Below are 46907 nucleotides of genomic sequence, written 5' to 3'. Positions count from 1 at the left end.
TGGAAGAACGCAATGAATCAATTTGCGATTCTGTACGGAGATCGATTTATCAGGCCGACCTGGTAAAGATGGCCTGCCTGACGGCAGGCCGTAACCGGCCCGAACACAAAAAATCTGACACTCTCGAAAAAGCCGTTCGCTCAGCACGGAATTGAAGTTCGGAGATCGGCAATTGGTAAGTCCTACGTGTCATCAGTTCGCGGTAAGGTTCTTCTTGCCCGGTGTATTGATTATCTAAACTTAGAACCGCGGGGCCACAATAAAGACCCTGAAGCTTGGCGAATCCATCACCATTTAACCGTCCTTCGTATGGGGCCCCGGCACTGTCGTAGATAGTAAATGGAAGACCGCCATAGGGCTTTCCGCTACCTGTTTCATCCACTAAGCAAAAGCTCACCCATGTCCCTCGCAACGAGCACGCGGGCATCCTGTCACTGAAAAAAGCTCGCTTCCATGCGTCCTGCATCATGATTTCACTCCTTTACACTGCACGTTGGATAGACATCACATATGCGCCCATCCGGCATTTTTATGGGCGTGAAGTCCTTGGTATTACTGCCGCAATACGCGTGCAGATCGTCGAAACTTTTACCTCTGCAACGCCTCCACCCGCCAGGAACAGCTATCCATCTATCGTCAAAAGCCGGATGTTCCACCTCCGTTAAGGTCAGCACCACCCTGAGCGTCTTCCCACGTAGCTCATCACGCTGTGCAACCCCACCTGCGCCTTTTTTTTGCAGTTGACCCGCCGCGCCCAGTGAACGGCATTGCAGAATCTTTCTGATCCCATGAATAGTGCCTACCGTTCGAAACAACCACTGACATTGACCCGGCAGTACCTGAACACCGGACTCAGGCATCCGGGACGTATCAAGGCGATCAACAATGGAAATACCCCCAATATCCCCCCCAACATCCCCATCCCGTGTCCCCCATTTCGCATAAAAATCAAACTCCACGCCACGCAACACCAGCGGGCACCCGTCCACTGTTTCATTCAGCGGCAAGTGATAACTCACCCGACTGGCCGCTGCTTTGTAGTCTGTAAAAAAGACCTTGCGCTCCGGCCGCTTGCCTCGGCGCCTTGGCAACGTGCAGGCCTCACCCGTCGCGGGCCCGTAGTTGGCAGCTGTTTTAAGTTCAAATTGCGGCGGCAAATCCACCTGCAGCGTAAAGCTATCGACCGGCTTTGCCGCGCACCCCCACAGCCCCGCCATTCCCAGCGCAAGCGACACCCCCAAGATGCGTCTAGTCATCTGCTTTCTCCATCCGGTGCCACTGCTGCAACACCCGTTGGAAATGATCTTCGGGGGGTTCTCCAGCGGTTGGCTGCCAACGAATACCACTGTCGCGAGTGGCCTCTTCCAACCGTCGCACCACCAGAAACTCAAGTTGTTCAGGCCTGCGCCATTGCCAAGCGCGAGCTTGTTCCAGCACCTGGGTCAACCAGACTCTGGGGTCTTGGAATTCGACCAGCGCCGCCAGGCTTTCACTGTGCTCAGCCAGCAGATAACGCAAGATATTGGCGTGCAAAATGGCGTGGGCATTTGGGTTGGGTATGTTCAGCCAAGGCGCTGGATCAGGCACCGAATAGTCACCGGGTAACGGGTTGTTCCCACAGTGCCAGCGGCCTTCATGCCAGTAGCACACACTGATCAGCGGGCCAAGGAATGCTGGCCACTGCTCACTGCTCAGGTGGTTCAGCGCCCGCGCCAGCGTACGATTGTCGTGAAAGCGGTACAGCGCCTGGTTACCTTGCGGCCCGACCAGCAGCCGGTCGCGCCAATGTTGCGTCACGCCCGTCAGGTCCACGGTGGGCAAACTGCCCAACCAGCCCCAATTCGTCTCGGGTTTTTGAAGAAGATCCAGCAGCGCAGGCTCGCCGACCTGATCCAGCAACAGGATCAAGGGGCCCGCCGTGGCGATTTCCGCCAGCGGGGTTTGTGCATAGAGGCTGCAATACTCGGGTAAACCCCGCGCTGCCAACATCGGCTGGCGGGCTGCGTTCTCGCCTTCAAGTATCAAGCACAACCTGCGCCCTGCCTGCAGTTGTTGGCTCATCCATTGGCCTGGAAGAGTGTCCATCAGGCCGCCCTCTCACTGACATTGCACAGCCCTTCTCGGCAGCACTCGCACACCGCACAGAAGTCCGCGCCCAGTTCCCTGGCCAAGTGCATGATGGCGCCCTGGACAACGGAGACTTTCGGGCGCTCAACAACCGATGCAGACTTCGCCGAACGGATGGCGGACGGTGTGCCACCCAAGGTGATGGGCCGACTGGCGAAAATGCCGCCCGCCTGGATAACCAGGTGCTCTCCACCGGCTTTGAAGCTCAGGTGCGCACCTGCGTCGATCACCAGGCTGACACCGGCCTTGAGATGCACCTGTTGCCCCGCTTCAATCACCAGGGTTTGCCCGACATACGTCTGGCTATCGCCCTGCACATCCAAGTGATCGCTGGCTTTAAGTACCACCTTGCGATCACCCGTGACGTGACGATGTTCTTCGCTTTCCAGGTGAACCGTGCTTAACCCCCGAATGATTTCCCGCCGCTCACCCGCGACTTCCAGGTGAGCGTCATGCCCCACCCGCTGTTCAAGATCCCGTTGAGCGCGGACGTAAATAAGTTCCTCGCCACGACGGTCTTCAACGTGCAACTCGTTGGAACCGCCGCCGCCCAGGGTACTGCGGCTGCGCAAGACACTGCGGGTCTTGTGTTGCGGCAAGGGATAGGTCGGCATGTGCAACGCGTTGGGCAGGCACCCGTGGACCAACGGCTGGTCCGGGTCACCTTCCAGGAAGGTCACCAGTACTTCCATGCCCACCCGTGGGAGCATCGTGGTGCCAAACCCGTCACCGGCCCAAGCCGACGCCACCCGTACCCAACCACTGCTTTTGTCGTCGGTCTTGTCCAGCCGGTCCCAGTGAAACCGCACTTTCACCCGGCCGTACGCATCGCAATGCACCTCCTCACCGGCAGGCCCGGTCACCGTTGCGGTCTGGGTGCCGTTGATGGTCGGCTTGGGGTGTTTGAGGGGCGGTCGATGCGTCACCCTCCACGGTGTCGCCGTGAAGCGGTTGCGATACCCCTGGAAGGTGCCGTCCTCACCTACTGCCTCCTCCAGCACCTGCGGCTGATAGCCCTCATGACGGACCGAGGTAATCAACCACAAATCGTTGCAAAGCGGATCTGGATGGTCACGCAACTCAAGAAAGTGCCCACTGCACAGCGCCGGTTGGTCGCTTTTGCCCGACGCACGATAACGGTCGCGCTGATGGCGTTCCAAGCCTCTGCGAGCCAGGCGCAAACCCCGTTCATGGCCACTGAACCCGGCGGGATAGCGGTAGTCTTCAAGGGATTGTTCTGCTGTGGAACCCGCAGCGGCCTGCAGGCGCAGGGACGGATGCTCGAAATCATGATCACGCCGCACCGTTTGCCCACTGCGGGTACGAAGCCGCACATCGAAACGCTGGATAACCCGAGTGTCAGCCTTCGGTCCGCCTGCTGGGGAATAACGCTGCGCGGGCAAGCGGCGAAACACAGTCTGGTCATCGCCAAACACCAGCACATGCGCGTCTGCGCTGTGACGGAAGTGGTAATGAATGCCCTCCTCTTCGCACAGCCGCTGGACGAACTGCAGATCGGTTTCCGCGTATTGCACACAGAACGTGCGCGGCGGGTACACCACCGGGCCCAGCTCAAAGACATGGCTGTCGGCCAAAATGCCGTGATGTTCAAGGACTGTGGCGATGATCTGGGGAACGCTGCGCTGCTGGAAAATCCGCTGGTCGCGCCGGTGGGCAAGGTAGGCAAGACGCGGTGCCAGCGTCAGGTGGTAGCAGGTGAGTCGTCGACCCGGATCCTGCCGGCCGATCGCGTAAACCTGCCCGTGCAGGCCTTCGCTGGCTTCACCGAAATCCAGGTAGGCGGGTTGATGAAGCAATGCCTCCAGGTCAAGGTTGGGGTCTTCGCTGACGCCCTTTATCTGGATGAAATACGGTTGATCGAGAAACTCCTGGCCTTTGAATTCAAGTACCTGGAAGTCTGTATTCATACAGGGAAATATCAACTTGAAACGTGAAGAAACAAACGCGTCAACCATCCTTTGTTACCCGCCAATGTTATTGCCAATCTGAATTTTTATCCGGCTGAGCACTGAATAAATGCCGATAAAAAACGCCTGAACGCCGCAAAGCTTAGCGATCCCAGGAAAAAAATCGGCCCTGTTAAAGTAAAAAAGAAGTTTCGTACGGCAAAGCTAGAAGTGTCTTTTAGGAAACAAAGAATCGAGGCCCTAGACCACTGAATTAAAAAAGAAATCCCCTACAACAACTTGCAGTTAAATAACTAATAGATAGCGAAACGGCTGACAACCACTCAGGGCTTCAGCCGTTCAAACAGGTTTATGCCTGAGGCGATGCAGTCCCAAAAAGACTGACGCTCAGTAGCGTTTCAGCCTGCGTCTGCAAACGCACTGGCGCAGTGCCACCCGGCATCACCACCGCCACTTCACCACCTTCGACCCAACCCGCTCGCCACGCCGCACATGCCACGGCACTGGCGCTGGTGCCGGAGGACGCCGTGGGGCCCTCTCCCCGTTCGAACACCCGGGCAATAATCCGATTGCCGGACTGCCGGGCCGCCCACTGCAAATTGACCCCCGCCAAACAGGGCTGACCACTGCCTGCCGGGGGCGCAAAGGCTATTGCCTGCAGTTGTTCGAACAGCGCGGGCTGCTGCATCAGCAGGTTGTCCGGCAAGGCTGAAACGTGCTCGACCAACGTCACGCAATGGGGATTGCCCACGCGCACAAACTGGCTGTGGGTCCACTGCGAGTCAATCGCCGCCAACGCTGTTACGTGGCTCAGTTCAGTACCGCCGAGCAACGCCTGCTCGACGCCGTGCGCGCCCACCGCCGACGGCCCGAAAACGGGCAAACCCAATGCCAGCCAGAAGCCCTGGCGGTGCTCATGGACGGCTGGCTCGACCCGCGTTGCTACCGGCGACCACGCATCAGATTTGTCATGATGCACGCGCAATTCACAGGCTTGGGTCATCAGGCCCTGGTCGGTGAGTGCCTGGGCAAAAATCGTCAGCCCGTTGCCACTGCGTTCGGCCAACGAGCCGTCGGTGTTGACGATCAACAGGTCAAACGGCGGCTCGGCCTGGAAAGGGCCAACCAGCAAGCCATCACATCGGTGGGCTTTCGCATTGGCTGGACGCGGCGTCGAACCCCAGTCGCACTCCGACGTTATCGCCAGGGACGCCCAACGCTCGCGAGCACACGCGGCCTGCGCGGCGCTATCGGGCAGCTCGATACCCCGGCCGCGTAAAAACGCAGGGCTGACTACGCCATAAATATTGCCCCGTGCATCATAGAACCGGGTCATGGCGCCGCCTGCCTGAAAATCTTCATCGTTTAGTCCGTTCGATTGCCTACACACTGGAACAGCAGCGTATTACACAACAAAGCGTTTGTGGGAACCCGGCTCGATCCCCAAGGCCTGATGTGCAAGGATGTCGCGCCGGACATCGTTCGTTGAACGCAAAACCAAGGATTCTTCATGACTGCCATCCCCACCTCAGCGCCCGTGGTTCCCGGGCGACTGGAACAAATATCGACCCGTATCGCATTTTTCATTGCCGGCTTCGGTATTGCAGCCTGGGCGCCGCTGGTGCCCTATGCCAAGGCGCGTGCGGCGTTGAGTGATGGCACGCTGGGTCTGCTGTTGTTATGTCTAGGGGTGGGGTCGATCATCGCGATGCCGGCTGCGGGTGCGTTGGCATCACGCTACGGTTGCCGACGTGTACTGAGCGCCGGCACGGTCATGATCTGCCTGGCCTTGCCGATACTCGCCACGGTCAGCTCGATTCCGTTGCTGATCGCCGGGTTGTTTCTGTTTGGCGCGGGGCTGGGCACGGTGGACTCCACGGTGAACCTGCAAGCCGTCATTGTTGAGCGCGCGAGTGGCAAAACCATGATGTCGGGCTTTCATGGTCTGTTCAGCCTGGGCGGCATCGTTGGGGCTGCGGGGGTTGCCGGGTTATTGGGGTTGGGCCTGTCGCCTCTGCAAGCAACGCTGGTAGTGATCGTCATCATGGCGGTGGCGCTGCTCAAGGCCGCGCCGCACTTGCTGCCCTACGGCAGTGAAAGTTCGGGCCCGGCGTTTGCGATTCCCCACGGCGTGGTGCTGTTTATCGGCTGCCTGTGCTTTATCGTTTTTCTGGCCGAGGGGGCGGTACTCGACTGGAGCGCGGTGTTCCTCAGCGCCGAGCGCGGGTTGGATGAAGCCTACGCCGGCCTGGGTTACGCCGCCTTCGCCTTGACCATGACCGCGGGACGCCTGACTGGCGATGCCATCGTACGGCGCCTGGGCGCTACGCGGGTGATTATTGCGGGGGGTTCCCTGGCAGCCGCCGGGGTCTTTCTCGCCACATTGTCGCCCGCCTGGGAGATGGCGTTGCTGGGTTACGCGCTGGTGGGGGCCGGCTGTTCAAATATCGTCCCGGTGCTCTACACCGCCGTCGGCAAGCAGACCCTCATGCCGGAGCATATCGCTGTACCCGCCATTACCACGCTAGGGTATGCCGGTATTCTGGCCGGGCCCGCCATGATCGGCTTCATTGCTCACGGCAGCAGCCTGGCAAGCGCCTTCCTGTTGATCGGTGGATTGCTGGTGGCCGTGGCAATCAGCGGAAAAATACTGCGGGTATAAATGAAATAGAGCATGAGCTTCTTGAGTCGCTCAAGAAGCTCCCTCAGAACGCGCGTTCAGAGGCCTTTTTCTTTTTTCTCGTTTTCCATCCAGCGGTCAACGCTGTAGTTCTTGATCCAGCCGTCATGGTTATGGCTGCCAAAAATATTGGTGCCGTTCGCCTTGTTACTGTCCAACGAGTCGAGCAAGCCTCGCTCAACCAAATTCTTGGTGATATACACCTGGTTCTCGCTGTATTTTTTCTTCGGGAACCCGGTCGCCGGATCCCGCACGGTCTGACCATTTTTATCCGTTTCGTCAGGGTCCTTGCTCATCTCGATAATCGTGTCTTTTTTTACATAGCGGTGCTTCTCAAAAAAGAAACTGTAGTCTTCCGACCTATCGCGTATGTCATCAAACATGGCTCTGAATGCCTGGACCAGCTGCAGATCGGTTTTCGCATGGTACGGATCTGCGCTCTGGGTGTTGGGGTTGGTATTGCCAACCAATGAACCAGAGGCCTTGGACAGACTTTCAGCGGTGAGGTGTCGATCCTTTCCAAGCACCGCCTGGTTCAAACGCGGGCGGTTGACTGTCTCCCGAAACAGCATGATGACGCGCTCGGGGACCGCGCTGGTGCTCGGGTCCTCGCTCGCGATCTTGTGCATCGATTGCTGGGTCAGGTGCCCGTCTTCCTTGAATGCATCCAGTACTGGCAACTTCAGATTGTTACTCAAGTCGGTCGCCAGCAGGTGGTCGTCCGAACTGACGTAAGGATTCCCGACTTTCGACATGCCACCGTACATGTTCTGACCGTCAAAATGCCGGGCGGCACCGTTGGCGAATCGATCGGAATAAGGCTGTGCAACGGGGAGTGCCTTGCCCAGCGCACGCGAATCTACCGAAAATCGAGCATGCCCCCCGCCTCCGGGTAGCGCATCAGCGGCTTTCGGTACTGTACGTAATAAATTATCAATCCTGCTAATCATGGTTCTTCTCCACTAAATGTTGACTCCATCGCCTAAGCACTGACACAGGCTGAGTGGCGTTCATGCATCAGTGGTTCCTCCGAAAGGCCGAGCAAAATTCGACTAACTGTAACCATCTGCCCGCCCAGGGACCGACTCGCATCACCCCGGCATACTTAACGCCTGGGCAGCTTGAGCTTGCTCCAGATACTCGGGAAGAGTGAGCACGGCGAACTGGACGCCTGTTCTTCTGCCACCGTTCGAGCGCCCTTGTCGAAATCCTCGGCGGTAGGTGCCTTGAAGCTGCTCTTGGGCGACGACGTGAGATTGACCTGCGGGGGTGGCATGACCAGCGTCGCAGCGTTGTACTGGGCGTGGCGGGGTTCAAATGATGGCGAATTCATGGTCAAGACCTTATCCGGTAGATAAAGGCACCCGCCGATAGCCAGTGGCGGAGGTCGTTTTCTAAGCCGTGGCGTTGCGTAGATGATGTGTTCATGATTGAACGTGCGGCTCATGCATGCGCATTTTACTGCCGGGTGCCCCGTGCTGCGCGGCACGAGGCAGTCGGGGGGTCTAACCCAGCAGGCTCAGCAGCTTCAACAGTTCGGATCGCGTAGCCTTTCCGTCACGCAACGGTCCAAAAATATTGTCCATCAATCCACCCAGGTTCGAGCGCGCCATGACCTCCTTGGACAATTGGATGAGATGATCCCTATGCCGATCACCGGTCAAAGGTTGCGACGCGAGTTTTTCGAACGTACTCAGCTCTATTGAACGGTTCCAGAACCCCCCCCTTCAACGCATTAAAATGCCTGAGCACGTCCAAGACGATGTCTTTGTCGGTGGCGAGTTTCAAGGGGTTGTCGGAACGCAGATAGCTCTTGATGTCATTCCTGGACAAGCGGTTATCCAATTCACCTGTCCGACCGTTTCGATCCAAGGCCTGCATCAGTTCCGGACGGCGCACCAGCTCTCTTGCCAGGCGAATATTGCTGTCAATGTGCGGATTACCGGTCAATGGGCGAGCCGCCATATTGTGTACGCTTTGGGTCGTGACCTCTCGCGACGGCCATGGCCCCCGAAAGGCATCATAATTTTTCAATAACTGCTCGGCCAGTTGCTCTCCAGTTCGCTTGGAATAATGAGGATCCGGCCGCGAGGGATTCGGACGCGGTGGCGGGCCTGGATTTGGTCGCACGCCCTCAGGCAGCGGACGCGCCGGTGGGCCCGGATTTGGCCGCACCCCCTCTGGAAGCGGACGTAACGGTGGGCCCGGGCGCAAGTGGCCGTGACACGGTGCCGGGTGCCTCGGTGCGCTATCAAACATCAGCCCGGATTGGCGGCCTTGAGTGTTGAAGGTCACGCCTACCGTCTGCTGGCGACTTGCAGACGGATGAGGTTGCGCAGGACCGGACGGGGCACCTGCGTGTGTGTCGTGATTGGGGGACTGTGTAGCAGGTTGGTTGAGTACTGATACCGACATTGAGCTCTCCAGTTCGGTTTTTTCAGGCGCCTCACCTCGCGGACCCAGCCCTCGACGTCAACTAACCGTCAAAAAAACCAGCGCAAGCAGGCTCTTTCTGTGTGGCAGGACAGGGGAAGTCGGTTCCTGAAAGTGCTGAAGTTTTCCAATACCGCGTAGGAAGAGCCCAACAGGCGCTTGCCGTGCAACCTGTGCATGGCCGCCCCTGGTCGGGAGGGGCGGCGACATCTGGATGTCAGCGCAGAATCAAAACCCGACGCTCGCCTGCACAAAGAACGTACGCGGCTCGCCCAGGTACAGCCCGGCGTTGTTGTCGCTGGAGCGCGTGTAGTGCTGCTGGTCAAACAGGTTTTTCACGCCCACGCCCAGTTTCAGGTTCGACAGGTGCTCGCCGAAGTCATACCCGCTGCGCACGTTGACTGAAACATAACCGGGGATATCACCGTATTGGCCGTCTGCCGTGCCTTGGGTGACGTAGGTGCTGGTGGTGCCCGGTGCGCGCTGGCCGGACTGGGCGTAAACGTCCAGGTTATGGGTCCAGCGGTTGACGTCGTAGCGCAGGCCCAACGTGGCCACTTCCCGTGAATACAACGGCAGGTCACGGCCCTTGAAGGGTACGTCACCTTCGGAGGTGGCCTTGGTGTAGGTAAAACCGGCATTGGCGGTCAGGCCGTCCAGGCGTGGGTCCAGGTTCGACAGGTCATAGTGAGCCGACGCTTCGATGCCGGTGTGCTTGGTGGCGCCCAAGTTGGTCCAGCCCACGGCATTGCTGACGTATTGCAGTTCATCCGAGAAGTCGATGTAGAAGTACGTCAGTTCGCCGCCCCACACGCTGTCGTTGTAGCGAGTACCGACCTCGTAAGTCTTGGCCTTTTCCGGGTTCAGGCCGTTGGCGGTCTGGTCGCCGGTTCCGCCCTGGCCCAGTTGGAAGTACTGCAGGCTGCCGAAAGACGTTTCGTAGTTGGCGAACAACTTCCAGGCATCGGAGAGGTGGTACATCACGCTCAGGGCCGGCAGGGGTTCGTTGTTGTGGACCTCGCGGCGTTTTTCCGAGGTGCGGGTGCCGTTCAGTGCAACCACTGGGCGGTCGTGCCACTCGGTGCGGATATCTTCGAAGCGAATTCCAGGCGTCACCGTCCACTTGCCGATATCGATTTTGTTATCAATATAGAACGCGTTGGCTTCGGTACCGCCTGTGCGGTCTTGATACACGTGGCCGTCACTCTGCCCTCCCGGTGTCGGCACGTTGTTGATCAGGTTCAGGCTGGTGGCCTGCTCATGCATGCCTTCTTTGAGGTAGCGATAACCGACGCTGACTTCCTGGGTGCTGGGGCCCACATCGAACACATGGGACACCCGCGGCTCGATGCCGAACGTGTAGTAGGTGCGCGGGTAGGAACCCAGGGTCGCGAGGTCGCGGTTGGCGATGTTGCTGCCACGGAAACTGTCGGAGTAGTAGGTCAGCACTTCGGCCTGGGTACGGTCGTCGATCTGCCGGATGTACTTGAAGGACACATCCTTGCGCCGCCCGCTGAAATTGTCCCAGTCGCGCACCGACTGGTACGGGTTGGCGTCGAACTGCTTCTGGGTGAGGCCGCCGGGCATGTCGGCGCTGGCGTCGTAGTAGTGGAGGTTCAGCGAGAAGTCGTCTTGATCGGTGGGTGCCCAGTGGGTCTTGAGGATTACGTCGTCGATGTCGTTGGAGTTGTTGCTGTTGCGATAACCGTTGCCATTGACCCCGGAGTACAGCAGCGCAACGCCGATGCCGTTGTCGGCCGTGCCGCCGATGAAGGCGTTCTCGATGTGCTTCCAACCGCCATGGGCGGAGGTTTGCAGGGTGGTGCCGACCTCGCCGGAAAATGTCTGCGGGATCGCACGGGTCACGAAGTTGATCACGCCGCCGACGTTCTGCGGCCCATAACGCACGGAGCCGGCGCCACGCACCACGTCGATGCTGTCCAGGTTACCGGCGGAAATCGGCGCCATCGACAGCTGTGGCTGGCCGTACGGCGCGAACGCCGCCGGCACGCCATCGATCAGCACCGTGGAGCGTGGCGACAGGCGTGACGTCAGGCCGCGCACGCCGACGTTGAGGGAAATATCGCTGCCGCCGGTGCCGTTGGATTCCTGCACCTGCACGCCAGGCACGCGACGCAGCACGTCACCGACGTTCATCGCGCCCTGCTCCACCATGGCTTCACGGCGAATCACCGTGCGGGCGCCAGGATGGTTTTGCACAACTTCGGCATTGGCATCGCCGAGCCAGTCGCCGACCACGCGGATGTCGGTGGCGCCCAATTCCACGGGAGAACCGGCCTCACCCGTGCCGACGCTAAGCGGGCGCAGGGTCACGGAACCGGCGTCGATCTGATAGTCCAGGCCACTGCCTTGCAGCAATTGGCGCAGGGCTTGTTCGGGAGAGAGGTTGCCGTCGACAGCAGGTGACTGTTTGCCCGCGACCATGTCGGGGCTGAAAAACACCTGCAAGGACGTTTGCTGGCCCAACTGGCTCAGCGCCGCGCCCAGGGGCTGGGCCTGGATATGGATAGCGTCGGCCGCATAGGCCGCAGGCAGTGCGGCGCTGACGGCAAGTGCCAGGGCCAATGGCGCCCAACGGGAGATTTTATTGTTGTTAACGGCGAGTATTTTCACGTCTGACCCAGTCCTGTGATCGCAAGAGTATGCGGCTGTTAATGCAAACCAGTTGCAGCTGCAGGAGAAGACGATGGGCGCGGAGAAAACCTGAACCTCAGCGTGAAATAATTTCCTGGCTGCCATCCGGCAGGGTTCGCAGGGTTACCGGCAGGATGTGCGGCAATGCTTTGAGCAAGGCATCGGTGTCGTTGGCTTTGAACACGCTGGTCAGCCGCAGGTTACCGACGGCAGGCGAGCTGACGCGCAGCGGTTGCTCGCGGTAGCGCGACACTTCCCGCGCCACTTCCCCCAGCGTCGCGTCGTTGAACACCAGTTTGCCGCTGCGCCAGGCCGTCAGCTCATCGGTATTCACGGCGTAGGACGCCGCCACCAGCCCTTTGCGGTCCACATGCGTCCCCAGGCCCGCCGTCAGTGTCACCACCTCATCCGGTGAACGCCCTTGGACCTTCACGGTGCCGGCCTCAACCATCACCCGGGTCTGGTCGTCATCGCGGCGCACATCAAAGCGCGTGCCGGTGACCGTCACCTGCCCTGCCCCGGCCGCGACCACAAAGGGGCGGCTGGTGTCGTGCTCGACGCTGAACATGGCTTCGCCCTGTTTAAGCTCCACACCGCGCCGGCTTTTTTCGTAGTGCACCGCCACCACGCTGCGGCTGTTCAACTCCATCACCGAACCGTCCGGCAGTGCCACCTGGCGATGCTCACCCAGGCGCGTGCTGAACTCGGCACTGTAGGGCTTCGGATGATCAAGGCTACTGAACAGGCCCAGCCCCAGGGCAATCGCGACCACACTGGCCGCGACGGCATAACGCAGCACGGCCCGCCGCTTGGGAGGCGCCTCGCATAACGCCTGCAAACGGGCCTTGGGCAGCAGGTCGGTGGCACTCCACAGGCCTTGCAGCACATCGAATTCATACTGGTGTTCGGGGCTTTCAGCGCGCCACGCGTCGAAACGCTGGCGCTCGGTGGCGTCCAGCTCGGCGTCTTGCAGGCGTACAAACCATTGCGCGGCTTCATCGCGGGCACGGCTATCCATCATGGAAGGTCCTGTTTCAGAGCGAGCTTGAGTCATGGGGCCAGCGCGTCCAGGCGGTCACGCAGATGCCGCAGGGTGCGGATCATATACTTTTCCACCATGTTCTTGGACAACCCCAGGCGTTCGGCGATTTCCTGCTGGGTGAGGCCCTCGATTTTCTGCCAGATAAAAATCTTGCGGCAGTTGAGCGGTAACTCGGCCAAGGCCCGCTCGATGGATTGCGCCAACTGGATCGCGTGCATGGCATGCTCCGGGTCGCCACTGTGGGGTGAGCGCTGATCAAAGTCTTCCAGGGCGATGGCGTCGCGGCGGTCCTCGCGGCGGTAGGCGTCCACCGCGATGTTGCGCGCCGTTTGATGCAAATAGGCGCGCGGTTGCGTGATGTCGGTGGAGGTGGACTCAAGCACCCGCACAAAGGTGTCGTGGGCCAGGTCTTCGGCCTGCTGACGGTTTCTCAGGCGGCGCGTCCAGGTTCCGATCAACTCTTCGTAGTGCTCGAAAAAGCCTGTTCTGCGGGGCGGCTGAGGGATCATCGCGGAGGCACTGGGGAGGCGGGGCGTGAATAGTAATGCTTCCTATTAAGTGGAGCAATTGCTACCTGTCGCCCGCCGGCTGCCCCGTGGATGAACTTACCTTGTGCGCCATCAGTCAGCTAACTGAACTCATCAATTAACAGGCTGGGTGGGCAATGCACATCTCGTTGGAGCAACAAGTGGCACTGGTGACGGGCGCCAGTTCCGGAATCGGCGCTGGCGCGGCCAAGGCCCTGGCGCAGGCCGGGGCTGCGGTGGTGCTGAACTACAACCGCCAGGCCGCCCCGGCGCAAGCACTGGCGGCGCAGATCAACGCCGACGGCGGCCGGGCGATTGCCCTTGGCGCCGACGTGTCCAAAGAGGCCGATGTAGAACGGCTGTTCGCCCAGACCCTCGATGCGTTCGGCCACTTGGATATCCTGGTGGCCAACTCCGGCATGCAGAAGGACGCCGCCGTGGTCGACATGACCCTCGACGACTGGAACAGCGTGATCGGCGTCAATCTCACCGGCCAGTTCCTCTGTGCCCGCGCCGCGCTGCGTATCTTCAACCGCCAGGGCATCCGTGAAGGTGTGTCGCGGGCGGCGGGCAAAATCATCCACATGAGTTCGGTGCACCAACTGATCCCCTGGGCCGGGCATGTGAATTACGCCGCGTCCAAAGGCGGCGTGGAGATGCTGATGCGCAGCCTCGCCCAGGAAGTCAGCGAGCAGCGCATCCGCATCAACGGCATCGCGCCAGGGGCGATTCGCACGGCGATCAACCGCGCCGCCACCGAAGGCGTGGCGGAAAAAGAGCTGCTCAAGTTAATTCCATATGGCCGCGTCGGCGATGTGGAAGACGTGGCCAACGCCGTGGTCTGGCTGGCCAGCGACGCCTCCGACTATGTGGTCGGCAGCACCTTGTTCATTGATGGCGGCATGAGCCTGTATCCGGAGTTTCGTGGCAATGGTTGATTTGAAGAAGGTTGATTTTAAAAACGAAGCCCAGAGCGCCATCGATGCCCACGGCATCATCGGCGACATGCGCAGCGCCGCGCTGGTGAACGATAAAGGCAGCATCGACTTTTTCTGCTGGCCGGAATTCGACAGCCCGTCGATCTTTTGCGCGCTGCTCGACACCCCCGACGCCGGCATCTTCCAACTCACGCCTGACCTGCCCAACGCCCGCCGCGAACAGATCTACCTGCCGGACACCAATGTGCTGCAAACCCGCTGGCTCAGCGATGAAGCCGTGGTGGAAATCACCGACCTGCTCAGCATCAGCGAAGAAGTCGATGACCAGCCCCTGCTGATCCGCCGGATACGCGTGGTCAGCGGCCAGGCCAACATTCACCTGCGCTGCGCCGTGCGCCACGACTATGCACGCACGCCAACCACCGCTTCCCTCGATAACGGCACTGTGTGCTTCAACGCCGATGACCAGCCCGGTATGCGTCTGTCGAGCAGCCATCCGTTGCAACTTGAAGACAACGCGGCCGTGGCGAGCTTTACCCTGACTCAGGAAGAAGGCGCCGAATTTGTCCTCGGCGGCCAGGACGATGAACGTGTCGACAGTCGCTGTACCGACCTGGCGCTGGCTCACACCTTGAAGTTCTGGCGTGGCTGGATCGCCCAATCGAACTACCGCGGGCGCTGGCGCGAAATGGTCAACCGCTCGGCGTTGGCGCTCAAACTTCTGACCTCGCGCAAACACGGCGCAATCATTGCTGCCGCCACCTTCGGGCTGCCGGAATCACCCGGCGGCGAGCGCAACTGGGACTACCGCTACACCTGGATCCGCGATGCGTCGTTTACCGTCTACGCCTTTATGCGCCTGGGCTTTGTCGACGAGGCCAATGCCTACATGCGTTGGCTCAAGGGCCGGGTCAGCGACTGCTGCGGCCAACCGACCAAAATCAACATCCTGTATGGCATCGACGGTCGCCAGGAGTTGCCTGAAACCCACCTGGATCACCTGAGTGGCCACGGTGGCGCCAGGCCGGTGCGCATCGGCAATGAGGCGGTCGACCAGATCCAGCTGGATATTTATGGGGAGTTGATGGACGCGGTGTACCTCGTCAACAAGTACGGCGAAGCCATCTCCCACGAGGGCTGGAAACACACGGTAGAAGTCGTCGATCAGGTCTGCGAAATCTGGGACCAGAAAGACGTGGGCATCTGGGAAATGCGCGGCGAGCAACACCACTTCCTGCATTCGCGACTGATGTGCTGGGTGGCCCTGGACCGTGCAATCCGCCTGGCTTCCAAACGCTCGTTGCCGGCGCCATTTGCGCGCTGGGACAAGACGCGCCAGGCGATCTACGCCGACATCTGGAGCAACTTCTGGAACGACGAACGCGGGCATTTTGTGCAGCACATCGGCAGCACGGCGCTGGACGGTTCGATGCTGCTGATGCCACTGGTGCGCTTCGTCGCGGCCACCGACCCGCGTTGGTTGAGCACCCTGGACGCGATCCAGAAAAGCCTGGTGCGTGACGGCATGGTCTACCGCTACCGCAACGACGACAGCCAGATCGACGGCCTGCAAGGTACCGAAGGCGCATTTACCGCGTGCTCGTTCTGGTACGTCGAATGCCTGGCCCGCGCCGGCCAGGTGGAGAAAGCCCACCTGGAATTCGAACAACTGCTGCGCTACGCCAACCCACTGGGGCTGTACGCCGAAGAGTTCGACAGCCATGCACGGCATCTGGGCAACACGCCACAAGCGTTGAGCCATTTGGCGCTGATCAGCGCGGCGACGTTCCTGGACCGCAAGTTGAGTGGGGAGAAAACGGTGTGGCAACCTTGAGAGCTGGTCGGTAAGGCGCCGATGCATCGCACTCCAAATGCGTGGCGCATTGACCGACACACACTCAAGGGCTGACACACGATTCTGTGGTGAGCGGGCTTCTGTGGTGAGCGGGCTTGCCCCGCGCTGGGCTGCGCAGCGGCCCCCAAACCAGGCGCTGAGTTCTGATAGGAAAACCTTATTGCCTTTATTGGGGCTGCTGCGCAGCCCAGCGCGGGGCAAGCCCGCTCACCACAGAAGCCCGCTCATTACCACAGGGGGCTTGCTTCCCTTCAAATGCGCTAACGCTGGCCAACCACGGAGCCCAACCATGACCCTGACCGCCCCATTGCTCCACGTGCAAACCTCCGTGCTCGACATCCACTACGAGGCCCACGGTCGTGCCGATGGCGAGCCGGTGATCCTGCTGCATGGTTTCCCTTACGACCCGCGTGCTTATGACGCGATTGCGCCGGTGCTCGCCGAGCGCGGCTGCCGGGTGTTGGTGCCGTATCTGCGCGGTTATGGGCCAACGCGATTTATCAACGCGCAGGCCATGCGTTCCGGGCAACAGGCGGCGTTGGCCAGGGATCTGCTGGATTTCATGGATACTCTGTGCATCGCGCAGGCCACGCTGGCGGGTTATGACTGGGGCGGGCGCGCCGCGTGTATCGTTGCCGCGCTGTGGCCACAGCGGGTACGCGGGCTGGTGACCGGGGACGGCTACAACATCCAGGACATTGCCAAGTCGCTCGCACCTCGGGCGCCGGTGACGGAGCATCGGTTGTGGTACCAGTATTACTTTCATACCCAGCGCGGTGTGGACGGGTTGACCGCCAACCGCCGCGAACTCTGCGAGCTGCTGTGGTCGCTATGGTCACCGTCCTGGGCCGAGGGGCCGGCTCTGTATGGGCAGACCGCACCGTCCTTCGATAACCCGGACTTTGTCGAGGTGGTGATTCACTCCTACCGCCACCGCTTCATGTACGCGCCCGGCGATCCGGCGCTGGAAGCCATCGAGCAGGCGCTGGCGCTGCAACCGGCGATCTCGGTGCCGAGCATCTCGTTGTGCGGTGCCGATGACGGCGTAGGCCCGCCGCCGGAAGAGGACGACGACCTGGAGCACTTCAGCGGTTTTTACCGACGCCAGGTGTTGCCCGGCGTGGGCCACAATATTCCCCAGGAAGCACCGCAAGCCACCTTGGATGCCGTGCTGGAATTGCTCGCCTACGACACCGCGCAAAAGCGCTCGCGATAGGCCTGGGGCGTGACTGACAAGGCCCGCAAAAAGCTGCGGCGCAGGGTTTCTTCACAACCAAATCCGCACTGCACGGCGATGCGTTTGATTGACGCGTTGCTGTCCGCCAATTGCCGGCGGGCGGTTTCGACGCGGATCAGTTCGACGGCGCGCGCGGGGGTCTGCCCGGTTTCGGCGCGGTAGTGGCGCACGAAGCTGCGCTCGCTCATGCCGGCCTGGGCGGCCAGGGTCGCAATGTTCAACTCCAGGGTGAGGTTTTCGGCCATCCAGGCGTGCAATTCGGCGAAGCGGCTGTCGCCCTTTTGCAGCGACAGGGTCACGCTGAATTGCGATTGGCCGCCGGGCCGCTTGAGAAACACCACCAGGTGCCGCGCCACTTCCAGCGCGACTGCGCCGCCGAGGTCTTCTTCCACCAAGGCCAGGCACAGGTCGATGCCGGCGGTCACACCGGCCGACGTCCACACCGCGCCCTGCTGGATGAAGATCGGGTTGGACTCCACCGTCAGCGAAGGAAACCTGCGCGCCAGCTCTTCGCAGCGCGTCCAGTGGGTCGCCACGCGGCAGCCGTCGAGCATGCCGCTGGCGGCGAGCAAAAAGGCGCCCGTGCACACCGAGGTCATGCGCCGGGTGTGCCGGGCCTTTTCCCGCACCCAGTCCACCAGTGCGAGGTCTTCAGAAGCGCCGTACACACCCCAGCCGCCGGCGATCACCAAGGTGTCGCACGGCGCATCGACGGCGGGCAACGGCTCGGCCACCAGGGCCAGGCCCGCAGAGGTCATCACCGGTTCACGCTGGGCGGCGATCACCGAGACGGCGTAAGGCAACGGCAGGCCGCGCTGGCGGGCCATGTCATTGGCGGAGGCGAACACCTGCAACGGCCCGGTCACGTCGAGCACCTGGGCGTTATCGAAAGCGAGGACGTGGACAATTCTGGGCATGATTGGCGTGATTCGTGGGGTCAATGGCGTATTCGCCAAAGCCTAGGCCTCTAGAGTGAAGCCGTCCACCCCTTATCGGAGCATTCTTGATGACCTTGCAGATCGGCTTTGTGTTGTTTCCCGGCATCCAGCAACTGGACCTGACCGGCCCTTATGACGTGCTGGGCTCGCTGCCGGATGTGAAGTTGCACCTGGTGTGGAAAGACCTGGCGCCGGTCACGTCCAGCACCGGGTTGGTGTTCACACCGACCACCACCTATGCCGTCTGCCCCAACCTGGATGTGCTCTGCGTGCCCGGCGGTTCCGGCGTCGGCGCGCTGATGGAAGACCCGGCCACCCTGGACTTCCTCAAGGCCCAGGCCCAGACCGCGCGCTACGTGACCTCGGTGTGCACCGGCTCGCTGGTACTCGGCGCGGCGGGTTTGCTGCGCGGCCGCAAGGCCACCACCCACTGGGCCTACCACGACATGCTCGCCCCGCTCGGCGCCATCCCGGTGCAGGAGCGCGTGGTGCGTGACGGCAACCTGTTTACCGGGGGCGGGATCACGGCGGGGATCGACTTCGCGCTGGTCCTGGCGGCTGAGTTGTACAGCGAAGCGGCGGCGCAACTGGTGCAGTTGCAGATCGAATATGCACCGGCCCCGCCGTTCGAGTCGGGCAGCCCCCAGACGGCGCCCGCCCATGTGCTGGAAGAGGCGAAGAAGCGCACGGTGGAATCGCGCCGGGTGCGCGGCGAGATCACCGCACGGGCGGCGGCGCGGTTGGGCTGACGCTGTAGCGGGCAAGGCTTGCCCTGATGCCAGTCAGTTGGGGCGCGACATCACCGCCAGGCGCACGGCGAGCAGCATCAGTACCGTCGCCAGACCCCACTTCTGCAGCCAGGCGCTGTGTGTGCGCCTGGCAAAGAACCGGCTGAGCCCGCCACCAAAACACCCCAGCAGTGCGTGAAACACACCGGCAATCACGGTCAGCACGCCGCCAAGCACCAGCAATTGCAGGGCGATAGGCCCGGCCTCGGGCCTTACGAACTGCGGCAGGAACACCAGAAAAAACAGCAATGCCTTGGGGTTGAGCAAGCTATTGAGCATCGCCTGCCAACCTACTCGGCCCAAGGGCACACGGTTGATGTGGGCCATGCCCAGACCAGGGCGTTTCTGCAAGGTCTTGAACACCAGCCACAACAGGTAGATCACCCCCGCATACCGGATCACATCAAAGGATGGCGGCCAACTGGCGACCAGCGCCGTCACCCCGCTGGCGGTCAATACCGTCAGCAGCAGGTCCGCCACAATGATGCCCAGCGCCGACGCTATTCCACCGCGCCAGCCGTGAGTCACGCCGTGGCTGACAACAAAGGCCATGTTCGGTCCCGGAGACAGCAGCAACAGCACCACTGCACCGGAAAATATCGCCAGGGTCGTCACGTCGATCATGCTCAGCCCTCCGTCGGGAAAGCACGCAGCCTAATCGGCCGGCCTTGGGCAAACAAAAAATTGTGCTGGATACAATGCCCCCCGGTGATTGCTCATTGCCACGGCCAACGTCTAGAATGCGAAACATTATCAATTAAGACTGCTGCGCCAGGATGCCCATGTCGAGCGATCACCCACTGGACCATGCCGCTATCGGCCAGCTGTACCATGCCCATCATTCCTGGCTGCGTAGCTGGTTGAGCCGGCGCACCGGTTGCCGCGAGCATGCCGCCGACCTGGCCCAGGAAACCTTCGTGCGCCTGCTCAATACGCGCAAGCAGCAGACGGTGCAGCAGCCCCGCGCGTACCTGAGCAGCATTGCGCGCAGCCTGATGATCGACCAGTACCGCCGCCGTGAACTGGAGCGCGCCTACCTGGAAAGCCTCGCGCATTTCCCGCAGGTGCAAGTGCCGTCGGAGGAAACCCGGCGGTTGATCCTCGACAGCCTGGAACGTATCGACCGCCTGCTCGACCAACTCAAGCCACGCGTGCGCGAGGCGTTCCTGCTGGCCCAACTCGACGGCCTGACCTGCGCACAGATCGCCCTGCGCCTGAACGTATCCAAGGCCACCGTGGAACGCGACCTGGCCAAGGCACTGCACGCCTGTTATCGGTTGCGATATGCCGAACGATGACCCGCGCCTGGTCGACCAGGCCATCCAGTGGATGATCACACTGCGCTTCAACACCGCCGACGATGCCAGCACCGCCGCATTTGACCGTTGGCTGCACACCAGCGCCGAACACCAGCAGGTGTGGCAGCGGGTGGCGACCATGAATGACGATTTCAGCCAGTTACCGGCCCAGGTTGGGCGCCATGCCCTGCGCGGTGCGCGCCAACGCATCAGCCGCCGTGACGGCTTGAAACTGCTCGGGCTGGTGGCCGGCACGGCTGGTTTGACCTGGCTTGGCCGCGACTACACGCCGCTGCCCGCCATGCTGGCCGATTACCGCACCGTCACCGGGGAACGGCGCTGGGTGGCGCTGAACGATGGCAGCCACATCCAGCTCAACAGCGCCAGTGCCTTCGATACGGCGTTTGATCAGGAGCGGCGCCTGGTGCACTTGCGCCAGGGTGAAATCCTGGTCAATACCGGCGGCGACAGCCGACCCTTCTGGGTGCAGACCCGCGACGGTTACCTGCGCGCCCTCGGCACCCGTTTCCTGGTGCGTGAAGACGCCCAAGGCACGTTGCTCGCCGTGCAACAGGGCACGGTGGCGCTGTTTGCAGACCGCCATGACGCCAGCGCCCGGCAGTTGATCCAGCCGGGCGAACAGGTGCTGTTCGACCGCCATGGCATTCGCCCTCCCCGCGCCAATGGCCTGGACCCTTGGGCCTGGAGCGACGGCGTGATCAGCGCCCGCAACATGCGCCTGGATGACTTCCTTGCCGAGCTGGGACGTTATCGCAACGGCCTGCTACGTTGCAGCGAAGCGGTCGCCGGGATGCGCGTGTCGGGCACCTATCAGTTGGACGATACCGATCAAGTGCTCAGCCTGGTGGCGCATTCGCTCAAGGTCGACGTCACCTACCGCAGCCGTTATTGGGTGACCGTCTCGCCCCGCGTATAACCCGTCAAAAATAAATGAGGTGAATTCGCATTGCCGCTCGACCTGTAAGGAAAGGCCGATCAACAGGCCGGTTCTGTTCACTTCCTTCAGGAGCATCCCGCGGTCATGCAAGCGATCCCCTTCCAACGTTCCCCCCTCAAGCGCACGGTGCAGGCCGCTTTGCTCGGCGCCTGCCTGAGCAGCGCCGCCGTACCGCTGGCCGTGAGGGCTGAAACCCCAGCCGGCGATACCCAGACCCGCGACTGGCAGATCGCCGCCGGCTCCCTGGCCAACGCGCTGGACCAGTTCGCCCGTCAGGCCGGTGTCAGCCTGTCGTACGACGCCACCAGTGTCGCCGGCAAGACCAGCCCAGGCCTCAGCGGCCGCTTCGACCCGCAACAGGCTCTTGGCCAGTTGCTGCGAGGCCAAGGCCTGGACGCCCAGCGCCAGGGCAACAATACGTGGTTGCTCCTGCCGCAAGTAGCCCAAACCGGTGCCCTGAACCTGGGCGCCACAATGGTCACCGGCGAACGCTTGGGTGCCCTTACCGATGGCACCGGTTCCTACACCACCGGCGCCGTGACCATCGGCAAAGGTGAACATAGCCTGCGGGAAACACCGCAGTCGGTCAGTGTGCTGACCCGCCAACTGATGGATGACCAGAACCTCACCACCATTGACGACGTGATGGAACGCACGCCGGGGATCACCACGTACGAGTCGCCCATGGGCGGCAAGTACTTCTATTCCCGTGGTTTCAAGATGCTCGGCCAGTACCAGTACGACGGCGTGCCACTGGACATGGGCAAGGACTACGTACAAGCCGACAGTTTCAGCGCCAACATGGCGATCTACGACCGGGTGGAAGTGCTCAAGGGCGCAGCCGGAATGCTCAAGGGCGCCGGCACCGCCAGCGGCGCGGTGAACTTCGTGCGCAAACGACCACAGGACAAGCCCACCACCAGCCTGTCGTTGTCCGCCGGCACCTGGGACAACTACCGCGCCGACGTCGACACCGGTGGCCCGTTGAATGACAGCGGCACCGTGCGCGGCCGCGCAGCGATCAGCCAGCAGACTCGCGGTTCCTACATGGACATTCAGAAGCGCCAGGACCAGGCGTTATATGGCGCATTGGACATCGACCTCAACCCCGACACCACCCTGGGCGTCGGCGCCAGCTACGAAGACGTCGACGCCAGCCCGTGCTGGGGCGGCCTGCCGCGCTACGCCGATGGCAAAAGCGCCAGCCTCAGCCGCTCCACGTGTCTGGGCCAGTCCTGGAACGACTGGCAAAGCCGGCGCACCACGTTCTTCGCCGACCTGACCCATCAATTCAACGATGACTGGAAACTCAAGGTCTCGGCAGTGCACAGCCGCAACCTGCAAGACACCAAGTACGCCGCCAGCGAAGGCACTATCGCCTACGACAACCCGACGCCCACCGCCAACTCTTACGCGGCGCTGATGGACTACAACCATAAGGACTTCGGCCTCGACGCCTACGTCGACGGCAAGTTCGAAGCCTTTGGCCTGGAGCATGAGCTGATCCTCGGTGCCAACGGCAGCCGTGGTACCCAGGACGACGTGTACGCGATCCAGAACCTGCCCAGGCGCCAGAGCATCTACCAACCCGATCACCACTTCCCGGAACCGGCCAACAGCAGCTTCTGGCCGAACATGTACCGGGGTGGCACGGTCAAGGAGACCGCCACTCAATATGGCACCTATGCCACCTTGCGCCTGCGCCTGGCCGAGCCGCTGATGCTGATCGTCGGCAGCCGCGTCAGTTGGTACGAGAACCGTCGCCAATCCTACAACCTGGCCTGGGGCGAATGGGCCACGCAGGATGCACGCACCCGCGAAACCGGCGAAGTCACGCCGTTTGCCGCGCTGATCTACGACCTCAACGAGCACCTCTCGGTGTACGCCAGCTATGCGGATATTTTCCAGCCGCAAAGCTCTTACGCCACCGTCGACGGCGCGGCCCTCCAGCCGAAGGTCGGCGACAACTACGAGTTGGGCATCAAGGGCGAATGGTTCGACGGGCGCCTCAACAGCTCCCTGGCATTGTTCCGCGCGATTGAGAAAAACGGCGCCGAGTCCGACTACACCACCCAATGCGCGACCTCCGCCGACGGCTTTTGCTACACCGATAAAGGCAAGGTGCGCGCCCAGGGCGTGGAGGCCGAAATCAGCGGTGAAGTGCTCGAACGCCTGCAACTGTTCGGCGGCTATACCTACACCCAGACCCAATCCCTGAGCACCATCGACGTCGCGAAGCAGGGTGGCACGTCCAACACCTACGTGCCTCGTCACATGCTGCGCGTGTGGGGCGACTACCAGCTCGACGGCGCGCTGTCGAAATGGAGCGTCGGCACAGGGGTCAATGCCCAGAGCAGCAACTATCGCGTGCAGACCATCAAGCTCGAACAACCCGGTTACGCCACTTGGAACGCACGCCTGGCGTACCGCGTGGATGACACCTGGACAGTGGCGCTCAACGGCAACAACCTGTTTGATAAAACCTACTACAACACCGTGGGCACCGCCTCCTGGGGCAACTTTTACGGCGAACCGCGTAATTTTACAGTGAGTTTGAAAGGCAACTTCTAACCCCTCGAAAACCCCGCTGGCAGGGCACTTAGTGCGCCCTGCCTCCCCTCTTTGTCCCCCTTTCCTACCGCGTTTATAAAAAGGTTTTACCGTTAAGCAGGAAAAATCTCACATTTGTTCCTACACTCAAAAACACACCCCCCTTCACCGAGTGACTGGACAAGGAATGTCAATAAAATGCCGAAAAAGAGACTGATAAACCTGTCTAGCATGCCACCTCCGCACCATCGTCAATCCGTTGACTAGCATTGAAAAGGAAACACTCCTTTAGTCACGACACCCGCGAAAACCATTCAAATGAATATATATTTTTTGAATGAAAAGTTGCGTATTACCCAGCGTAGCCGTAGTTCGACGTGCCTCTAAAGCAGCCTGCTGCTTTATTGAATACATCAACCGAACAGCTGCGCCTGGAGTGCAATGAGGGATGTTTTATGCGAGAAAAGTCGTCCGTCGACAGCCTGTTTTTAACGCGTGCCGGTTTTGTTGAGTTCTTTGTTGTTTTCGTCAAATTCATACATGGTCTGAGCGCCATTCTGCCCCCGTTGGTGCTGGTGGTTTTCATCGACCCGATGGACCCGGAGCTACGTAGTCATTTCCTCGGCCTGCTGGTATTTTTCGCGGTCCTGACGATCATTCTGTTCCAGGCTCTGGGCATCTATTCCGAAGAATTGTTCAGTAACCGGCTGCGCCTGAAAACCAAGGTCAAGGCGTGGTCAGCGGCGTTTTGCATCCTGCTGTTCATGTACCAGATCCTGCAGTTTTTCCCGCAGTTGACCCCGCGCAACCTGGCCGCGTGGTACGTCGCCAGCCTGTGCCTGTTCTGCCTGGAACGCCTGCTGATGCTGCGCCTCTACCGCAACCTGATGCGCAAGGGCAAATACCTGCAACGCACAGTGATCCTGGGTTTTACCGACACCGCCGTGCACGTCGCCGACCACCTGCAACGCAATGGCGATATCCGTTCCGGACTGGTTGGTTTTATCGACGATCGCACCGAACGCATCCCCAAGGAATTGAGCAAGCTGCCCTTGTTGGGCAACACCCGCGACCTGGAAAAACTGATCCGCGCCGAACAGGTCAACCAAGTGATGATCTGCCTGCCGTGGGCCGCCGAGCAGCGCATCCACGGGTTGGTCAACCGCCTGCGGCAGATGTCGGTGAACGTGATGCTGGTGCCCGACATGGCGGCCCTGCGCTACGGCCACAGCAAAATCACCGACGTCGGCGGCATCCTGATGTTCAACACCTCGCAACTGCCGCTGCGTGGCTGGTCGCCGGTGATCAAGCGCCTGGAGGATTGCTTTCTCGCCAGCCTGGCGCTGGTGTGTCTGTCGCCGGTGATGGTGGCCACGGCGATTGCGATCAAGCTCGACTCCAAGGGGCCGGTGCTGTTCCGCCAGAACCGCTACGGTTACAACGACAACGAAATCCGCGTGTTCAAGTTCCGCTCGATGTACACCGACCAGAGCGATTTCACCGCCGAACGCCAGACTACCCGCCAGGACCCACGTATCACCCGCGTGGGCCGCATCATCCGCAAGACCAGCATCGACGAGCTGCCGCAGCTGTTCAACGTGCTGCTGGGCAACATGTCGATGGTCGGCCCGCGCCCCCATGCCACCGCGACCAAGGCCGCCGGTGTTCCGTTTGAAGTGGCAGTGAGTGAGTACAGCTCGCGCCACCGCGTGAAGCCCGGCATCACCGGTTGGGCGCAGATCAATGGCTACCGAGGTGAGACCGACACTCTGTTCAAAATCCAGAAACGTGTCGAGTACGACCTGGAGTACATCTCCAAGTGGTCGGTGTGGTTTGACCTGTACATCGTTTTCATGACGGTCCCGGCCGTCCTTTCCACCAAGGAAGTCTATTGATGAATACCCTCAACGGATTGATTCCCTGCATCGTTTCCGGTGGTTCGGGCACCCGGCTGTGGCCGGTGTCGCGGCAGAACATGCCCAAACCCTTCATGCGCATGCGTGACGGCCAGAGCCTGCTGCAAAAAACCTTCCAGCGCGCCGCCAAACTGCCTGGGGTGGAAAGCGTACTGACAGTGACCAACCGCGACCTGCTGTTTCGCACCCTCGATGACTACCGGTCGGTCAACAACGCCCGCCTGCCTCTGGACTTGCTGCTGGAGCCGTTCGGCCGCAACACGGCGGCGGCCATCGCGGTGGCGGCGCTGCATGTGCAGGAACACTTCGGCGGCGATGCGCAATTGCTGGTGATGCCTGCCGACCATTTGATTCTCAATGAAGTCGCGTTCGCCGACGCCGTGACCCAGGCCCGGGACCTTGCCGAAGCCGGCTACCTGGTGACCTTCGGCATCCAGCCCGACCATCCGGAAACCGGTTTTGGCTACATCGAACAAGGTGAAAAACTGCGCCACGGCAACCGGGTCAAACGCTTCGTCGAGAAACCCGACCTGGCGACCGCCCAAGGCTACCTCGACGGCGGCAAGCACTTGTGGAATGCCGGCATGTTCTGCTTCAAGGCCAGCACCCTGGTGGACGAACTGGCCGCCCATGCCCCGGACGTGCTGGAAGCCGCACGCGCCGCGCTGGAACACAGCCAGAGCCTGCAAAACAGCACCTCGCGCCAGCGTGAACTGGACGCCGACGCCTTCGGCAGCGCGCCGGACATTTCCATCGATGTAGCACTGATGGAAAAGTCCGACCAAGTGGCCGTGGTGCCCTGTGACATTGGCTGGAGCGATATCGGCTCGTGGGAAGCCCTGCGCCAGCTCACCCCCAGCGACGCCCATGGCAACCAGGTCAATGGCGAAGCGATTTTGCATGACGTGCACAACTGCTACATCGACTCACCCAAGCGCGTATTGGGCGCCGTGGGCGTGCGCGACCTGATCATCGTCGACACCCCCGACGCGCTGCTGATCGCCGATGCCCAACGCAGCCAGGATGTGCGCTACATCGTCGCCGAGCTCAAGCGCCAGAACCATCCGGCGTACAGCCTGCACCGCACCGTCACCCGGCCGTGGGGCACCTACACCGTGCTGGAGGAAAGCAGCCGCTTCAAGATCAAGCGCATCGTGGTCAAGCCCCAGGCATCGCTGTCATTGCAGATGCACCACCACCGCAGCGAGCACTGGGTGGTGGTCAGCGGCGCGGCGCAGATCACCAACGGCGAACGGGAATTCCTGATCAACGCCAACGAGTCCACCTACATCCCGGCCGGGCACAAACACCGGCTGACCAACCCCGGCATCATCGACCTGGTGATGATCGAGGTGCAGAGCGGCGAGTACCTGGGCGAAGACGACATCGTGCGCTTCGACGACATCTACGGCCGTGCGCCCGCCGACGTGAAAAAATGATATGCGCACGTCCCTGATCATCCCGACCCGTAACGCCTCCAGCCACCTGGCACGCCTGCTGCCGGCGCTGAAAATGCAAACCCTGCAGCCGGACGAGATGCTGGTGGTGGACAGCGCCTCCAGCGATGACACCGTGGCGCGTTTTCGCGAGTTCGGCGCTCGGGTCGAAGTGATCGACGCCCGTGACTTCAACCACGGCGGCACCCGCCGCTGGGCCAGCGAGCAGGTGGGTGGCGATGCGTTGATCGTGATGACCCAGGACGCCATTCCCGCCACGCCCGAGACCTTCGCCAACCTGCTCGCCGAGTTGCAGCAGGACCCGCTCAACGGCGTCGCCTACGGACGCCAACTGCCCCACCCCGACGCGGGGGTGCTGGGCGCGCAATCGCGGCACTTCAACTACCCCGAGCACAGCCGCAGTAAAAGCCTGGCCGATGCGCCCACGCTGGGGATCAAGACCTGCTTCAGCTCCGACTCGTTTTCCGTGTACCGGCGCAGTGCGTTGCACGCGGTGGGAGGTTTCCCCGTCGACGTGATCGGCAGCGAAGACGCCTACGTCGCTGCGCGCATGCTGCTCGACGGCTACAAGGTGCGCTACGCCGCCACGGCGCTGGTGCATCACTCACACGATTACAAACTCATGGACGAATTTCATCGCTACTTCGATATCGGCGTGTTCTATGGCCGCGAGCCGTGGATCAAACAGGCCTTTGGCGACGCGGGTGGCGAAGGCAAACGCTATGTACTGGCCGAACTCGCGGCCTTGCGCAAAGCCGGCGCCTTGCACCGCGTGCCGGAGGTGCTGGTACGCAGTGCGTTCAAGTTGCTCGGTTATCGCCTGGGCCATCTTGAGCGTCGCCTGCCTCTCGCCCTCAAGCGGCGCATCAGCATGTTTCCCGGTTATTGGAGGTGAGCATCATGACCCACAGGAAGTCCCCCTTGATGAAACGAACCCTGCTCGTCGTGGCCATGATGGCTCTGGCCGCCTGCAATACGCCGGCGCGCATCGTGCCGCCCGACAGCAAGACCGTCGAGGAAGGCAAGCGCGCCCTCGAACAACTGGCCCAACTGCCGCCGGCGGTGGAACGCATCCGTATCGGCGACCAGTTGCGCATCGTGCGCGATGCCGGCGAGATGCCGACGCTGTCGGCGTTCAACGTCAGCACGATCTACGAGTTGACGCTGTACACCGTGCAGACCGACGGCAAGATCAACTACCCGTTCCTGGGGCCGATCCAGGTTGCCGGGCGCCAGCCCTCGGAGCTGGCGACAGAGCTGACCGGCAAGCTTGCGCAGACGTACCGCGAGCCGCGTGTGACGGTGAACATCAACCAGGCGCCCGGCAACACGGTGATTGTCGGCGGCGCGGTGAATAACCCGACGGCGGTGCAGATCGCCACGGCCAACACCTTGGAACAGGCGATTGTCGGTGCCGGCGGGGTGAGTCCGGCGGGCAACGCCAGCATGGTTGCGCTGCTGCGCGAAGACGCCCAAGGCGCCTATCGCGCCTATTTCCTGGACTTCAGCCAACTGCTCAGGACCGGCCCCAACGGGCGCAAACCGGTGCACCTGCAACGCGGTGATGTGGTGTTCGTGCCCAAATCCAACGTGGGCGAGCGCATTCAGGGAGTCGATACCTACATGAACCAACTGATCCCGTTCACCAAGTCCATTGGGGTTGGCTACAACTACACGCGCACCAGCGGCGGCAACAACTAAAGGAGCGACATCCCATGATCGAGATCCGTTCTTTTCGTGATCTGCTACGCCTGTTCTTCATCTTCCGGCACGAGTTCAAGCTGGCCGCCATTGCCGCGTTGGTGATCATACTGCTGGGGGCTTTCCTGCTGCCGGCCAAGTACGAATCCACCGCTCGACTGCTGGTGAAACCGGGGCGCGATTCGACCCTGCCCATTGAGATCAGTAACCGCCAGGCACTGGTAATGCCCAGCACCCAGCGCGACCCGATTGTCGATGAAGAGCGGCTGCTGACCGGGCGCCCTATCGTGAGGGCCGTGGCCGAGCACTACCTGGAAGCGATTGCCAATCAGCCGCCGCCCGAGGGCTTTTTGAAGCGCACCAAGTACTACGTCAAAAGTGCGGTCGACGGCGTCTTCGACGGCCTGCGCGTGGTCCTGGAAACGGTGGGCATCGTTGAAAAAACCACGCCGGTCGAACGCCTGGCAGCCAGCCTGGAGAAGAACTTCGACGTTAGTCACGCCGCGGGTTCCACGGTGATGGACATCAGCTTCACCTGGGGTGACCCGCAAATCGCCCAGGCGGTGGTCAAGGACTGGGTCGAGACCTACATCAACGAACGCACCCAGGCACTGGGGCGTAAGAGCCTGTATGTCTTCTATGAAGGCCAGGTGTCCACCAGCGCCACCGAGATCAAGAGCCTCAAGGAGCAGATTCTCAAGCACCTCAATGAGATCGGCGCAGCCAGCATCACTGATCGCCTGGAGGACTTGTCCGAGCGCATCAATGTGTTGCGCGGCGAGACGTTCAATACTTCGCGCCTGATCGCGTCTTCCGACAGCGCCATCGGGAGCACCCGCACCCAGCTCAAGACGCAGCCCAAGGAAGTGACCACGGTGCGCCAGATCGCACTTAACCCGCAGCAGCAAGACTTGCGTCGCCTGCTCAACCAGAAGCTGCTGGAAAAGGCCGACATGCTGCGCACCTACACGGATAACGCGCCGCCGGTCAAAGCCCTGGATGCGTCGATCCGCGCGATGCAGGCCCACGTCGCCAGTGAAAGCAACACCGTGCAGAGCTCGGAAAACCGTGCGCCCAACACCCTGGAAATCCACTTGCAGCGGGTGCTGCTGGATGAAACGAGCAACAACCTGGCACTGCGCACCCAACTGCTCCAGCAGCAAAAGCAACTGAGCAACCTGGAAGCCCAACGCAAGCAAGCCCTGGAGATTGAACCGGAGTTGACCCGCCTGGGCCGCGAGCTGAGCACCGCCGAACGCAACTACGCGCTGTACGTGGACAACCTGGAAAAATCGCGCATCGACCGTGAACTGGATAACAGTCAGATCAGCAACATCGCGGTGATCGAAGAGGCCACCCTGAACCCCGGCCGCATCTTCCCGAAAACCCTGATGATGCTGCTGTTGGCGATTCCGTTTGCCATCGTCGTGGGCCTGTTGGTGATCTACCTGTGCTACCTGCTCGACCAGCGCATCCACGACGGCGGTTTGGTGGAACGCAAGTTCGGCCTGCCGCTGTGGACCACCCTGCCGGAGCTGGACACCAGCACCGCCCAAGGCACCAACGCGTTCAACGCGAGCATCTACCGCCTGTACGGCTTGCTGCAGTTGGAGCGGATTGCCGAGCAAGGCATGACGCTGGGGCTGACCTCGGCGCGCCATGGCGAAGGGGTGACATTTGTGGTGGAACACCTGCGTAGGTTGCTTGAGGAAAACGGCATCACCGTGCGTGTCGGCGGGGCTGAACCCGCCCAGCCGGGCGAAGTGGTGCTGCTGGACGCGTCCGCACTGCTGGATAACCGCGATGCGTTTATCAACCTGCGCCGCGCCGACCTGATCGCCCTGGTGGTGGAAGCGAATACCAGCACAGTGCCCGTGGTCGAGCACGCGCTGTCGATCCTCAATACGGCGTTCGGCAAGGTGGACGGCATCATCATCAACCGGCGTAAGTTCGAAGTGCCGGCCAAAGTGCTCAAGACCATCGCCAAGTACCAGAGGGTGTTCTGATGCGCATCGCCCTGCTCGCCCCATTGCCGCCGGAAAAAAACGGGATCGCCGACTACGCGAACCATTTCCGCACGGCTTTGGAACACCTGGGTGTGACGGTGCTGACGCCGTTGACCGGTGTGGCGGGCAACAGCGAGGCGATCAAGCACGCCATCGCTGCGTTCGACTGGCAGAGCGTGGACCTAGTCCACGCCGAGTTGGGCGGCGGGCGCCTGGGTGAGTTTCTGGCCCTGCGTGAACTGCGCAAGGCCCACCCGGCCTTGCCCTTGACCGCCACCGTGCATGACCCGGAACGGATCGTGTGGCGGCGCGAGCAGTTGCCGTTTCCGTTGAACCTGCTGGAACGCTTGCCCAGCCCGCTGCCCCAGGCGGCGGTGGTGCTGGCCGACCCGCTGACCCTGCGTGAAGAGCGCCAGGTCGCAAAAGGCCTGACACGGCTGATCACCCTCACCCGCCTGGGCGCCGAATGCCTGAGCCAGCGCATGCAATTGCCGGCGGGCAAAGTGGCGGTGATCAACCACGCCAACCTGGCCATCCCACCCGTGCCGCTGCCGCCGCTGGACACGTTGCACCTGCTGTACTTCGGTTTTATCTACCGTGGCAAAGGCATCGAGGACCTGTTGCAGGCCCTGGCTGCTGTGTTCAAACAAGCCCCCGAACGGCGTGACCGTGTGCGCCTGACCCTGGCCGGCGGTACTGCTGCCGAAATGGCGTTCGGCGCAGGCGGCAATTACCTGGAACAGTTGAACAGCCAGATCGCCGACCTCGGCCTGACGGATGCCATCGACTGGCGACTGAACCTGCCGGCCGACGAGATCGCCCAGACTATCCAGGCGCACCATGTGATGGTGCTGCCGTACCGTGAATCGAAAAAACTCGGCCTGCTCGGGCGCCAACGCGGCACCAGCGGCGCGTTGTCCTGGGCAGCGGCGTGCGGTCGTGGTGCGATTACCTCGGATGCCCGTGCGTTTGCCGAAGAAGTCGCCAGCGGCAACGGCGCCATCTACCCCGAAGGCGACGTGACCGCACTCAGCGAGCAACTGCTGCGCCTGGCGCGCACACCGCTGCTGGCCCGGGACTGGGCCGAGCGCGCCGGCGAAATCGGCCGCGAGCGCTTGTGGCCGTTGACCGCGCTGAAATTCGAGACACTGTTTGAGCAGGCCATCGAGGGCACCCGCCATGGCACGTAAACACACCTACTTTGCCACCTTGGCCGTGGTCGCCGCCCTGGGCCTGACCGCGTTTTTGTGGGGGCGCCAGGCGGACGCCGAAAACCATGTGCTCAAGGGCAACAAAGAGGTGGTGTGGAAGGATTTTCTAGGGGTGAACGCGCAGTTCCTGTGGTTCAGCCCCGAGCGTTACCAGAAGCAGATCGATCGTCTCAAGGCGCTGGGCTTGGAGTGGGTGCGCCTGGACCTGCATTGGGATCAGTTGGAACCCGTCGAAGGCCAGTACCAAGTGGCGACCCTGGATCAACTGGTGGGCAAGCTGCAGGACAACCAACTCAAGTCGGTGTTCTACCTGGTCGGTTCGGCACCGTTCGCCACGACCGCACCGGTGGGTGCGCCGTATCAGGACCAGTACCCGCCGAAAGACCCGAACGTATTCGCCAACCGCATGGCATTGCTGGCTCAGCGCTACCCCAGCGTCGACGCCTGGCAAGTGTGGAATGAACCGAACCTGCTGGGCTTCTGGCGCCCGGTGGCCGATCCGGCCGGCTACGCCACGCTGCTGACCAGCACCGCCGCCGCGCTACGGGCCGTGACCCCGAGCAAACCGGTGGTCGCTGCCGGCATGGCGTTCTTCAGCGAAATGCCCAACGGCCAGACCATGTTGGACGCCCTCGGCGCACTCGGTGTGGCCAGCCTGAACACTGTTATCTCCTACCATCCCTACACCCAATTGCCCGAAGGCAACGACCCGGCCAACCTGGACTTTATCGCCAAGACCAGCGCGCTCAACCAGGCGCTGCGCAACGCCGGCGTGCAGACCCTGTGGAGCACCGAGTGGGGCTGGTCGACCTACACCGGTCCCAAGGACGCCCAGGACATCATCACCCCCCAGGCCCAGGCCGATTACGTGGTGCGTCGCCTGGCACTGATGAGCGCGCTGGATTACGACAAGGTCTTCCTGTTCACCTTGAGCGATCTGGACCAGCGCGCCAGCGTGCGTGATCAGTCCTACGGTTTGCTGGACATCGACGCCAACCCCAAGCCGGTCTACAGCGCGCTGAAAAACTTCCTCGACGTCAGCGGGCCAAAGCTCACCCCCGGCGACCCGCCCAGCGCCGACCAGTTGCCCGACGGCCTGTTCAGCATCGGCTGGACCCGCACCGACGGGCGCAAGTTGTGGTTTTTCTGGTCGGCCGAGGGTGGCAATGCCCACTTGCCCGGCTTGGCCAGCGCCACCCTGTATGACCCGCTGCGTGGCACGCAAACCCCGGTGAGCGGCACCCACGGGCTGACTGTCACGGTCAAGCCGAACCTGCAAATTCTGTTATGGGAGTGAGGCCTGCCATGCGCATTCTATGGATCCTGCCCTACTCGCCCTCGCCCGCCACCAGCGGCGGCAAGACGCGCCAGTTCCATCTGCTGCGCAGCCTGGCGGCGCGTGGGCACCGGATCACCTTGTTGCTGCATGACAAGCACCCGGTGTCGCTCACCGACCGCCAGGTGCTGGAAGCGTTTGTCGAACAGTTGATCATCCTGCCGCGCCGCCCGTTGCGCAGCTTCACGACCCTGGTGGCCGGGCTGTTGGCGCCCTACCCGCTGCTGGCCAGCGTGAATGGCTTGTCGGGCGAGTTGCAGGACACCTTCAATTGGTTGCTGGGTGAGCCGTGGGACGTGGTGCAGATCGAGCACAGCTACAGCTTCCAGCCTTACGAAGATGCCCTGGCGCGTAGATCCCAGCCGTTTGTGCTGACCGAACATAATGTTGAGTCTGCCCTCGGCGCGGCCACTTACGACCGTTTGCCGCGCTGGGCGCTGCCCTTCATTCGCTACGATCAATGGCGCTATGCGCGCTGGGAACGCCGAGTGATGCGCCAGGCCGCGCAGGTGGTGGCCGTCACCGACAGCGACGCGAAGACCCTGGAAAAAATAGCCGGCAAACCGGTGCCCGTGGTGGTCAATGGCGTGGACTGCGATCACTTTGCCGGCGCCCATCCCGACCCGTCGACCCGCCGTGTGCTGTTCCTTGGCAACTATGAATACGCGCCGAACGTGGACGCCATCGAGTGGGCCCTGGATGAAATCCTGCCCAAGATCTGGGTGCGCTGCCCGGACGCGCGCATGAGCGTGTGCGGTTTTGGCATGCCGGACAGTTGGCGCGAGCGCTGGAAAGACCCGCGCATCGAATGGCAAGGCTTTGTGCCCAACCTGCTGAATCTGCAATCGAGCTGCTCGGTGTTTCTGGCGCCGTTGCGCCACGGCGGCGGTTCGAAACTCAAGGTGCTCGAAGCCCTGGCCGCCGGCTTGCCGCTGGCAAGCACCGAGCAAGGCGTCTCCGGGCTGGACCTGGTGGAAGGCCTGGACTACCTCGGCGGACAAAGCGCCACCGAGCTGGCCGATGCGGTGGTGCGCCTGCTGCAATTTCCCGGCGCCGCCACCCCCATGGGGGAATCGGGCCGCGCCTATGTGCGTCGCGCCCATGACTGGAGCGTCGCCGCCAGCCAGCTGGAGCAGGTCTACGCCACCCTCGTGCCGCAAAACCAAAAGGAGCCGGCATGCGTGTAGGCCTGGATTACCGCACCGTCGGCACCTCGCCGCAATCGGGCATCAGCCGCCAGGTGTATGCGCTGGAAAGTGCGCTGCACACCCTGCCGGGCACCGAGGTCGAGCGCTTTACCGTGGCGCCTTTGGGCGATGAAACCCGGTTGTGGGCCCATTGTCCGCCCTGGGGCTGCGCCAAGACGGCCATGCATCAACCGCAGAATCGCCTGCGTTTCGAGGCGGGTTTCCTGCCGCGGGCCTTGCGCGAACAGCATATCGATCTGTACATCAGCACTTTCAATATGGGCCTGCCGCTACCACCCAAACCGCAGGGGTTGCGCACCGTCGTGCTGTTGCATGATCTGTTTCAGATCACCCTGGACAACTACCACGCCAACCGGATGAAGGCGTTGATCTACAAGACCAGCGATCGCCTGTCGATTGCCTACGCGGTACACAGCGCCGACCGCGTATGGACGCCGTCGCAGTACAGCGCCGATGAAACCGCGCGGCTGTTTCCCAAGGCGGCGGGCAAGATTCGCGTACTGCCCAACCAGGTCGACGGGTTCTCTGCGCTGGCCGCCGACCTCAGCGCACGCCAGTTGCCAGCGCGTTACTGGTTGCTGGTGGGCACCCGCGAGTTGCGCAAGAACGTGCCGTTCCTGGTGGACGCCTGGCAGCAGGCACGCAGCCAATCATCCGCCGTGCCGGAGCTGGTCCTGGTAGGCAGCCTCGATCATTTGCCCGAAGCCCAACGCACGCTGCCGGGCATTCGCGCCTTGAGCGGTGTGTCGGATGCAGAGTTGCACGCGCTGTACCGCCAGGCCTCGCGCCTGTGGCAACCCTCCTATGCCGAAGGGTTCGGCCTGCCGGTGATCGAAGCGCTGAGCGTCGGCACCCCCGTCGCGGTGGCCAGCGGTACGTCACTGGATGAAATCACCCCGCCCTCGGCCCCGCGCTTTTCGCCCACCGATGGCCCGGCGCTGGTGCACTTGATGATCGGCCTGGGTGAGCAGGCCGACGAAGAATCCCCCGAGCAACGGCGCCAATGGGCGCAGCGCTTCAACCACCAAGCCTACCGTCGGCGCCTGGCCGAACTGATCGAGGAACTGACGTGAGAGACAATCTGGCAAGCCTCGTCGCGATCCTCTTCGGCCTGCTGTTTGGCGCCCTGGCCCTGCTGCTGTCGCCGGCCAAGGCGTTTGTCGCCGTGGCCGGCCTGGCGGCGGCGGTGACCATCCTGCGCTTTCCGTTCTGGGGCCTGTTGCTGTTTGCCGCCGTGGCGACGTTCATGCCGTACTCGACGGTCAACCTGGGCATTCGTACCACGGTGAGCGAGGCGATTCTGGCCCTGACCTGGGGCGCGATCCTGTGGCACAGCTTCCTCTCGCGCCTGCCCCAGGCGCCCAGCCTGGTCCGACGTCCCACCGATCAGATGCTGCTGTGGTTGATGCTGTTCAGCGTGTTCCCCTTCATCGTCGGGCAGGTCATCACCCAGGCCGACAGCAGCAGTGGCCTGGCCAACTGGCTGCGCTGGTTGCTGAACCTGTCGGGGGTGTTCCTCGCCGCTAAATTGCTGGTGGACCAGAAGCGCCGCGAGTCCCTGGTGATCGCCCTGTTGCTCGGCACCCTGGCGATGCTGGTGCTGTCCATCGCAGTGTTCGTAAGTACGCGCTCAGGGGCCGGGATCGCGCCCATCCTGGGGCTGTTCAACTACGCCAACTTCGACACGCTCAAATTTGGTCTGGAGGCCATGTCTTCGCGCATGGGCTCGCCGTGGACCCACCCGAATGCCATCGGCGGGATCATGGCGTTGCTGCTGCCACTGGCCTTCTGTTTCGGCATGACCGAGCAAGGCTGGAAACGCGCACTGGGCCTGGGCGTGGCCTGCTTGGGAGCGGCCGCGCTGCTGTTGGCCAGTAGCCGTGGCGCGATGGTCAGCCTGGCGCTGGTGCTGATGTGGATGGCCACCCGGCGCGTGCCGTACACCGGTCGCCTGTTGATGATCGGCGCGGCGCTGACGGTGGCGCTGGTGATGGCTTATCCGCCGTTGCAGGATCGTCTGGCGACGATTTTTTCCTCGGACAACGCCAGTACCGAAGTGCGTTTTGACGAGTACCGCATGTTCCCTCAAGCCGTGGCGGCGTACCCGTTGGGCATCGGTTTCAAGGTCGACCCGCCGGTGCCGGGCACTCACCTCCTGGGCATCTCCAACCTGTGGCTGAACTACATCTACAAGATCGGCCTCGTCGGCATGCTGCTGTTTGTGGCGGTGACCGTGCGCTGGTGGCGTGAAGCCCGCCCGGAGAAAGGCCCGATCCGTCTGACCAAGGACAACGCCCTGTGGCTGGGCACCACGGCGGGGATTCTGGCGGCGCTGGTGAGCGGCTTGTTTGACCACTACTTCAGTTTTGCAGTGGTGATGGTGGCGCTGTTCTGGCTGATGGTGGGCATCAACGTACTGGAAGCGCGGCGACTGTTTCCGGCGCGCCTGCCGCAGGTCAAAACGGTGGTCTATCGCAAACCGCTGCTCAACGGCGCACAGCCCTGATGCTCGGCTCCGCCGCATGGCTGACCCTGGCGACGTTGTTGGGCCTGTGCCTGGGGTTTGCACGTGAATGGTTGCTGGTGGCGGCCTGGGGCGCGGGAGAGCGCAGCGATGCGTTCCTGATTGCGCTGTTTTTGCCCGAGGCGCTGCGCATGTCATTGGCCGGCGGCGTGCTCAGTGCGGCGGCGTTGCCGTTGTACCTGGCGCGCAAGGACGGCGAACGGCTGGACTGGCTGGCGGTGTTGTTTCCGGCCTTGATGCTGATCGCCCTGGTCACCAGCCTGCTGCTGACGTTGTCGGCGCCGTGGCTGGTGCAAGTGCTCGGACCGGGGCTGGCCGACACTGCGACGGCGATGGCCAGCAGCAACCTGCAGGTCGTCGCCTGGTGCGTACCGGGCTTGATGCTGCATGCGTTGTTCAGCATTCCGTTGCAGGCCAGCGAACGTTTTGTGCTGGCCGGGCTGGGCTCGTTGTTGTTCAACCTGCCACCCGTGACGTACCTCGCCCTCGCGGGCACCGCGACCCAACCTCACTCACTGGCCTTGGCGTGCCTCGCCGGGAGCCTGCTGATGCCACTGGCGTTGCTGCCGTCGATGTGGCGCCAGGGCTGGCGGCCGTGGCGCTGGCAACTGACCTACGCGCCGCTGCGCGAGCTGGGCGAACGTATCGGTCCCTTGTTGATCAGCAACGGGGCCAGCCAGGGCTTGGCGCTGATCGAAAGACTCGTGGCCTCGCTGCTCGGCGAGGGCGCGGTGACGTGGGTCAACCTGGCCCGCAAGCTGATGAACCTGCCGCTGATTGCTCTGATGAGCCTCAACCAGGTGCTGCTGGGCATGATGAGCCGGCGCCAGGGCGATGCGCGCCTGGCCCTGCTCAAGCGCGGCCTGGAAACCGCCAGCATGCTGACCCTGCCCGCCGGCGTCGGGCTGGTCGCTGCGGCACCGAGCCTGGTGGCGCTGCTGTTGCCCCAACAATCGGCAGACTCGCCGTTGCCGCTGCTGCTGGCGTGGTTTGCGGTGCCGTTGGTGTTCGGCGCCTGGAACGCCTTGCTTGCGCGTTACGCCTACGCCGCCGGCGACACGCGCCAGCCGCTGCGTTGCGAATTGCTCGGCAGCCTGGTCAACGTGCTGCTGCTCGGCGTGTTGCCGTTTGTGTTCGGCCTGGCCGGGATTCCACTGGCTGCGCTGGCGGGCGTGATGTGCACCGGGCTGCTGCTGATGCAGCGCCAGGCACTGCTCGGCGCCCTGCCCTGGGCACGGCACTGGCTGCTCAATGCGCTGGCGCTGGGCGTGGCGGCACTGGTGTTGTTTCGTCTTGAAGGCGTGTGGCTGCAACTGGGGGTGGGCACACTGGCCGGCGCGGCGGTGTTGCTCGGGATGGGGCTGTGGCTCAAGCCATGGCGCAAGGCATGAAGGATCGACTGGGGAGACACCCATGAAACATCGCTGGATCCAGATGGATATCGCCAAAGGCATCGGCATCCTGGTGATCGTGTATGCCCACAGCTGGTTTGTTGCGACATCCCGGGAGCTGATGTATCCGATCCTCGCGTCGTTCGTGCTGCCGTTGTTCTTCTTTCTGTCCGGGGTGTTTTTCAAGCCAGAGCAGCCGTTTGTGGAAATGGCCGTGCGCAAGGCCGATGGCCTGCTCAAGCCTTTTTTCTTCACCATGCTGTTGTATGTGATCGTGCGCGATGTGTTGCGCGGCCAGCCGTTGCTGCCGGACATCGGCGGCGTGCTGTACGCCTCGGTGGACACCATCCCGTGGCAGGCGCTGTGGTTTTTGCCGCACTTCTGGGTCGCGATTCTGTTCAGTTGGCTGCTGTTGCGCCTGATCCAACGCCTGCCGCTCGCACTGAGTTGCCTGGTGATGCTGGTGCCGCTGCTGATTGGCATCTGGACGCTGCCGTGGTTCTGGCAATTGCCGGTAACCATCGGCGGCCACGCGTGGGTGTTGCCAGGGTTGCCGTTCAGCCTGGATATCACCCTGATCAGCAGCGCGTGTTTTGTCTACGGCTACTTGCTGCGCGACTGGCTGCGCAAGCATGAGGGCTCCTTGCTGACCTTGCTGGTTTCCATCGGGTTGTTCGCTGCGGTGTTCCTCTATCGAGGCGATACCATGGACCTGGCGCAACGACGCTACGACCATTGGCTGTGGACCAGCCTGCTGGCGGTGATCGGCGTGTACCTCTGCTGGGCGTTGGCGCGGGTGCTGATGGTATCGGCACTGATCACCCGGGCTATGACCTATATCGGCCAGTCGACCCTGATCCTGTTGATCTTTCATGGCGAGATCCAACACAAGACCTTCGACCTGATGGAGCGTCTCGGGCTGCATTCATTTATCGCGGCCTGCATCGGTTTTGTCGTGGCCGTGGTGGTGCCGTTGTTGATCGGGGAAGTGATCAAGCGGGTAGCGTTCTTGCGGTTTTTCTACTTTCCGTTTCCGGTACGCAAAGCGCCTGGACAGCGCCGCTGAACCTATGTGGGAGCGAGCAGCGCCCACATAGGCCTGTGTTTCAATCGTCCAGTTGTTGCGGGGCGGGCTTGCTGCCCGGTTTGGCCGGTTTGGCGCCCTTGGCTGGCGCAGGTGGGGCCGGCTCGGGTTCTGCGGCGGCAGCGGCTTCTTTCTCCGCCATGGGCATCTGGTCGATGGTGCTGAAGAACTCCTTCAGGTCGAGGGTATCCGGTGGCACGGTTTTCTCGACTTTTTTCTCGCCGTCCTTGCCAATCAGGATCACCTTGGTGCCACTGCCCGCGCCCAGTTTGAGCGCACGGATCAGTGCGTTGGTTTCGGGCGGCGTGAGCTTTTTGTTGTCCTTGGGGTCTTTGGCGAACTTCTCGCCTTCGGCGCCGATGCTGCCGAACTTCACGGTGTAGAACACCATGGCGCGCTCTTCAAAGGACTGCTTGGTGGCAGGTTCGTCCAGTTGTTTCTTGAGGGTCGCCAGCGTGGAGTTGCCTGAATCAAGCTCCACCACCACAAGCGGCCGGGCCTTGCCCAGGTCCTGCTTGAGCGGGTTGATATCATCAGCAGCCAACAGCGGCCCCGTAAAAGCCATCAAGGTAGCCAGGGTCAGCGACCGGATGAGCATGCGCACCTCCTTTGAATTCCATGCAGGGTTCTTGAGTTTCATGTCTGCGACAGTCAAATTCAAGGATGATTCCTACACAGCTTTAAGAAAGCGTAGGTCAGGGAGCCCGCTAAGCAAGGGTTTGGCGCGAACATGCGTGATTGTTTCCGTTGATTGCGGACACATTACGAGACCTTCCAGTCCGGCCAATGCCGCGCAAACACAGGGGCCACGACAGGGTCGGCATCCACCTGCGCCAGCGTCTGGGCAAAGCCGGGGGCCAAGCCGCTCAATGCCTCACGCGCGTCGTCCCAGCGCGACACGGCTGCGGCCATGATTGCCAGTGCATTCGGCTCACCGTTCGGGTCAAACAGCTGGTGTTCGAACTGATCGGCGAACACCACCCAGGCCTGATGCAGATAGCGACGAGTCCCGGTTGCCAGCTGCGCTTGGGCCGCTTCATTGGCATTGCCCAGCCAGCGTTGCGGGTAGTCGATAATACCAATCGCCGAATAGCAATTGGCGGCGATGTACACCAGGCCCCTGATGACTTGCGCACGGTCGCCGCCCAGCAGCTGTGAGCCGGGAAACTCAAGGCCCAGGTGGATCAGGATCGCCGCACTTTCGGTCAGCACCTGGCCATCGGGCGTGACCAACGTAGGGATCTGCTTGAGCGGGTTGATGCGCGCCAGGGCATCGCTGCCCGCGCTCTCCTGCCACGAACTGGCGTCCACCCGGTGCCACGGCACCGCGCAACGTTGCAAGGCAATCTCGATCATGCAGGAGCCGGATTCGTCAGTGCCGTAGAGCGTGTACATGGGCGTTGTCTCCTATCGCTGGGGATACACCGTGGTTAAAGGTCAGAACAGCCCCATTTGTCCGCCGACCAAGGTGCTGAAATCGTCATTCACAAACGGCAGAATCGCGTCCGCCACCGGCTGCAACTGCCGGGTGACGTAGTGATCGTAGTCGATGGGGGCTTGGCGCACTTCCAGCGGCTCAGGGCCGTTGACACTGATCACATAGCTGATCCAACCGCCACGCTGGTACTGGCGCGGGCGCCCGAGGCGGTCGTTGTAGTCATCGGCCAGGCGCGCGGCGCGCACGTGGGGCGGCACATTGCGTTCGTAGTCATCCAACCGGCGGCGCAGGCGCTTGCGGTAGATCAGCAGTTCGTCGAATTCGCCGCTCAGGGTACGGCGTACGTAATCGCGGATGTAGTCTTGATGGGGCAGGCGGTGGAAGATGCGCTGGTAGAGTTCCTGCTGGAATTGCCGGGCCAGGGGCGACCAGTCGCTGCGCACGGTCTCCAGGCCTTTGTAGACCATGTCTTCGCGGCCATCGGCGCGGGTGACCAAGCCGGCATAGCGTTTTTTGCTGCCCTCCTCCGCACCGCGAATGGTCGGCATGAGAAAGCGCGTGAAGTGGGTTTCGTATTGCAGCTCCAGGGCACTTTGCAGGCCGAATGCACTGTGCAGATGCTCGCGCCACCACGCATTGACGTGCTGCACCAATGCCTGGCCGATCCGGCTGGCATCCTCCTGGGAATGGGCCTTGCCGAGCCAGACGAAGGTGGAGTCGGTGTCGCCGTAGATCACCTCATAGCCTTGAGCCTCAACCAGCTCGCGGGTCTGACGCATGATCTGGTGGCCGCGCATCGTGATCGACGAGGCCAGCCGGGTATCGAAAAAGCGGCAACCGCTGGAACCGAGCACGCCGTAGAACGCGTTCATGATGATTTTCAGGGCTTGGGACAGCGGCGCATTGTGTTCACGCTTGGCCACTTCGCGGCCCTCGGAGACACGGGCGACGATGGACGGCAGGCAATGACGCGTGCGGGAAAAACGCGCACCGCGAAAGCCTTCTACCGAGTCGCTGTCTTCCGGGTATTTGAGGCCTTCGATCAGGCCCACGGGGTCGATCAGAAAGCTGCGGATGATCGACGGGTAGAGGCTTTTGTAATCGAGTACCAGCACCGATTCGTAGAGGCCGGGACGCGAGTCCATGACAAAGCCGCCGGGGCTGGCCTGGGGCGGTTTGTCCCCCAGGTTGGGTGCGACGAAACCCTGGCGGTGCATCAGCGGCATGTACAGGTGGGTGAATGCGGCGACCGATCCGCCATTGCGGTCGGCCGGCAGACCGGTGACGCTGGCCCGTTCGAGCAGGAACTTGAGCAGTTCGGTCTTCTCGAAAATCCGCGTGACCAGTTCGCAGTCCTTGAGGTTGTAGCGCGCCAGGGCAGGCTTGTCCTCGGCGAACATGCGGTTGATTTCGTCCATGCGCTGGTAGGGCGTGGAGATGTCCTTGCCTTCGCCCAGCAGGGTTTGCGCGACGTTTTCCAGGCTGAAGGATTCGAAGCTCCAGGTGGCTGAGCGCAGGGCTTCGATCCCGTCGATGATCAGGCGCCCCGCCGCTGCGGCGAAGTAATGATTGCGGCTGCCGTGTTCGCGCCAGGCCATGGGTTCGTCGCCACGCCCGAGCATGAGCGGCACCTTGAGGCGTTGGGCATGCTCGTGGAGCACGCGCAGGTCGAACTGCACAACGTTCCAGCCAATGATCGCGTCAGGATCAAAGGTGGCGAGCCATTGGTTGAGGCGTTCGAGCAGTTGGGCGCGGGTGTCGCAGTAGTCGAGCTTGAAGTCGACTGAATCGGTTTTGTTCGGCGGGCCGAGCATGTAGACCTGGCGCTCACCGCAGCCTTCGAGGGCGATGGAATACAGGTCGCCCTGGGCGGTGGTCTCGATGTCCAGGGACACCAGTTTGAGCGGGGGGCGGTAATCGGGCGCGGGTTTCATCTGCGCGTCGCACAGCGCGCCCGTGGCGTCGGGCGTGCCGCCGAACCAGACGGGGGCTGTGATGAAGCGCTCCATCATATAGCGCTCAGGCGGGCGTACATCGGCTTCGTAGACATCGACGCCGGCCGCGCGCAGGCGCTTTTCCACATCCATCAGTTGGCGGTGCTGGCGGGTATACAGGCCCAGCACCGGACGGTGGTGGAAATCGCACAACTGCAGCGGGCGCAGTTCGATATCGCGCTCGCCCTTGAGCAGCCAATCAAGTGGCTTGCGGTGGGCTTCAGGGATAAACATCACCGAGGTCTGCACGGGTAGGCGGATAAACCTTGGCCCCTGGTCGGTGGCCAGCCAGAAACTCACCTCCGTGCCCGCCGGGGTATCGCGCCAATGCCGGGTCAGGACAAAACCCTGCTGTAAATCCACCGTACCGCACCTCAGGAATCGCTTTCAGGCGTTGATTCTACGCGGCATCGTGGCAAACGCCCCCATGAAAGCTGAAAGCGGCAAGCTCGGGCATCAGCAATGATGCCCGTTTGGTTCACGCCCGACGGGCTTTGTTCAGAAAGTCTTCGATATTACCCATTTGCTCGTCCCAGCCACGAGAGTTCATCTTGAAGGCCTTCTGGCGGCGGGCTTGGGGCACTTTGTCGAAGCCGGATTCGACCACCCGCAGCAGGATGCCCGGCGCGCGATCTTCAATGGTGAACTCCACCAGGGTGGGCGTTTCCTTGTCATAATCGACGCCCTTCTCCACCGCAAACGGATGCCACCAGAAGGAAAACAACGTCTGTGGCAGGATGCGTTCGATTTTGGCTTTCCAGACAACGTGCTCGTAACCTGAGTAGGTAATCTGGGCCTCGATGGTTTCTCCGGCCACAAAGACTTTGTCCTTAAGGGCGACGCCAAACCAATGACCGAATTGCTCGGCATTGGTCAGCGCTTCCCAGACCTGTTTGCGTGAAGCGTTGAGCAGGACCTTTCGCTCGATGCGATCTAATACGTGCATAAGTCACCTCCTCCATTGACAGTAGGCGACATCAAACAATGCGCAACCTGAGGTTGTAAGCAATGATGATGACCCCCTCCTTGAACCCGGCAATACGTTATGACTGAACCATTGAATGGAAGTTGCTTCTGCAAAGGTGTGCGCTATCAAGTGGACACATTGGATATGCCCATCAGCCACTGCCACTGTATAAGTTGCCGCAAAATACACGCGGCGGCGTTTGTCGCAACGGCCGGGGTGATGCGCGAGCATTTTCGCTGGACGCAGGGAGAGGAACTGCTCGTGGCCTTCCAATCGTCACCGGGTAAATTCAGACATTTCTGCAAGTGCTGCGGCTCACACCTGATGGCGGAACGCAGGCAGCAACCTCATGTCATTGTGCGAGTGGCGACGCTGGATGATGATCCGGGCGTCAGTCCTACCTCGCACATCTGGACGAGTCATGAAGTGCCCTGGCTTGCCTATGAGGACGTGGAGCACTGGGACGAGTGGAAGATATGACCTAGACGCGCGGATCGCCCGGTGCCTTGGCCGGCGTTGCATATTGCGGCTTCAGGTGACCTTCCTGGTCCAGCAACCAAGCATCCATGATCTGCCGCACCACCGGCCCCGCGACGCGACCACCCGCCTCGCCGTTTTCGATCATCACCGAAATTACGATTTTCGGATGTTCCGCAGGAGCAAAGCCGACAAACAAGGCGTTATCACGGTGGCGTTCCAGGGTTTTCTCGCGGTTGTAGCGTTCGCCCTGCTTGATCGCGACTACCTGGGCGGTGCCACTCTTGCCGGCGATGCGGTATTGCGCGCCTTGCGCAGCAGCCCGGGCGATACCGCGCGGATCGTGCATCACCAGTTGCATGCCGTGGTTGACCTGCTCCCAGTCACGCGGGTCTTTGAGCACAACGTTCGGCATGGGGTTTTCGTCAACGGGCGGTACGCCATTGATCGTCTTGGCCAGGTGCGGTCGGTTCCATACACCTTTGTTGGCGATCAGCGCAGTGGCCTGGGCCAGTTGCAGCGGCGTGACCTGCATGTAGCCCTGGCCGATGCCGAGGATCACGGTTTCGCCCGGAAACCAAGGCTGGCGGCGGGTTGCACGTTTCCAAGCCTGGGATGGCATCAGGCCAGCTGACTCTTCGAACATATCCAGGGAGACCTTCTGACCAAGGCCGAATTCCGCCAGATAGTCGTGCAGGCGGTCGATACCCAGCTTGTGGGCCAAATCGTAAAAGTAGGTGTCGTTGGAGCGCATGATGGCTGCGTCCATGTCCACCCAACCGTCGCCACTGTGGTTCCAGTTACGGTATTTATGGTCGAAGTCGGGCAGTTGGTAGTAACCGGGGTCGAACACCCGGGTTTGAGCGGTGACTACGCCGCTGTCCAGACCGGCGATGGCCACTTCTGGCTTGATGGTCGAGCCCGGTGCATACAGGCCTCTAAGGACGCGATTGAACAGCGGTCGGTCGATGGAGTCGTGCAGTGCAGCGTATTCCTTGAAGCTGATGCCGGTGACGAACAGGTTCGGGTCGAAACTCGGTTTGCTGACCATGGCCAGTACTTCGCCTGTTTGCGGGTCAAGGGCAACCACCGAACCACGGCGATCGCCAAGGGCCTCCTCTGCCGCTTCCTGGAGTTTAACGTCAAGGCTCAGGACGATACTTTTTCCAGGGATCGGATCGGTGTGCTTGAGCACTCGCAGCACACGGCCCTGGGCGTTGGTCTCGACTTCTTCATAGCCGACATGACCGTGCAACTCGGACTCGTAGAATCGCTCAATACCGGTCTTGCCGATGGATTGCGTGCCGCGGTACTCCACCGAGTCCAGGGCCTTGGATTCTTTCTCGTTGATGCGTCCCACATAGCCAATCGAGTGAGCGAAGTGCGCGCCTAACGGATAGTGACGGACGAACTGCGGCTCTACGTCGACACCTGGCAGGCGAAACTCATTCACTGCCAGCAATGCGATCTGTTCTTCGGTCAACTCGTAAAACAATGTCACCGGGACAAAAGGATGACGTGCCTGCTTCAGGGCTTTGTCGAACAGTCCGCGGTCCTCGGCAGGCAGGTGCAGAAGGTTGACGATATCGTCCAATTCGCCCTTGAGGTCGGCGGTGCGCTCCCGGGTGATGGTCAGGTTGTAACTGGGGCGGTTGTCGGCGAGTACCACGCCGTTGCGGTCGTAGATTAGCCCACGCGTCGGCGTGATGGGCAGCACATGAACACGGTTGTTTTCAGAGATGGTGGAGTGATAGTCGAACTGCACGACCTGCAGGAAATACATACGCCCCACCAGGGCGCATGTAATGCCAATCACCAACAGCGCACAAGCGAGCAGGCGTTTATTGACCAGACGGTGCTCTTTTTCGTGATCTTTAATCGTTATAGGTTCAGGCATTGCTACCGCATCTCGTTGAAGAAGGTCGACGCCGCATCCTGCGATGAAAGATCAATCCTTGGGAAAATGTGCTGCACCATACCAAAAATGCAGAAACACTTTGCATTGAATTCCTCAACGGTACTTGGAGGAGGGTTTGCAGATTGATGGCTAGGGGGTCGTCCTGCCGCCCCGGCGGATATACGAGAAGCGCCCCGGAGACAATCGCGGCGCTTTCCGAGCGCCCAAAACAAAACCCCATCTGCTTTCGCAAATGGGGTTTCGGAATTTAATCTTGACGATGACCTACTCTCACATGGGGAAACCCCACACTACCATCGGCGATGCATCGTTTCACTACTGAGTT

38 protein-coding genes and 1 pseudogene are annotated in these 46907 nt (G+C 61.7%); 21 read left to right on the top strand and 18 right to left on the bottom strand.

What is annotated here, in order from left to right:
• Nucleotides 1-124 precede the first annotated feature (124 nt).
• The 5 genes and pseudogenes from EJD88_RS27110 to EJD88_RS01695 form a co-directional block, all read right to left on the bottom strand.
• Nucleotides 125-469: pseudogene (locus tag EJD88_RS27110) on the bottom strand (lipase family protein); the annotation flags it as partial.
• A 4-nt stretch (nt 470-473) separates the two neighbouring features.
• Nucleotides 474-1256: a hypothetical protein gene (locus EJD88_RS01710; RefSeq protein WP_178117103.1), complete on the bottom strand. Its 783-nt coding sequence runs from the start codon at nt 1254-1256 to the stop codon at nt 474-476.
• On the bottom strand, nt 1249-2085 hold the full coding sequence (locus EJD88_RS01705) for a DUF4123 domain-containing protein (RefSeq protein ID WP_158876420.1): 837 nt from the start codon (nt 2083-2085) through the stop codon (nt 1249-1251). The genes EJD88_RS01710 and EJD88_RS01705 overlap by 8 nt, the downstream gene beginning before the upstream one ends.
• Entirely contained in the window at nt 2085-4103 is a 2019-nt protein-coding gene (locus EJD88_RS01700; RefSeq protein ID WP_158876418.1) for a type VI secretion system tip protein VgrG, read from the bottom strand. Before EJD88_RS01700 ends, EJD88_RS01705 begins: the two co-directional genes overlap by 1 nt.
• A gap of 301 nt (nt 4104-4404) precedes the next feature.
• Nucleotides 4405-5391, bottom strand: coding sequence for a diaminopimelate epimerase (locus tag EJD88_RS01695; protein WP_158876416.1), 987 nt, complete (start codon nt 5389-5391; stop codon nt 4405-4407).
• 174 nt (nt 5392-5565) lie between these two features.
• On the opposite strand from EJD88_RS01695, the gene EJD88_RS01690 reads away from it, so the two are divergent.
• Nucleotides 5566-6717 carry an MFS transporter gene (locus EJD88_RS01690; RefSeq protein ID WP_158876414.1) on the top strand — a complete coding sequence of 384 codons (1152 nt, stop codon included), beginning with the start codon at nt 5566-5568 and terminating at the stop codon, nt 6715-6717.
• Between the two features lie 56 nt (nt 6718-6773).
• Here EJD88_RS01690 and EJD88_RS01685 read toward each other — a convergent pair whose 3' ends face one another.
• The 6 genes from EJD88_RS01685 to EJD88_RS01660 form a co-directional block, all read right to left on the bottom strand.
• Nucleotides 6774-7685 (bottom strand): hypothetical protein, encoded by a 912-nt coding sequence (locus tag EJD88_RS01685; RefSeq protein WP_256673641.1) that lies wholly within the window; start codon nt 7683-7685, stop codon nt 6774-6776.
• Nucleotides 7686-7840: 155 nt separating this feature from the next.
• On the bottom strand, nt 7841-8068 hold the full coding sequence (locus EJD88_RS01680) for a hypothetical protein (protein ID WP_112196935.1): 228 nt from the start codon (nt 8066-8068) through the stop codon (nt 7841-7843).
• Nucleotides 8069-8388: 320 nt separating this feature from the next.
• Complete coding sequence (locus EJD88_RS27105; protein WP_256673640.1) at nt 8389-8700, bottom strand: hypothetical protein; 312 nt, start codon at nt 8698-8700, stop codon at nt 8389-8391.
• A gap of 696 nt (nt 8701-9396) precedes the next feature.
• Nucleotides 9397-11802, bottom strand: a complete 2406-nt coding sequence (locus EJD88_RS01670; RefSeq protein ID WP_158876412.1) for a TonB-dependent receptor — start codon at nt 11800-11802, stop codon at nt 9397-9399.
• A gap of 97 nt (nt 11803-11899) precedes the next feature.
• Nucleotides 11900-12844, bottom strand: a complete 945-nt coding sequence (locus EJD88_RS01665) for a FecR family protein (protein ID WP_158876410.1) — start codon at nt 12842-12844, stop codon at nt 11900-11902.
• Nucleotides 12845-12873: 29 nt separating this feature from the next.
• Complete coding sequence (locus EJD88_RS01660; protein ID WP_099584858.1) at nt 12874-13374, bottom strand: sigma-70 family RNA polymerase sigma factor; 501 nt, start codon at nt 13372-13374, stop codon at nt 12874-12876.
• Nucleotides 13375-13529: 155 nt separating this feature from the next.
• Between EJD88_RS01660 and EJD88_RS01655 the strand changes: the two genes are divergently transcribed.
• The 3 genes from EJD88_RS01655 to EJD88_RS01645 all read left to right on the top strand — a co-directional run bounded on the left by EJD88_RS01655 (nt 13530) and on the right by EJD88_RS01645 (nt 17401).
• The gene (locus EJD88_RS01655; protein ID WP_158876408.1) at nt 13530-14330 is read left to right on the top strand and encodes a glucose 1-dehydrogenase; all 801 of its coding nucleotides are present in this window, start codon (nt 13530-13532) and stop codon (nt 14328-14330) included.
• Nucleotides 14323-16164, top strand: a complete 1842-nt coding sequence (locus EJD88_RS01650) for a glycoside hydrolase family 15 protein (protein WP_158876406.1) — start codon at nt 14323-14325, stop codon at nt 16162-16164. The genes EJD88_RS01655 and EJD88_RS01650 overlap by 8 nt, the downstream gene beginning before the upstream one ends.
• Before the next feature lie 310 nt (nt 16165-16474).
• Nucleotides 16475-17401 (top strand): alpha/beta fold hydrolase, encoded by a 927-nt coding sequence (locus tag EJD88_RS01645; protein WP_158876404.1) that lies wholly within the window; start codon nt 16475-16477, stop codon nt 17399-17401.
• On the opposite strand, the gene EJD88_RS01640 is transcribed toward EJD88_RS01645, so the two are convergent.
• On the bottom strand, nt 17371-18339 hold the full coding sequence (locus EJD88_RS01640) for a GlxA family transcriptional regulator (protein ID WP_158876402.1): 969 nt from the start codon (nt 18337-18339) through the stop codon (nt 17371-17373). The two genes, EJD88_RS01645 and EJD88_RS01640, sit on opposite strands and share 31 nt — an antisense overlap.
• 89 nt (nt 18340-18428) lie before the next feature.
• On the opposite strand from EJD88_RS01640, the gene EJD88_RS01635 reads away from it, so the two are divergent.
• Entirely contained in the window at nt 18429-19109 is a 681-nt protein-coding gene (locus tag EJD88_RS01635; RefSeq protein ID WP_158876400.1) for a DJ-1/PfpI family protein, read from the top strand.
• A 33-nt stretch (nt 19110-19142) separates the two neighbouring features.
• Here EJD88_RS01635 and EJD88_RS01630 read toward each other — a convergent pair whose 3' ends face one another.
• Nucleotides 19143-19772 carry a LysE family translocator gene (locus EJD88_RS01630; protein WP_112194441.1) on the bottom strand — a complete coding sequence of 210 codons (630 nt, stop codon included), beginning with the start codon at nt 19770-19772 and terminating at the stop codon, nt 19143-19145.
• A 158-nt stretch (nt 19773-19930) separates the two neighbouring features.
• Here EJD88_RS01630 and EJD88_RS01625 point away from each other — a divergent pair, with 158 nt between their 5' ends.
• From EJD88_RS01625 to EJD88_RS01555, 15 genes are all read left to right on the top strand, one after another.
• Complete coding sequence (locus tag EJD88_RS01625) at nt 19931-20446, top strand: sigma-70 family RNA polymerase sigma factor (protein ID WP_158876398.1); 516 nt, start codon at nt 19931-19933, stop codon at nt 20444-20446.
• Nucleotides 20433-21383, top strand: a complete 951-nt coding sequence (locus EJD88_RS01620) for a FecR domain-containing protein (RefSeq protein WP_158876396.1) — start codon at nt 20433-20435, stop codon at nt 21381-21383. The genes EJD88_RS01625 and EJD88_RS01620 overlap by 14 nt, the downstream gene beginning before the upstream one ends.
• Before the next feature lie 105 nt (nt 21384-21488).
• Entirely contained in the window at nt 21489-23975 is a 2487-nt protein-coding gene (locus EJD88_RS01615) for a TonB-dependent receptor (RefSeq protein ID WP_158876394.1), read from the top strand.
• A 434-nt stretch (nt 23976-24409) separates the two neighbouring features.
• Entirely contained in the window at nt 24410-25849 is a 1440-nt protein-coding gene (locus tag EJD88_RS01610; protein WP_099584848.1) for an undecaprenyl-phosphate glucose phosphotransferase, read from the top strand.
• On the top strand, nt 25849-27309 hold the full coding sequence (locus tag EJD88_RS01605) for a mannose-1-phosphate guanylyltransferase/mannose-6-phosphate isomerase (protein WP_158876392.1): 1461 nt from the start codon (nt 25849-25851) through the stop codon (nt 27307-27309). Before EJD88_RS01610 ends, EJD88_RS01605 begins: the two co-directional genes overlap by 1 nt.
• A 1-nt stretch (nt 27310) precedes the next feature.
• Nucleotides 27311-28222 (top strand): glycosyltransferase family 2 protein, encoded by a 912-nt coding sequence (locus tag EJD88_RS01600; protein WP_099584846.1) that lies wholly within the window; start codon nt 27311-27313, stop codon nt 28220-28222.
• Between the two features lie 29 nt (nt 28223-28251).
• Complete coding sequence (locus tag EJD88_RS01595; RefSeq protein WP_099584845.1) at nt 28252-29028, top strand: polysaccharide biosynthesis/export family protein; 777 nt, start codon at nt 28252-28254, stop codon at nt 29026-29028.
• 14 nt (nt 29029-29042) lie between these two features.
• Nucleotides 29043-31034, top strand: a complete 1992-nt coding sequence (locus tag EJD88_RS01590) for an exopolysaccharide transport family protein (RefSeq protein ID WP_099584844.1) — start codon at nt 29043-29045, stop codon at nt 31032-31034.
• Complete coding sequence (locus EJD88_RS01585) at nt 31034-32224, top strand: glycosyltransferase (protein WP_158876390.1); 1191 nt, start codon at nt 31034-31036, stop codon at nt 32222-32224. The genes EJD88_RS01590 and EJD88_RS01585 overlap by 1 nt, the downstream gene beginning before the upstream one ends.
• Nucleotides 32214-33542, top strand: a complete 1329-nt coding sequence (locus EJD88_RS01580; RefSeq protein WP_158876388.1) for a cellulase family glycosylhydrolase — start codon at nt 32214-32216, stop codon at nt 33540-33542. The genes EJD88_RS01585 and EJD88_RS01580 overlap by 11 nt, the downstream gene beginning before the upstream one ends.
• Nucleotides 33543-33550: 8 nt before the next feature.
• Nucleotides 33551-34768, top strand: a complete 1218-nt coding sequence (locus EJD88_RS01575; protein WP_158876386.1) for a glycosyltransferase family 4 protein — start codon at nt 33551-33553, stop codon at nt 34766-34768.
• Nucleotides 34759-35862, top strand: a complete 1104-nt coding sequence (locus EJD88_RS01570; protein ID WP_158876384.1) for a glycosyltransferase family 1 protein — start codon at nt 34759-34761, stop codon at nt 35860-35862. The genes EJD88_RS01575 and EJD88_RS01570 overlap by 10 nt, the downstream gene beginning before the upstream one ends.
• A complete protein-coding gene (locus EJD88_RS01565) occupies nt 35859-37295 on the top strand; it encodes an O-antigen ligase (protein WP_112194427.1) in 1437 nt (478 codons plus the stop codon). Before EJD88_RS01570 ends, EJD88_RS01565 begins: the two co-directional genes overlap by 4 nt.
• A complete protein-coding gene (locus tag EJD88_RS01560) occupies nt 37295-38704 on the top strand; it encodes a lipid II flippase MurJ (protein WP_158876382.1) in 1410 nt (469 codons plus the stop codon). Before EJD88_RS01565 ends, EJD88_RS01560 begins: the two co-directional genes overlap by 1 nt.
• 22 nt (nt 38705-38726) lie before the next feature.
• Nucleotides 38727-39770 (top strand): acyltransferase family protein, encoded by a 1044-nt coding sequence (locus EJD88_RS01555; protein ID WP_158876380.1) that lies wholly within the window; start codon nt 38727-38729, stop codon nt 39768-39770.
• Nucleotides 39771-39810: 40 nt separating this feature from the next.
• On the opposite strand, the gene EJD88_RS01550 is transcribed toward EJD88_RS01555, so the two are convergent.
• The 4 genes from EJD88_RS01550 to EJD88_RS01535 all read right to left on the bottom strand — a co-directional run bounded on the left by EJD88_RS01550 (nt 39811) and on the right by EJD88_RS01535 (nt 44166).
• A complete protein-coding gene (locus tag EJD88_RS01550; RefSeq protein ID WP_112194421.1) occupies nt 39811-40386 on the bottom strand; it encodes a DUF4174 domain-containing protein in 576 nt (191 codons plus the stop codon).
• Nucleotides 40387-40550: 164 nt separating this feature from the next.
• Nucleotides 40551-41183 (bottom strand): glutathione S-transferase N-terminal domain-containing protein, encoded by a 633-nt coding sequence (locus EJD88_RS01545; RefSeq protein ID WP_158876378.1) that lies wholly within the window; start codon nt 41181-41183, stop codon nt 40551-40553.
• Between the two features lie 42 nt (nt 41184-41225).
• Entirely contained in the window at nt 41226-43583 is a 2358-nt protein-coding gene (locus EJD88_RS01540; protein WP_158876376.1) for a DNA polymerase II, read from the bottom strand.
• Nucleotides 43584-43698: 115 nt separating this feature from the next.
• Nucleotides 43699-44166: an SRPBCC family protein gene (locus EJD88_RS01535; protein WP_158876374.1), complete on the bottom strand. Its 468-nt coding sequence runs from the start codon at nt 44164-44166 to the stop codon at nt 43699-43701.
• Nucleotides 44167-44265: 99 nt separating this feature from the next.
• On the opposite strand from EJD88_RS01535, the gene EJD88_RS01530 reads away from it, so the two are divergent.
• Nucleotides 44266-44667: a GFA family protein gene (locus tag EJD88_RS01530; RefSeq protein WP_099584832.1), complete on the top strand. Its 402-nt coding sequence runs from the start codon at nt 44266-44268 to the stop codon at nt 44665-44667.
• Between the two features lies 1 nt (nt 44668).
• Here EJD88_RS01530 and mrdA read toward each other — a convergent pair whose 3' ends face one another.
• Nucleotides 44669-46561, bottom strand: coding sequence for a penicillin-binding protein 2 (mrdA, locus tag EJD88_RS01525; protein WP_099584831.1), 1893 nt, complete (start codon nt 46559-46561; stop codon nt 44669-44671).
• Between the last annotated feature and the right edge of the window lie 346 nt (nt 46562-46907).

This window comes from Pseudomonas sp. PB105 (assembly GCF_009764655.1).
In the GTDB taxonomy this organism is placed as follows: Bacteria; Pseudomonadota; Gammaproteobacteria; order Pseudomonadales; family Pseudomonadaceae; genus Aquipseudomonas; species Aquipseudomonas cyclaminis.
This window is presented reverse-complemented; position numbering and strand designations above follow the sequence as displayed.

Bases quoted from the DNA above. Each gene is read 5' to 3' on its own strand.
- EJD88_RS01710 (WP_178117103.1), bottom strand. From the start codon at position 1,256: ATGACTAGACGCATCTTGGGGGTGTCGCTTGCGCTGGGAATGGCGGGG.
- EJD88_RS01705 (WP_158876420.1), bottom strand. From the start codon at position 2,085: ATGGACACTCTTCCAGGCCAATGGATGAGCCAACAACTGCAGGCAGGG.
- EJD88_RS01700 (WP_158876418.1), bottom strand. From the start codon at position 4,103: ATGGTTGACGCGTTTGTTTCTTCACGTTTCAAGTTGATATTTCCCTGT.
- EJD88_RS01695 (WP_158876416.1), bottom strand. From the start codon at position 5,391: ATGACCCGGTTCTATGATGCACGGGGCAATATTTATGGCGTAGTCAGC.
- EJD88_RS01690 (WP_158876414.1), top strand. From the start codon at position 5,566: ATGACTGCCATCCCCACCTCAGCGCCCGTGGTTCCCGGGCGACTGGAA.
- EJD88_RS01685 (WP_256673641.1), bottom strand. From the start codon at position 7,685: ATGATTAGCAGGATTGATAATTTATTACGTACAGTACCGAAAGCCGCT.
- EJD88_RS01680 (WP_112196935.1), bottom strand. From the start codon at position 8,068: ATGAATTCGCCATCATTTGAACCCCGCCACGCCCAGTACAACGCTGCG.
- EJD88_RS27105 (WP_256673640.1), bottom strand. From the start codon at position 8,700: ATGGCGGCTCGCCCATTGACCGGTAATCCGCACATTGACAGCAATATT.
- EJD88_RS01665 (WP_158876410.1), bottom strand. From the start codon at position 12,844: ATGATGGATAGCCGTGCCCGCGATGAAGCCGCGCAATGGTTTGTACGC.
- EJD88_RS01660 (WP_099584858.1), bottom strand. From the start codon at position 13,374: ATGATCCCTCAGCCGCCCCGCAGAACAGGCTTTTTCGAGCACTACGAA.
- EJD88_RS01655 (WP_158876408.1), top strand. From the start codon at position 13,530: ATGCACATCTCGTTGGAGCAACAAGTGGCACTGGTGACGGGCGCCAGT.
- EJD88_RS01650 (WP_158876406.1), top strand. From the start codon at position 14,323: ATGGTTGATTTGAAGAAGGTTGATTTTAAAAACGAAGCCCAGAGCGCC.
- EJD88_RS01645 (WP_158876404.1), top strand. From the start codon at position 16,475: ATGACCCTGACCGCCCCATTGCTCCACGTGCAAACCTCCGTGCTCGAC.
- EJD88_RS01640 (WP_158876402.1), bottom strand. From the start codon at position 18,339: ATGCCCAGAATTGTCCACGTCCTCGCTTTCGATAACGCCCAGGTGCTC.
- EJD88_RS01635 (WP_158876400.1), top strand. From the start codon at position 18,429: ATGACCTTGCAGATCGGCTTTGTGTTGTTTCCCGGCATCCAGCAACTG.
- EJD88_RS01630 (WP_112194441.1), bottom strand. From the start codon at position 19,772: ATGATCGACGTGACGACCCTGGCGATATTTTCCGGTGCAGTGGTGCTG.
- EJD88_RS01625 (WP_158876398.1), top strand. From the start codon at position 19,931: ATGTCGAGCGATCACCCACTGGACCATGCCGCTATCGGCCAGCTGTAC.
- EJD88_RS01620 (WP_158876396.1), top strand. From the start codon at position 20,433: ATGCCGAACGATGACCCGCGCCTGGTCGACCAGGCCATCCAGTGGATG.
- EJD88_RS01615 (WP_158876394.1), top strand. From the start codon at position 21,489: ATGCAAGCGATCCCCTTCCAACGTTCCCCCCTCAAGCGCACGGTGCAG.
- EJD88_RS01610 (WP_099584848.1), top strand. From the start codon at position 24,410: ATGCGAGAAAAGTCGTCCGTCGACAGCCTGTTTTTAACGCGTGCCGGT.
- EJD88_RS01605 (WP_158876392.1), top strand. From the start codon at position 25,849: ATGAATACCCTCAACGGATTGATTCCCTGCATCGTTTCCGGTGGTTCG.
- EJD88_RS01600 (WP_099584846.1), top strand. From the start codon at position 27,311: ATGCGCACGTCCCTGATCATCCCGACCCGTAACGCCTCCAGCCACCTG.
- EJD88_RS01595 (WP_099584845.1), top strand. From the start codon at position 28,252: ATGAAACGAACCCTGCTCGTCGTGGCCATGATGGCTCTGGCCGCCTGC.
- EJD88_RS01590 (WP_099584844.1), top strand. From the start codon at position 29,043: ATGATCGAGATCCGTTCTTTTCGTGATCTGCTACGCCTGTTCTTCATC.
- EJD88_RS01585 (WP_158876390.1), top strand. From the start codon at position 31,034: ATGCGCATCGCCCTGCTCGCCCCATTGCCGCCGGAAAAAAACGGGATC.
- EJD88_RS01580 (WP_158876388.1), top strand. From the start codon at position 32,214: ATGGCACGTAAACACACCTACTTTGCCACCTTGGCCGTGGTCGCCGCC.
- EJD88_RS01575 (WP_158876386.1), top strand. From the start codon at position 33,551: ATGCGCATTCTATGGATCCTGCCCTACTCGCCCTCGCCCGCCACCAGC.
- EJD88_RS01570 (WP_158876384.1), top strand. From the start codon at position 34,759: ATGCGTGTAGGCCTGGATTACCGCACCGTCGGCACCTCGCCGCAATCG.
- EJD88_RS01560 (WP_158876382.1), top strand. From the start codon at position 37,295: ATGCTCGGCTCCGCCGCATGGCTGACCCTGGCGACGTTGTTGGGCCTG.
- EJD88_RS01555 (WP_158876380.1), top strand. From the start codon at position 38,727: ATGAAACATCGCTGGATCCAGATGGATATCGCCAAAGGCATCGGCATC.
- EJD88_RS01550 (WP_112194421.1), bottom strand. From the start codon at position 40,386: ATGCTCATCCGGTCGCTGACCCTGGCTACCTTGATGGCTTTTACGGGG.
- EJD88_RS01545 (WP_158876378.1), bottom strand. From the start codon at position 41,183: ATGTACACGCTCTACGGCACTGACGAATCCGGCTCCTGCATGATCGAG.
- EJD88_RS01535 (WP_158876374.1), bottom strand. From the start codon at position 44,166: ATGCACGTATTAGATCGCATCGAGCGAAAGGTCCTGCTCAACGCTTCA.
- EJD88_RS01530 (WP_099584832.1), top strand. From the start codon at position 44,266: ATGACTGAACCATTGAATGGAAGTTGCTTCTGCAAAGGTGTGCGCTAT.
- mrdA (WP_099584831.1), bottom strand. From the start codon at position 46,561: ATGCCTGAACCTATAACGATTAAAGATCACGAAAAAGAGCACCGTCTG.